The sequence below is a fragment of the Pedobacter sp. MR2016-24 genome, assembly GCF_026239655.1.
Lineage (GTDB): Bacteria > Bacteroidota > Bacteroidia > Sphingobacteriales > Sphingobacteriaceae > Pedobacter.
Map to the genome: position 1 here is coordinate 346,028 of NZ_JAPIVO010000004.1, position 57,671 is coordinate 403,698.

46 protein-coding genes (2 of these 46 running past the window's edge) are annotated in these 57,671 nt (G+C 40.7%); 28 read left to right on the forward strand and 18 right to left on the reverse strand.

The window, feature by feature from the left end; translation table 11 throughout:
- Window positions 1–457 carry the 3' portion of an inositol monophosphatase family protein gene (locus OQX62_RS12615; RefSeq protein WP_265831890.1) on the forward strand. It extends 335 nt beyond the left edge of the window, so only the last 457 of its 792 coding nucleotides appear in the window; its start codon lies beyond the left edge, outside the window; it ends in the stop codon at window positions 455–457.
- Window positions 458–537: 80 nt separating this feature from the next.
- Here OQX62_RS12615 and OQX62_RS12620 read toward each other — a convergent pair whose 3' ends face one another.
- From OQX62_RS12620 to OQX62_RS12630, 3 genes are all read right to left on the reverse strand, one after another.
- Window positions 538–1,089: a NifU family protein gene (locus OQX62_RS12620; RefSeq protein ID WP_265831891.1), complete on the reverse strand. Its 552-nt coding sequence runs from the start codon at window positions 1,087–1,089 to the stop codon at window positions 538–540.
- A gap of 77 nt (window positions 1,090–1,166) precedes the next feature.
- A complete protein-coding gene (gene purB, locus OQX62_RS12625; protein WP_265831892.1) occupies window positions 1,167–2,513 on the reverse strand; it encodes an adenylosuccinate lyase in 1,347 nt (448 codons plus the stop codon).
- 134 nt (window positions 2,514–2,647) lie between these two features.
- Window positions 2,648–2,860: a hypothetical protein gene (locus OQX62_RS12630; RefSeq protein WP_265831893.1), complete on the reverse strand. Its 213-nt coding sequence runs from the start codon at window positions 2,858–2,860 to the stop codon at window positions 2,648–2,650.
- Between the two features lie 141 nt (window positions 2,861–3,001).
- On the opposite strand from OQX62_RS12630, the gene OQX62_RS12635 reads away from it, so the two are divergent.
- The 5 genes from OQX62_RS12635 (at window position 3,002) to OQX62_RS12655 (ending at window position 6,675) form a co-directional block, all read left to right on the forward strand.
- On the forward strand, window positions 3,002–3,568 hold the full coding sequence (locus tag OQX62_RS12635; protein WP_265831894.1) for an RNA polymerase sigma factor: 567 nt from the start codon (window positions 3,002–3,004) through the stop codon (window positions 3,566–3,568).
- A gap of 7 nt (window positions 3,569–3,575) precedes the next feature.
- Window positions 3,576–4,682: a S1C family serine protease gene (locus OQX62_RS12640; RefSeq protein WP_265831895.1), complete on the forward strand. Its 1,107-nt coding sequence runs from the start codon at window positions 3,576–3,578 to the stop codon at window positions 4,680–4,682.
- Window positions 4,683–4,760: 78 nt separating this feature from the next.
- Window positions 4,761–5,693 (forward strand): DUF72 domain-containing protein, encoded by a 933-nt coding sequence (locus OQX62_RS12645; protein ID WP_265831896.1) that lies wholly within the window; start codon window positions 4,761–4,763, stop codon window positions 5,691–5,693.
- Window positions 5,694–5,763: 70 nt separating this feature from the next.
- Window positions 5,764–6,399, forward strand: coding sequence for a peroxiredoxin (locus OQX62_RS12650; RefSeq protein WP_265831897.1), 636 nt, complete (start codon window positions 5,764–5,766; stop codon window positions 6,397–6,399).
- 78 nt (window positions 6,400–6,477) lie between these two features.
- The gene (locus OQX62_RS12655) at window positions 6,478–6,675 is read left to right on the forward strand and encodes a cold-shock protein (protein ID WP_265831898.1); all 198 of its coding nucleotides are present in this window, start codon (window positions 6,478–6,480) and stop codon (window positions 6,673–6,675) included.
- A gap of 45 nt (window positions 6,676–6,720) precedes the next feature.
- Here OQX62_RS12655 and OQX62_RS12660 read toward each other — a convergent pair whose 3' ends face one another.
- Genes OQX62_RS12660 through OQX62_RS12680 form a run of 5 tightly spaced genes read right to left on the reverse strand, consistent with a single transcriptional unit; the run spans window position 6,721 to window position 11,136 of the window.
- Window positions 6,721–7,902, reverse strand: coding sequence for a class I SAM-dependent methyltransferase (locus OQX62_RS12660; RefSeq protein WP_265831899.1), 1,182 nt, complete (start codon window positions 7,900–7,902; stop codon window positions 6,721–6,723).
- Entirely contained in the window at window positions 7,895–9,169 is a 1,275-nt protein-coding gene (locus tag OQX62_RS12665) for an aspartate kinase (RefSeq protein ID WP_265831900.1), read from the reverse strand. The genes OQX62_RS12660 and OQX62_RS12665 overlap by 8 nt, the downstream gene beginning before the upstream one ends.
- Before the next feature lies 1 nt (window position 9,170).
- Window positions 9,171–9,986, reverse strand: a complete 816-nt coding sequence (locus OQX62_RS12670; RefSeq protein ID WP_265831901.1) for a DUF3298 and DUF4163 domain-containing protein — start codon at window positions 9,984–9,986, stop codon at window positions 9,171–9,173.
- Window positions 9,983–10,450: a GNAT family N-acetyltransferase gene (locus tag OQX62_RS12675; protein WP_265831902.1), complete on the reverse strand. Its 468-nt coding sequence runs from the start codon at window positions 10,448–10,450 to the stop codon at window positions 9,983–9,985. Before OQX62_RS12675 ends, OQX62_RS12670 begins: the two co-directional genes overlap by 4 nt.
- Window positions 10,450–11,136, reverse strand: a complete 687-nt coding sequence (locus OQX62_RS12680; protein WP_265831903.1) for a YggS family pyridoxal phosphate-dependent enzyme — start codon at window positions 11,134–11,136, stop codon at window positions 10,450–10,452. The genes OQX62_RS12675 and OQX62_RS12680 overlap by 1 nt, the downstream gene beginning before the upstream one ends.
- A 172-nt stretch (window positions 11,137–11,308) precedes the next feature.
- On the opposite strand from OQX62_RS12680, the gene OQX62_RS12685 reads away from it, so the two are divergent.
- The 4 genes from OQX62_RS12685 (at window position 11,309) to OQX62_RS12700 (ending at window position 15,733) form a co-directional block, all read left to right on the forward strand.
- On the forward strand, window positions 11,309–11,887 hold the full coding sequence (locus OQX62_RS12685; RefSeq protein WP_265831904.1) for a DUF4296 domain-containing protein: 579 nt from the start codon (window positions 11,309–11,311) through the stop codon (window positions 11,885–11,887).
- A gap of 2 nt (window positions 11,888–11,889) precedes the next feature.
- A complete protein-coding gene (locus OQX62_RS12690) occupies window positions 11,890–14,262 on the forward strand; it encodes an endonuclease MutS2 (RefSeq protein ID WP_265831905.1) in 2,373 nt (790 codons plus the stop codon).
- A gap of 97 nt (window positions 14,263–14,359) precedes the next feature.
- Entirely contained in the window at window positions 14,360–15,061 is a 702-nt protein-coding gene (locus OQX62_RS12695; RefSeq protein ID WP_265831906.1) for a CoA transferase subunit A, read from the forward strand.
- A 12-nt stretch (window positions 15,062–15,073) separates the two neighbouring features.
- On the forward strand, window positions 15,074–15,733 hold the full coding sequence (locus OQX62_RS12700) for a CoA transferase subunit B (RefSeq protein ID WP_265831907.1): 660 nt from the start codon (window positions 15,074–15,076) through the stop codon (window positions 15,731–15,733).
- Here the strand turns inward: OQX62_RS12700 and OQX62_RS12705 are convergent, their stop codons facing one another.
- Together OQX62_RS12705 and OQX62_RS12710 are read right to left on the reverse strand one after the other, a co-directional pair.
- Window positions 15,734–16,375 carry a uridine kinase family protein gene (locus tag OQX62_RS12705; protein ID WP_265831908.1) on the reverse strand — a complete coding sequence of 214 codons (642 nt, stop codon included), beginning with the start codon at window positions 16,373–16,375 and terminating at the stop codon, window positions 15,734–15,736.
- The gene (locus OQX62_RS12710; RefSeq protein ID WP_265831909.1) at window positions 16,365–17,606 is read right to left on the reverse strand and encodes a LysM peptidoglycan-binding domain-containing protein; all 1,242 of its coding nucleotides are present in this window, start codon (window positions 17,604–17,606) and stop codon (window positions 16,365–16,367) included. The genes OQX62_RS12705 and OQX62_RS12710 overlap by 11 nt, the downstream gene beginning before the upstream one ends.
- 174 nt (window positions 17,607–17,780) lie before the next feature.
- Between OQX62_RS12710 and OQX62_RS12715 the strand changes: the two genes are divergently transcribed.
- Both OQX62_RS12715 and OQX62_RS12720 read left to right on the forward strand, forming a co-directional pair.
- Window positions 17,781–18,260, forward strand: a complete 480-nt coding sequence (locus OQX62_RS12715; protein ID WP_265831910.1) for a Dps family protein — start codon at window positions 17,781–17,783, stop codon at window positions 18,258–18,260.
- A 99-nt stretch (window positions 18,261–18,359) separates the two neighbouring features.
- Entirely contained in the window at window positions 18,360–20,168 is a 1,809-nt protein-coding gene (locus tag OQX62_RS12720) for a UbiD family decarboxylase (RefSeq protein WP_265831911.1), read from the forward strand.
- A gap of 101 nt (window positions 20,169–20,269) precedes the next feature.
- Here OQX62_RS12720 and OQX62_RS12725 read toward each other — a convergent pair whose 3' ends face one another.
- Together OQX62_RS12725 and OQX62_RS12730 are read right to left on the reverse strand one after the other, a co-directional pair.
- A complete protein-coding gene (locus OQX62_RS12725; RefSeq protein WP_265831912.1) occupies window positions 20,270–21,814 on the reverse strand; it encodes an OmpP1/FadL family transporter in 1,545 nt (514 codons plus the stop codon).
- A gap of 20 nt (window positions 21,815–21,834) precedes the next feature.
- Window positions 21,835–22,764 (reverse strand): hypothetical protein, encoded by a 930-nt coding sequence (locus OQX62_RS12730; protein WP_265831913.1) that lies wholly within the window; start codon window positions 22,762–22,764, stop codon window positions 21,835–21,837.
- A gap of 105 nt (window positions 22,765–22,869) precedes the next feature.
- Here OQX62_RS12730 and proS point away from each other — a divergent pair, with 105 nt between their 5' ends.
- The 4 genes from proS (at window position 22,870) to OQX62_RS12750 (ending at window position 26,885) form a co-directional block, all read left to right on the forward strand.
- Window positions 22,870–24,342: a proline--tRNA ligase gene (proS, locus tag OQX62_RS12735; protein ID WP_265831914.1), complete on the forward strand. Its 1,473-nt coding sequence runs from the start codon at window positions 22,870–22,872 to the stop codon at window positions 24,340–24,342.
- Window positions 24,343–24,423: 81 nt separating this feature from the next.
- Window positions 24,424–25,563 (forward strand): cystathionine gamma-synthase, encoded by a 1,140-nt coding sequence (locus tag OQX62_RS12740; protein WP_265831915.1) that lies wholly within the window; start codon window positions 24,424–24,426, stop codon window positions 25,561–25,563.
- Window positions 25,564–25,569: 6 nt separating this feature from the next.
- Window positions 25,570–26,349 carry a TIGR02757 family protein gene (locus tag OQX62_RS12745; RefSeq protein WP_265831916.1) on the forward strand — a complete coding sequence of 260 codons (780 nt, stop codon included), beginning with the start codon at window positions 25,570–25,572 and terminating at the stop codon, window positions 26,347–26,349.
- A 32-nt stretch (window positions 26,350–26,381) separates the two neighbouring features.
- The gene (locus OQX62_RS12750; RefSeq protein WP_265831917.1) at window positions 26,382–26,885 is read left to right on the forward strand and encodes a YdeI/OmpD-associated family protein; all 504 of its coding nucleotides are present in this window, start codon (window positions 26,382–26,384) and stop codon (window positions 26,883–26,885) included.
- On the opposite strand, the gene OQX62_RS12755 is transcribed toward OQX62_RS12750, so the two are convergent.
- From OQX62_RS12755 to OQX62_RS12775, 5 genes are all read right to left on the reverse strand, one after another.
- On the reverse strand, window positions 26,882–27,610 hold the full coding sequence (locus OQX62_RS12755; RefSeq protein WP_265831918.1) for a polyprenol monophosphomannose synthase: 729 nt from the start codon (window positions 27,608–27,610) through the stop codon (window positions 26,882–26,884). The genes OQX62_RS12750 and OQX62_RS12755 overlap by 4 nt on opposite strands.
- Window positions 27,611–27,761: 151 nt before the next feature.
- On the reverse strand, window positions 27,762–29,297 hold the full coding sequence (locus tag OQX62_RS12760; protein ID WP_265831919.1) for a peptide MFS transporter: 1,536 nt from the start codon (window positions 29,295–29,297) through the stop codon (window positions 27,762–27,764).
- Between the two features lie 70 nt (window positions 29,298–29,367).
- Window positions 29,368–31,029, reverse strand: coding sequence for a peptide MFS transporter (locus OQX62_RS12765; RefSeq protein ID WP_265831920.1), 1,662 nt, complete (start codon window positions 31,027–31,029; stop codon window positions 29,368–29,370).
- Window positions 31,030–31,134: 105 nt separating this feature from the next.
- Window positions 31,135–32,046 carry a hypothetical protein gene (locus OQX62_RS12770; RefSeq protein WP_265831921.1) on the reverse strand — a complete coding sequence of 304 codons (912 nt, stop codon included), beginning with the start codon at window positions 32,044–32,046 and terminating at the stop codon, window positions 31,135–31,137.
- Window positions 32,046–33,224: an acetyl-CoA C-acyltransferase gene (locus OQX62_RS12775; RefSeq protein ID WP_265831922.1), complete on the reverse strand. Its 1,179-nt coding sequence runs from the start codon at window positions 33,222–33,224 to the stop codon at window positions 32,046–32,048. The genes OQX62_RS12770 and OQX62_RS12775 overlap by 1 nt, the downstream gene beginning before the upstream one ends.
- A 203-nt stretch (window positions 33,225–33,427) precedes the next feature.
- Here OQX62_RS12775 and OQX62_RS12780 point away from each other — a divergent pair, with 203 nt between their 5' ends.
- The 10 genes from OQX62_RS12780 (at window position 33,428) to OQX62_RS12825 (ending at window position 52,734) form a co-directional block, all read left to right on the forward strand.
- The gene (locus OQX62_RS12780; protein WP_265831923.1) at window positions 33,428–34,000 is read left to right on the forward strand and encodes an RNA polymerase sigma factor; all 573 of its coding nucleotides are present in this window, start codon (window positions 33,428–33,430) and stop codon (window positions 33,998–34,000) included.
- Between the two features lie 267 nt (window positions 34,001–34,267).
- Window positions 34,268–35,284 (forward strand): S66 peptidase family protein, encoded by a 1,017-nt coding sequence (locus OQX62_RS12785; protein WP_265831924.1) that lies wholly within the window; start codon window positions 34,268–34,270, stop codon window positions 35,282–35,284.
- A gap of 143 nt (window positions 35,285–35,427) precedes the next feature.
- Entirely contained in the window at window positions 35,428–37,110 is a 1,683-nt protein-coding gene (locus tag OQX62_RS12790; protein WP_265831925.1) for a M1 family metallopeptidase, read from the forward strand.
- Between the two features lie 426 nt (window positions 37,111–37,536).
- Window positions 37,537–38,760, forward strand: a complete 1,224-nt coding sequence (locus tag OQX62_RS12795; RefSeq protein WP_265831926.1) for a hypothetical protein — start codon at window positions 37,537–37,539, stop codon at window positions 38,758–38,760.
- 34 nt (window positions 38,761–38,794) lie between these two features.
- Window positions 38,795–40,180, forward strand: a complete 1,386-nt coding sequence (locus OQX62_RS12800) for a tetratricopeptide repeat protein (RefSeq protein ID WP_265831927.1) — start codon at window positions 38,795–38,797, stop codon at window positions 40,178–40,180.
- A 330-nt stretch (window positions 40,181–40,510) separates the two neighbouring features.
- A complete protein-coding gene (locus OQX62_RS12805; RefSeq protein WP_265831928.1) occupies window positions 40,511–43,249 on the forward strand; it encodes a hypothetical protein in 2,739 nt (912 codons plus the stop codon).
- A 23-nt stretch (window positions 43,250–43,272) separates the two neighbouring features.
- On the forward strand, window positions 43,273–44,814 hold the full coding sequence (locus OQX62_RS12810) for an MGH1-like glycoside hydrolase domain-containing protein (protein WP_265831929.1): 1,542 nt from the start codon (window positions 43,273–43,275) through the stop codon (window positions 44,812–44,814).
- A gap of 5 nt (window positions 44,815–44,819) precedes the next feature.
- A complete protein-coding gene (locus OQX62_RS12815) occupies window positions 44,820–46,406 on the forward strand; it encodes a glycoside hydrolase family 28 protein (protein ID WP_265831930.1) in 1,587 nt (528 codons plus the stop codon).
- 11 nt (window positions 46,407–46,417) lie between these two features.
- A complete protein-coding gene (locus OQX62_RS12820) occupies window positions 46,418–49,234 on the forward strand; it encodes a glycosyl hydrolase family 95 catalytic domain-containing protein (RefSeq protein ID WP_265831931.1) in 2,817 nt (938 codons plus the stop codon).
- Window positions 49,231–52,734 (forward strand): malectin domain-containing carbohydrate-binding protein, encoded by a 3,504-nt coding sequence (locus tag OQX62_RS12825; protein WP_265831932.1) that lies wholly within the window; start codon window positions 49,231–49,233, stop codon window positions 52,732–52,734. Before OQX62_RS12820 ends, OQX62_RS12825 begins: the two co-directional genes overlap by 4 nt.
- A gap of 172 nt (window positions 52,735–52,906) precedes the next feature.
- On the opposite strand, the gene OQX62_RS12830 is transcribed toward OQX62_RS12825, so the two are convergent.
- The gene (locus OQX62_RS12830; protein ID WP_265831933.1) at window positions 52,907–53,776 is read right to left on the reverse strand and encodes an AraC family transcriptional regulator; all 870 of its coding nucleotides are present in this window, start codon (window positions 53,774–53,776) and stop codon (window positions 52,907–52,909) included.
- 226 nt (window positions 53,777–54,002) lie between these two features.
- Between OQX62_RS12830 and OQX62_RS12835 the strand changes: the two genes are divergently transcribed.
- On the forward strand, window positions 54,003–54,740 hold the full coding sequence (locus OQX62_RS12835; RefSeq protein WP_265831934.1) for a DUF3826 domain-containing protein: 738 nt from the start codon (window positions 54,003–54,005) through the stop codon (window positions 54,738–54,740).
- A gap of 45 nt (window positions 54,741–54,785) precedes the next feature.
- Window positions 54,786–57,671, forward strand: partial view of a SusC/RagA family TonB-linked outer membrane protein gene (locus tag OQX62_RS12840; protein WP_265831935.1) — the 5' portion only. Its footprint extends 366 nt past the window's final position; the window shows 2,886 of its 3,252 coding nt (coding positions 1–2,886); it begins with the start codon at window positions 54,786–54,788; its stop codon lies off the right edge, out of view.

Here is a 57,671-nt window from a genome sequence, read left to right on the forward strand (position 1 = left end):
TGTATTAGGTGTGGTATATGAAATCAACAGGGCTGAAATGTTTTACAGTTATAAAAATGCGCCGGCTTATCTGAATAATAAAGAAATAAGTGTGTCAAAGAGAACTATGCTGGCAGATTCCCTGCTGGCAACAGGATTTCCATATTACCAGTTCGAAAAACAGCCGCAATATATGCTGCTATTGGCAGAGCTGATGCAGAGGACGCATGGCCTGAGAAGAATAGGCTCAGCAGCGGTAGACCTGGCTTATGTAGCCTGTGGCCGATTTGATGCCTTTTTTGAATATAACCTGAACTCTTATGATGTAGCGGGAGGTGCTTTTATCGTACAGCAGGCGGGTGGTAAGGTCATGAATTTTGATGGTGGTGATGAGTTTATTGATCAGCGCGAAATGCTGGCAACCAATGGCTTGGTTGATCATGAATTACTGGAAGCCATCAGGCGTCATTTTAAATAATGAGCGACAACCATTTAAAAAAGGCATAAAAAAAAAAGAACCATTTAATGTGGTTCTCTTTTTTTTATAAAGATATAAGCTTATAAAGCGTTAGAAACAACTTCTTTTACTTCAGGTACCATTCTTTGTAACAAATTCTGGATACCAGATTTCAAGGTGATGGTAGAGGAAGGGCAACCACTGCATGAACCGCGAAGTTCTACAGTCACCACACCTTCGTCGAAAGATTTATAGCTGATTGCACCACCATCCTGTTCAACAGCAGGGCGAACGTAATCGTGCAGTATCTGCTGTATTTTTATCTCCAGATCAGATCCTTCAAATGCAGGAGCTTCTTCAACAGTTGCTTCTTTAATTTTGTATTCTGATTCTACAGCACCCTTCACAAATTCTTTAAGAATGGGTTCGATATCAGGCCATTCAGCATCTTCAGTCTTCGTGATAGTAACGAAATTGCTAGCAAAAAATACGCCGCTCACAAAGTTAAACTTGAACAATTCTTTAGCAAAAGGAGAGTGCTCAGCACTTTCTCTAGTTGCGAAATCTTCACTGCCATTAATCAACAACTTGTTGACCATAAACTTCATAGTGGCAGGATTCGGGGTTTGTTCTGTATATACGTTAATAGTCATGGTCTCTTTTTTCTTACAAAAATAAATAATTCAGGTCTGAAATTCAGATATCGATGTCTGTTTTAGGTCATTATATCCTAAAATACACCTGTGTAGTTAAAAGGTGTGATCTGCTTCAGTTCCTGCTTAATATTTTCATCTATTTGCAGACCATCAATAAAATCTGCCATGGTCACTGCCGTAATCTTTGTATTTGTACGTGTCAGATCTTTTAATGCTTCATATGGATTCGGATAAGCTTCTCTTCTGAGAATAGTTTGAATGGCTTCAGCCACTACAGCCCAGTTATTCTCTAAATCCGCAGCAATAACTTCATTGTTCAGTAAAAGTTTATTCAGTCCTTTTAGCGTAGAGGAAATTGCAATAGCCGTATGCGCCATTGGAACACCTACATTTCTTAAGACTGTAGAGTCAGTCAGATCTCTTTGTAACCTCGAAATAGGTAATTTTGCAGAGAAAAATTCAAATAAGGCATTGGCAAGACCGGCATTTCCTTCAGCATTTTCAAAATCTATAGGATTTACTTTATGTGGCATGGCCGATGAGCCTACTTCACCTTCTTTAATTTTTTGCTTGAAATAATTCTTGGAAATATAAGCCCAGATATCCCTGTCCAGATCAATAATAATGTTGTTGATTCTTTTCAGTGCATCACATTGAGCTGCAAACTGATCATAATGTTCAATCTGTGTAGTATGTTGTGCACGGTTTAATTTCAGTGTGTTGTTCACAAAATTATTGGAAAAATCTACCCAGTTAATGCCTGGATAGGCGATATGATGTGCATTGAAATTTCCGGTAGCACCACCAAATTTTGCACTGTGCGGAATATTTTTCAGATTATTCAACTGAATTTCCAGACGCTCGGCAAATACCAGGAATTCTTTTCCCAGTTTAGTAGGAGAAGCAGGTTGTCCGTGTGTATGTGCCAACAGGGGAATATCTTTCCACTCTGTTGCCAGTTCTTTTATTTTGCTGATTAGTGAGCTGATCGCAGGATAGTAAACCTCGTTCAGGGCGAGTTTAAAAGTATAGGGTATTGCGGTATTATTAATATCTTGTGAAGTCAGGCCAAAGTGGATAAACTCCTTATAGTCCTGCAAGCCTAAATTATCGAATCTTTTTTTTACAAAGTATTCAACAGCCTTCACATCGTGATTGGTAATTTTTTCAGTTTCTTTTATTTCCTGGGCATCATCATCGCTGAATTGCTCGAATATTGACCGTAGCTGAATATAATTTGCTTTATCAAAATTGCTTAGTCCATTTAAACCTGTTTCACATAAAGCGATGAAATATTCGATTTCAACGTATACTCTATATTTAATGAGTGCAGATTCTGAAAAGTATTTTGCAAGGTTTTGTGTGGTGTTCCTGTAACGACCGTCAACAGGTGATATAGCTTGTAGTGATGATAAATTCATGAATGCGAAATTTTTACAAGCGCAAAGGTAGCAATTTCATCTGATAAGCTTGGTCTGACCGGTGGTTCCGGAATTATTGGGCATAAAAAAAGGCTCTGGATATTTCCAAAGCCTTTTTTTTAAAGCTGTAAAGCTTATTTTTTAGTTGTATCAACAGCTGTAGTAGTAGTTGTTACAGTAGTATCTTTAACTGTAGAATCTTTAACGTTAGTATCTACAGAAGTAGTAACTGCACCTGAATCAGTTAATGTAGTATCAGTACCTTCAGCTTTTTTTTCTGAGTTACATGCTGCTACTGATAAAGAGATTGCTAAAGCTAAAAAGCCGAATTTGAATAAGTTTTTCATTTTGAATATTTTTAAAATAATTAATTAATTTTACAGATTAATACCCCAATCAGCAAAAGGTAACCCACCGTTTTAAAAAAAAAAGAATATTATTTTTTTACCTAATATTGGGTTACCATTCACGTATAAATGTATTAATTAGTGAGTAACAAGTTAAGCAGTTCAGTTCCAACAGATAGAGAGGTTGTTTTAGGTATACTAAACAACTCGGAAGATGCCCTAAATAGATTGTATATCGGTTACTTTCCGATGGTATTGCAGTTTATTTTAAATAATAATGGTGATGAAGATGATGCCAAAGACGTGTATCAGGAAGCAATCATCGTCTTATATAATAAAATAAAGGGTGGTAATTTCGAGTTAAGCAGTAAATTGAAAACCTACATTTATTCAGTTTGCAGGCGTATCTGGCTAAAGAAGCTATCACAGGCCAGCAAAAAAACGAATAACATTTCGGACTTTGAAGATGTTATCGCGGTAGAAGTAGATGTGGAATACCACGAAGAGAAGGATCTCCAGTTTGAAAAGATGGGATCAGCATTGACTAATCTGGGGGAACCTTGCAAAACTATTATTCAGGATTTTTACATTAATAATCTCTCCATGCAGGAGATCTGTGAAAAATTTGGCTACACAAATACTGATAATGCCAAAACACAGAAGTATAAATGCCTGCAGAGATTAAAGAAATTATTTTTTCAAATATAATAGGGAAATGAGGAAGGATTTAGAAATAGAAGCTATAATTGAAGATTACCTGGGTGGAAAACTTACAGCAGAGGAAAAAACTGCTTTTGAAGAACTGCGTAAAAATGACCCTGTAATTGATCATAAAGTGGTTGCTCATCAGTTGTTCATGGACGCAGCTAAACAATATGGGGTGATAATGTCGCTGAAACAGCAGATGGATCAGGCGCACGCACAGATGGATGTAGAGGCTATGGTTAATCAATATAAACCTCATCCTTCTATTTTGGTGAACTTCTGGCGCAACAACAGATCGGGCGTTGCAGTGGCAGCCTCATTCCTGTTGTTAATGCTATTTACTGTATATTCTTATCTGCACAATACCAAGCAGAATGGCAGTTATGATCTGATGAGGAGAGAACTGGCTAATATTAAAAGTAACCAGAACAAATTGGTAAGATCACTGATTACCTCAAATAATACTACTACACCCGCACCGAGAGGCCCGCTTAGTCCGGCTAAGTTTGGCGGTACCGGATTTGCACTGACTACCAATGGTTATATCTGTACCAATTTGCATGTAGTAAAAGATGCTGATTCTGTATATGTACAGAATGGTAAAGGGGAATCATTTAAGGTAAAGGTTGTTTATCGTGATTCACAATATGACATTGCAATCCTTAAAATCATTGATAATGCATTTACGCCGCTGGCAAATCTTCCTTATAAACTGAAAAGGAACAATGTAGAAATGGGAGAGAACGTATTTACTCTTGGATTTCCAAAAGATGATGCCGTGTTAGGTGATGGTTATGTAAGTTCAAGAACCGGACATAGTGGTGATACTACACAATATCAGGTCTCTATTCCTATCAATCCGGGAAATAGTGGCGGACCGCTTTTGGATAATTATGGTAACATCATCGGTGTGATTACCGCAAAAGAAAATCAGGTGGATGGCGCTGCATTTGCGATCAAATCTAAATATGTTTTGGAAGCTCTGGATGCTATTCCTCAGGATTCATTAGGTAAGAAGGTTGCCCCGATTAAAAAGAATCCGCTGGTAGGTCTTAAAAGAACTAAACAGATTAACAAGATCCAGGACTTTGTATATATGATCAAAGTGTATAACTAAATATTCCGTCAAATATTTTTAAACCCCGAAACAATAATCTTTGTTCCGGGGTTTTTAGTATATGTATAAACAGGACATATGGAATTTGGAAAAGTAGCTGCTGAAGAAGTTAAATCTGTGGACTTCACATTACCTCCTGATGGAGAGCTGACAGCAAAAATAATAAATGGCAAGGCGGTTAAGCAAGTAGATTTTTTCATCGGCTGTGCCAAATGGGGCAGGAAAGAGTGGGTGAATATTATTTATCCGCCAAAGACTAAAGAAGCCAATTTCCTGGACGAATATGTTAAACACTTTAATTCGATAGAACTGAATGCTGTGTTTTATTCCATTCCGACCAAAGAGCAGGTGAATAAGTGGAAAGAGAAAGCCATGCAGAATGCCACCGGTCAGTTTTTGTTTTTTCCCAAGTTTCCAAGAATTGTCAGTCATATCAAAAGGCTCAAAAATGCGGAGCAGGCAACGGATGATTTTTTAGCCAGTATCAGTGAGTTTGGAGAATTTCTGGGGCCTTGTTTCCTGCAGCTGAGTGATAACTTTGGACCGAAAAATTACGCTATCCTGGAAGAATATATTAAAAGTCTTCCCGCAGATTTGAATGTTTTTGTGGAATTAAGACATGCTGATTGGTTTAAGGATCGTGAAGCCAGAAAAATGGTTTGTGATATGCTTGCTAAATACAAGAAAGGAGCAGTAATTACTGATGTTTCGGGCAGAAGGGATGTATTACATATGGAACTGACAATTCCTGAGATATTTATCCGTTTTGTGGGAAATGGGAAGGAACATCAGGACTCTGATTTTGCAAGGATAGATGACTGGGCAATACGTATTAAAAGCTGGCTTGATCATGATCTGCAGAAAGTATATTTCTTTTTGCACCAGCATGATGAACTGGATACCCCGGTGTTGGCCAATTATACAATTAAGGTATTTAATGAAAAATTGGGTAGCGATGTTCCCGAAATAGTTTTCAGAAAGAAAGAAGAAGGCCTTTTTGGAAATGGTTAAATATCTACTATATTAGTAGTGTTTTTATAATGGGTTAATTTTTAAATTTTACAACCAAAATTATAGTATTATGAGTATCAGAATAGGAGATGTAGCTCCAAATTTTAAAGCCAAAACCTCAATTGGGGATATCGATTTTTATGAATTTCTTGGTGATAGCTGGGGAGTTATATTTTCGCATCCGGCTGATTATACTCCGGTTTGTACAACAGAATTAGGACGTACAGCTTCATTAAAATCAGAGTTCGAGAAAAGAGATGTGAAAGTAATTGCGCTAAGTGTAGATTCTGTAGAGTCGCATAAAGGATGGATTAATGATATCAATGAAACACAGGATACAACAGTTGAATTTCCAATCATTGCAGATGAAGATAAAAAGATTGCCGACCTGTATGATATGATTCATCCTAATGCATCGGAGACCTTAACTGTGCGTTCACTGTTCATTATTTCTCCTGATAAAAAGATCAAGCTGATGCTGACTTATCCGGCTTCTACTGGAAGAAACTTTAATGAGGTTTTAAGGGTAATAGATTCTTTGCAGCTAACGGCTAAATATAGTGTTGCTACTCCGGCCGACTGGAAAGATGGCGAAGATGTGGTGGTAATGAACAGCATTAAGACGGAGGATATTGCGGACAAATTCCCCAAAGGTCACAAAGTGATCAAACCTTACCTCAGAACGACGCCACAACCGAACAAATAATTTTAAAACATTATTATTTTTTTTAAGTTTGATATAGTTGAGAACTTTAAAGAATATTAATTTTTACATTGGAATTTTATGAATACCGGGAAAGTAAAGTGGTTTAACACGCAAAAAGGCTACGGATTTATCGTTTATGAAGGAAATAAAGATATTTTTGTTCATTTTAAGGATGTTCTAGGGGGCATAGACAGCATTCAGGAGAATGATGATGTCGAATTTGAAATTGCAGAAGGTAAAAAAGGACTACAGGCTGTAAAAGTCAGGAAAGCTTAACCTTTAACTGTAGCAAAGCCTTCCAATTGCTGGAAGGCTTTGCTATTAGTAATGTTGTATGATGGAAGCTTTGATTACAATTTTTCCCTGTCCCGCGCTTTGCGTAAAGATCAGGAAATGCTTATCGTCGGCCTTAATCTGATATTTTTCTGTGAGGGATGCCGCCTTATCGGGAAAATTGCGAACAATTACATTTCCAATCAGGTTTTTCTCTTTTTTGATTTTTCCTGCAGCCAATACCTCATCTATTTTGAATATTCTGCCCGGGAAATCATGATCTGCATGATTCGCACAGTATAACTGCGTCTGGGCATGTAATTTCTGCAGCTTAAATCTTGCTGCAATGAGATTAAATGCACCACCTTTTAGCAAGGCTACATCCGGTTCATATAAATATTGCCCGGTAACAGGACTCCCTAAATTTGCAGGTTGAGTTTCCTCATCTTTCATGAAGCTGAATTGTTTTTCTGTCTCGTTCAGTGTGGTACAAACAATTTTCACTCCATCAGTATAGTCGCGCTGAACTACCCAGATTAATTCCTTGCACTCGTTTTTAACGCTGACCACATGAATTTCTGCAACATTTTTCAACTCTTTTAATCCAGCAGTCAAGTCCAGTAGCGGCGCTGTTTTAATGAGTATTAAGGGCGACCTCGACAAGAGCAAATCCAGGTTTTCTACTACATTCGGACTACAGTCCTTCAGCATAAAAACCTTTCCAGACTCACTTCTCCTGGCCGGATCAATATATATGGTGCCATATTCTTCCGAATCATCCTTTAGCAGGTCTATTCCATCGCCGCAAATAAATGTAGAGTACGACTGATTTAATAAGGCTGAATTATATTGCGCTATTGCTGACAGCTCAGGATTAAGCTCTACATGAACGACCGCACTATTTGATCTGGAGAAATAATAACTGTCTACGCCATAACCACCCGTTAGGTCTATCAATTTGCCTCCAGCTGATAGTTTTGCTTTATAGGAAGCCGTAAGCTCGGAGGAACATTGTTCTACGGAAAGTAGTGGCGGATAATAAATACCAGCCGTGCTGAACCATAGCGGGAGTTTTTTGATGCATTTCTTTTTAGCAGTAATCTGACTGGATAGTTCCGTTCCGGTGATCTCCGGAAACGGACTTTTAGCCATAGCTATTTTATGTACATCTGCATTTAAATTGCTCCCGATATATTCCTGAACTGCCGGTTCTAAAATGTGCTTATTCAAATTTGGGTTTATCTTTCATTACGATTTGGCAGGTATGGCGACTCTTTACTTCAAGCAGGATATCTTTATTGACCGTTACCCTGTCGATCGTCTCCTGGTTATAATAGCGTATAGTAACCAGTTCCAATCCTTTGTTATACTTTACCTTGTACAATTGCGATAGCTCATTGATCAGGTTAGTGATCTTTTCTTCATCATGATCCACGCTAACAGAAAAACTAAGCGCAGAGTTTAACATAGTATTTACTTTCACCTTGTGTTTATGGAAGAGGTTAAAAATATCACTCAGGTTTTCCTCTATAATAAAAGAGAAATCCTTAGGCAAAATAGAAATCAGCACCTGGTTTACTTTAAATATAAACGATGCCACCGGTAGTACGCTGTGTGTGCTATTTATTTCGGTTCCTTCACCATCAGGTGCGATAAATGACCGCACAAATAAGGGGATATTCTTGTTCTGTAATGGTTTGATTGTCTTAGGATGAATAACTGTTGCTCCGTAATAAGTAAGCTCTATTGCATCATGATAAGATAATTGCGGAATACGTTCTGTTTGTTCGAACCATTTGGGATCGGCATTTAGTACTCCTGGAACATCCTTCCATATGGTAAGTGCAGTAGCATCTAAACAAGAACAGAAAATTGCTGCGGAATAATCTGAACCCTCTCTACCCAGAGTGGTGGTGAAATTCTCACTCGTACTCCCTATAAAACCCTGTGTAACAGCAATTGTCTTGCCTAAAACAGGTACAAGATGTTTTTGAATTTCTGCCGCTGTTTTATCCCAGTCAACTTTTCCTTCTTTATAACTATTATCCGTTTTGATAAAGTTTCTGGCATCTACCCATGTAGCAGCAACGCCTTGTTCATTAAGGTAGGCGGCTACAATTTTGGTAGATAAGAGTTCACCTATTGACACGATCTGATCATAAATATAATCAGGTGCATCATTCGCCTCTTCTTCCAGCAACCATTCAATTTCTACAAATGTATTTGCTATTTCATCATATACAGGCTGTGTATGATCAGGAAACAGCTCATTTAAAATGTTAAAATGGTAAGCTTTAACTTCATCTAGTAATTCATGCGTATCATCCTGGCCAAATACATATGCCGTAGCAAGTTTCTCCAGTTTATCAGTAATCTTTCCCATCGCAGATATAACGATCAGGAGCTCTTTATTTGTTGTTTTTTGGATGATGCTAACCAGATTTTTTACAGCTTCAGCACTTTTTACAGAAGCACCTCCAAATTTATATACTTCCATATTACTTAAAGTTTGATAGAACAGGGGTAGGTTTTAGAATATCTTTAATAGCAGAATAAGGAACAATCAGTTCTGTGGTACCGGCAGCATAGGCTTTAATTTCATATGGATTGTATAAAAACTTCAGCCCGTCTTTGGTTAAAGTGAATGTCTGTGCAAGGGCAAATTTGCCTTCAGCAAAAAAGTAGCCCTCAGACAGACTTGCATTTGGTCCCAGTTTTTCATTGTTTCTGAATATTTTTTCCGCTACCTGTCTCAATAAAGGCATTCCCTCAGTAGTAATTACAGTATCAAGCGTGAGTGTCTGGTTATTTTTAGGGTTATAGTTTACATAGGTAAATAAAGTGTTGGGATGTGCCCCACCTCTATAGTCTACATAAGTAAAAAGTACAGACAGGTAATCCGGGTAATTTGCCGTTACCTTCAGATCCAGCTCCTCAAACCATGATTCCGGGGAGTCCGCATTCTTCGATTTGAAATTATCGAACTCCTGGATAAACCCATTGGCCAGTTCTTTATAGTTTTTATAAGCGCCTTGTTTTCCTGCCAGGCCTATTACTTTCTCCTGTACAAACTTATTCGCTGTTTCATCAGCAAACAGGGGATAACTTACTACCGCTTTTGCAGTATCCGTTACGTTTTTATTGACAGATACCGGAGTTTTGCTATACACCTTCACACTGTCGTAGGTATAACTTAGCGTATCGGTTGAGGATCCTGCAACTGTTTTTGTAGCCGAATCTATGACCTTATCCGTTTTCTGGTTGTTACAGGCATACAAACCAGTAAGCAACATTAGGGCAGCTAATTTTCTCATATTTTATTAATTCGGTCCTTGCTGAAAGAGGCATTTAACCATCCTGCCTCTAGCTGCGCAGCATATTTATTATAGAAATTGATCGCAGGTGCATTCCAGTCCAGCACCTGCCAGTTCATCCCATTATAGTTATTGTCTTTTGCCTCTTTCATTACCCTTTCAAAAAGTAATTTTCCTATGCCCTTGCCTCTCGCATTTTCCGTAACCAGGAAGTCCTCCAGATATAAACGGCAACCTTTCCAGGTAGAGTATCTGATATAATAAAGTGCAAAACCCAGAATCCCGTTTTCATCTGCTGCTACAAAGGCTTTCCATGCAGGTGTTTCACCAAAACCTGCGTCAATAAATTCCTGCAGGGTTACCGTAACTTCTTCAGGAGCTTTTTCATAGACTGCCAGCTCATGGATCAATTCCAGTATACGCGGACAGTCTTCTTCTACAGCGAATCTTAATTTAATATCCATCAGGCCTTGTAATGTTTAATTTTTCTGGCACCAAAAATACTGCTGCCGATTCTGATCATCGTGCTGCCTTCTTCAATGGCCAGTTTATAATCGCCAGACATGCCCATTGATAGTTCTCTGAACGAATCTTCCTTCCTGAAAAAGCTTGCTTTTATTCCATCAAATAAAACTTTCAACTCCTGAAATTCGTCCTGTGTTTGTTTCTCTGTCGCATTGTTGCTGGCAATTCCCATCAGGCCGGTAATACGGATGTTTTTCATTGCCAAATATTCCTCAGATCTTAACAATTCAATTGCTTCAGCATGATCCAGTCCGAATTTCGTTTCCTCATCGGCGATATAGATCTGTAGTAAACAGTCGATTACCCTCTTGTTTTTTGCCGCATGTTTATCAATTTCCGCCAGTAACTTAAGGCTGTCCACCGATTGGATGAGCTGGATGAAAGGGGCAATGTATTTTACTTTATTGGTTTGAAGGTGGCCAATCAGGTGCCATGCGATGTCCTTAGGTAAGGCTGCCTCTTTCTCAACAAGCTCCTGCACTATATTTTCTCCAAAAATCCGTTGTCCGGCGTTATAAGCTTCGAGGACAGCATCTGCATCATTAAATTTTGACACTGCAATCAGTTCCACATTTTCACCTTCAAGTTCCTTTTTATATTTCAATAAGTTGTCCGCTATGCTCATTTATCAGTATTTTTGGTAAAATTAACAACCTTAGCCCAATTTGCTAAGAAAAATTAATGTTTTACAAACAAAACAGATCTCAGCCACAGGTTTCCTTTCCATTTAACAGGATTAATCTGGGGAGAATGGAATTAAAAACAACAACAACTCATAAGAAAAGAAAGAAATACAAATGAAGAAATTTTGTTATGCCGGCCTGCTTTTTCTGCTGATCGCCGGATGCCAGTCCAAAATTCCGGGAAATATAATTCCGCCTGATAAAATGGGGGCAATTTTGTATGACATCCACGTAACTGATGCTTATATTACAACGTTAGCAAGTCAGGATTCGGCTAAAAAAGTAAGCGCGACTTATTATAAAGGTATTTATAGGAAGTTTGATACTGACTCCGCGAGGTATACGCAAAGCATGAATTTTTACGCGGAGCATCCGGATCTGCTGAGTAAGATTTATGAAACGGTGACTGCAAGTTTAAAAAAATCAAAAGACAGCATAGATAAGGTCAATGAAAAGATTTTAAAAGTAAAGACTGCAAAAAGAGCTAAAGCAGTAAAAGACAGCCTGGCAAAAATTGATCCGAAGGTACTTAAAATCGAAGCGGACAAGAAGGCCAAAAAAACGAAGGACAGCCTGGAGAAAATTAAACCTGCAGTGATCAAACCTGTAGTAATCAAGAAGGTAAAGAAAGAACGAATACTTAAAAGAAAAACTCAGCTTACAACAGCTAAGACCGATAAAGAGGTTAAATAATCATGATATATCCCGATAATTGTTTAGATAGATTAGGCTTCAACGAAGTTAAACAGCTCATTTATAAACACTGCCTGAGTCCGATGGGACAATATATGGTAGGCAAAATGCAGGTGATGAACAAGTTTGACCAGATCAATAAATTTCTGAGACAAACCAAAGAATTTAAAAATATACTTGAAAATCAGGAACCCTTGCAGATCAGCTCGTTTTTTGATATCAAGACACTCGCAGAAAAGATAAGAGTGGAAGGAACCTACCTGATGGAAGAAGAAGTCTTTCAGATTTATCTTTCCTTACAGACTGTATTTTCCGTAATCCGCTTTTTTGACGAGAGAAAAGAAGTTTATCCCAATCTGGAAGCACTTTTTGAGCATCTGCCGGTAGAGAAAAACATCCTCAGAAAAATAGAGACGATACTTGATGCCAAAGGAAAAATTAAGCCTAATGCGTCTGCTAAGTTGCAGGAGATTACTTCTGATATTGCTAAAGGTGAGCAGGAAGTACGGAAGCGTATGGACTCCATTTACAAGCAGGCAGTTTCCAGTAACTGGGTGGCAGATGGTAGTCTTACGATCCGGGACGGCAGAATGTGTATTCCGATTCTGGCCGAAAACAAACGTAAACTAAAAGGATTCATTCATGATGAGTCGGCCAGCGGCCAGACGGTCTACATGGAACCTGAAGAAGTATTTACGCTGAATAATAAAATCAGGGATCTTGAATTTGATAAAAGACGCGAGATCATAAGGATATTGATTGCGCTCACAGATGAATTGAGACCTTTCGGGCCTCTTTTACTTTCCTATCATGGTTTCCTGACCAAGCTTGATTTTGTGCGTGCTAAAGCTTTATTTGCGATAGAAGTGGAAGCCGATATGCCGGTATTGGTAACAGAACCGAGGTTAAAGCTGATCAATGCCCGTCATCCGCTGCTGTACCTGTCTTTTAAAGAAGATAAGAAAACAGTGGTTCCGCTGAATATACATATGAATGAGAATTTACGGATTGTATTGGTCTCCGGACCTAATGCGGGAGGGAAATCTGTATGTATGAAAACTGTAGGTCTGCTGCAATTGATGGTACAGTCAGGCTTGCTGATTCCTGTTCATGAATCAAGTGAAATAGGGATCTTTGATAATATATTTGCTGACATCGGTGATGATCAGTCGATAGAAAGTGATTTGAGTACCTACAGCGCCCATTTAACAAAGATGCGGTATTTCGTGGCACATGCTACGCCAAAGTCGCTGGTCATGATTGATGAATTTGGAACGGGAACAGATCCGCAGTTCGGCGGACCAATGGCTGAAGCGGTACTTGAAGTATTAAATAATAAGAAGGTAAGAGGTGTGATCACTACGCATTATTCTAATCTCAAGTTGTTTGCTGGCAATACACCGGGACTGGAAAATGCTTCCATGTTATTTGATAACGACAAAATGAAGCCCTTGTACGTGCTGGAAATCGGCAAACCGGGAAGTTCTTATGCTTTTGAAATTGCACAGAACATTGGTCTGCAGAAAGAAGTTTTAGTATTGGCAAGAGAAAAGACAGGTACGAATCAAAACAGAATAGACAGTTTGCTGGTAGATCTGGAAAGAGAAAAGAAGCAGATTTATGATACAAAGATCCATCTCTCCAATCAGCAGAATAAGGTAAAAAACCTGGTGGCAGAAAATGAAAAGCTGCAGCTGTTTTTAGATGAAAACAGGAAAACGCTGATCAAAGAAGCTAAACTCGAAGCGCAGGCCATTATAAAAAATGCCAATAAGCTGGTAGAAAATACGATCGCCGGAATTAAAGAGAATCAGGCAGATAAAGTGGCCACGAAACAACTCAGAGATAATCTGCAGAAAGAGTTGGTTCATCATCAGGTTAAAGAAGAGAAAAAGCCGGAAAAGGTGGTTGCTCTGAACGGTCCTATAGAGGTGGGTGACTGGGTGCAGCTGCTCAACAGTGAGACCATGGGCCAGGTGCTGGAAATCAACCGGGGAAACCTGGTCCTGGCATTGGGTGATCTGCGTTCGGTAGTTAAAAAAGACCGTGTACAGAAGATCAGCAATAAACAAGCTAAAAAGGTCGTGCAAAGCAATTCCTTTTCAGGCAGGATATCTGATGCCATCGGCAGTTTTACGGCTGAATTGGATCTGAGAGGGATGCGTGGTGAGAATGCAATCCAGGAGGTGGAAAAATATATGGACAAATCAATTATGCTTGGTTTTCCATTCGTGAAACTGATCCACGGAAAAGGAGATGGTATACTCAGAAAGATGATTCGTGAATACCTCAGGAAATATAAAGAAGTGGACAGAATGGAAGATGAACATGCAGACAGAGGTGGAGATGGTATCACTTATGTGTATTTCAGGTAAGCCGCACAGATATAGCAGATCTGGCAAACAGTATTGTGAGACGCTAAATTATAGAAATCTGTAAATAATTCTATAATTTAGCGCCAAACCAAATATAATGATCAATAAAAAAGTAGCGGATGCACACGAAGCTATCCGTGATATCGAAGATGGAAAGACGGTCATGCTTGGCGGGTTCGGTCTTTGCGGTATCCCTGAAAACTGTATTGCGGCATTAGTTAAAAAAGGAATAAAGGATTTGACCTGTATTTCTAACAATGCCGGTGTAGATGATTTTGGAATCGGACTGCTCCTTAAAACCCGTCAGGTAAAAAAAATGATCTCCTCCTATGTTGGAGAGAACGCAGAGTTTGAGCGTCAGTTATTGAGCGGAGAACTGGAAGTAGAGCTTATCCCGCAAGGAACACTTGCTACACGCTGCATGGCCGCCGGATATGGTATGCCTGCAATCTTCACTCCGGCTGGAGTGGGCACCGAAGTAGCAGAAGGAAAAGAAACGAGAATTTTTGAGGGTAAAGAATATCTGATGGAATATGCATTTGATGCAGATTTTGCATTGGTAAAAGCATGGAAAGGCGATACTGCCGGTAACCTGATTTTCCGTTCTACCAGTCGTAATTTTAATCCGGTGATGGCAATGGCGGGTAAGATCACTATTGCTGAGGTTGAAATACTCGTTGAGCCGGGAGAACTCGATCCCGATCATATTCACACTCCCGGAGTGTATGTTCACCGTATTTTTCAGGGCAGTGCTTATGAAAAAAGGATAGAGCAGCGAACAGTAAGAACTCAGGATTAATCCATCAGCATCATGTTAGATAAAAACGGAATAGCGAGACGTATCGCTAAAGAAATAAAAGACGGTTATTATGTTAACCTTGGTATTGGTATCCCCACTTTAGTCGCCAATTATATACCCACAGGAATTAATGTAGTGCTGCAATCTGAAAATGGACTATTGGGGATGGGCCCTTTCCCTTTTGAAGGAGAAGAAGATCCTGATCTGATCAATGCCGGCAAGCAGACAATTACCACATTGCCGGGTTCCTCTATCTTTGATTCGGCCATGAGTTTCGGCATGATCAGGAGTCAGAAGATAGACCTCACTATCCTGGGTGCTATGGAAGTTTCAGAGAACGGAGATATTGCCAACTGGAAAATTCCTGGTAAAATGGTAAAGGGAATGGGAGGAGCGATGGATCTTGTGGCTTCAGCTAAAAATATCATTGTGGCCATGCAGCATATCAACAAAGTTGGTGAAAGCAAATTGCTGCCTAAATGTACCTTACCATTAACTGGCGTCAATTGCATCAAGAAAATTGTTACCGAACTGGCGGTACTGGATGTATTACCAGAGGGAGGATTCCGACTGATTGAGCGTGCACCTGGTGTGAGTGTGGACTTCATCAAACAATCAACCTCAGGGAAGTTATTCACTGAGGCTGATGTAAAAGAGATGGAACTGAACTAATTACTGTGCCAGCACAGTTTCTTTCAGTTCGTCCGAGATTTCTTTGGAAATGTCTATGATATCGTCAGCAACATGTTTGTTGTTCATGATCACTTTCTGACAAGAACCTTTATAAGGTAACAGGTATTGTTTATACGCAGGCATAACGTGGTTTACCCACTGATACATCACCATATCACGGGTATAACCACGTTCTATTTCATCACGTGAAATTCTTCGGTTCAGCGTAATTTCCTCATCCGCATCCATAAAGATCTTCAGGTCGAAGAGCGCCGCGATTTCAGGATAATGAAATACAAATAATCCTTCCACAATGATGATGGGGGCACTGGTAATATTCAGCAGTTTTGCATTTTCTTCGTTGGTATTGAAAGTATATTCTTTTCTTTCAATGGAGTTCCCTGCCATCAGCAGTTTTAGATCCTCCAGCAACTTTTCATCGGCAATTCCTTCTGGCAGGTCAAAATTGATCCAGCCATTTTCATCAATTTTCTGTGTAGCTACCGGTCTGTAATAATCGTCCTGAGAAATCAGGCATACTTCATCTGCACTAAAATGGTGGAGAAAACACTTTAAAAAAAACGTTTTTCCTGATCCACTTCCACCCGCAATACCTATAATATAAGGTTTGTTATTGTTCATTCGCTTGTCCACTGTACGTTAAATTGCACAAAAACCGCTTATCCAATGCACCTAATGCATCAGCTACCGCTTTTGTCATTACAATGATAACATCTTTTGTGGATTCATTCTCTGTAAATTTACCAACAACCTTCGCAAATGTTGATCTGTTGCTCATTGGATTGGTGATTTTCATGATGGTACCTATAGGTGCAGTACGGTGGAGCACCAGCATTTTTGAGGAGTCAAGATCCTGGTCAACGATCCATATGCCGGTACCTTTTTCATCAAGCTGGCTCAATCCATAACGGCTTGGGGGCAATCTCAAAGAAGGGTTCTTAACCGACTCTAAAGTGTCTGCATCATTGTCTTCTGTATCTCTTTCCAGAGGAGTTTGTTTAACCGGATACTGACCTTTAATCAGTAATTTTTGTCCGATGTACAGGGAATTTGTGGTCAGGTTATTTTTCGCCTTTAACTGATCCAGTGTCAGATCATATTTCGTAGCAATTGAATACATTGTTTCATTTGAAGCTACGGTATGGGAAATAAACTCTTCCTTTGCACCAGATTTATTCACCGTTGCGGCAGGTACAGGAACTGGCGCAGATGTTGGTGCAGGGATTTGCTGTGGTTTCTGTTTTTCCGGCTTTTTGTACTGATTTGGAGTCGTTGAAGGTGCAGGGACTGTTACCGGAGCAGGAGTGGGAACAGGAGCAGCCGCAACTGGCGCCGGACTTGTTTCCTGGTTATTCTCATCAGTTAGGCCTTTTTTCGCGGCAATTTTCAATACCTGTCCAATTTGCAAATTGATAGTCTTCAGGTTATTCAGGCTTTTAATATCGTTTATGGTGGTGCCATATTTCTCAGCCAGCATGTTCAGGTTTTCTTTACGCTGCACCGCATGTTCAATAATCGTCGATCCGTCTGATGATGCTACTGCAGGTGACGGATTAGATGCAGTAGTAGTCGCAGGCTTAACAGGTGTACCCACCGTAAAAGCTTCCTGTGTTGGCACCTTGACAATTACACCAATCTGTAAATACTTGTTGTCATTAAAAGTCATGATGTCTTTGGGACTCACATTGTACCTTCTGCTGATCGAGTAGTAGGTATCTTTCGCTACAATCTTGTGCAGGATGAGCTTTTTGCCATTTAGATTTTCAACACCAATTGAATCTCTCGAGCCATCCGCCTTAACTGATAAACTCAGAAAGAGGGTAAATATTAACAGTATATAATATTTTTGCATTAACGTTCTTATGAATTATAATGGGGCAATAATACGAATAATATATAAGAGCCTCAATTTTCAATAATAAACGACAATTATAAAAGGGTATTATGTCCCTGCTCATTTTTTAAAACCATTCCTGGTGTATCTTTGTTATAACACTGTTAACGCAACAATAAAACACAAAATACAATGGACGCGAAAGAAATAAGTTTGAATGAAAAAGAAGTAAAACCAGTTGTTGACTTATTGAACGACTATCTGGCGAATTACCACGTACACTACCAAAAATTAAGAGGTTGCCATTGGAATATCAAAGGGCAGAACTTCTTTACTTTACATGTTAAATTTGAAGAGTTATATACAAATGCACAACTGACAATTGATGAAATTGCAGAGCGTGTTTTAACATTAGGCAAACCACCACATAGCCGTTTCGCTGACTATATTAAAGAATCTGCTATTAAAGAGATCGATACTATTGGTCTGCAGGATTTAGCTATGGTTGATGCTGTTTTAGAAGATATGGCCTTATTAATTCAGCTGGAGCGCGATTTATTAGAGGCTTCGGATGCTGCGGGTGATGATGGTACCAATGATATGGTGAACCGTTTCATGCAATACAAAGAGAAAAACACCTGGATGTTGAGATCTTTTGCAGGTAAGAAATAAGTAACACACAAATATTTATAAAAAACCATGTCGGCCGACATGGTTTTTTATGTTTACAGGCAAAATTAAAATCATAATTCTGCCTACCTTTGAAATGAAATGGGATATAAAAGCTTAGCAGAATGTGTCGCTGATTTAGAGAAACACGGTCATTTATTACGTATTAAAGAAGAGGTAGACCCTTATCTGGAAATGGCTGCTATACACTTACGTGTATATGAACAGCAAGGGCCGGCACTCTATTTTGAGAAGATCAAAGGAAGTCCCTTCCCTGCCGTATCTAATCTTTTCGGCACACTGGAAAGGTCCAAGTTTATGTTCCGGGATAGTCTCCCAAATGTGGAGCAGCTTGTCGCCTTGCGTTCTGATCCTGTAAAGGCAATGAAAAACCCTTTTAAATATGCCGGATCAGCACTCACCGCTTTGTCTGCGTTACCGCTTAAACAAAGCCTGTTAAAATCTGTGTTTAAGAAGACTACCATCAGCCAGCTTCCTCAAATTGTGAACTGGCCTATGGATGGGGGACCTTTTGTTACCATGCCGCAGGTTTATACCGAAGATGTTGACAAGCCGGGTATCATGAATGCCAATCTTGGTATGTACAGGATTCAGTTAGCCGGTAATGAATATATACCAGATAAAGAGATAGGATTACATTACCAGATCCATAGAGGAATAGGCGTACACCAGTCCAAAGCAAATGCCAAAGGCCTGCCGCTTAAGGTGAGTATTTTTGTCGGTGGCCCCCCTTCACACCCGCTTGCAGCAGTAATGCCTCTTCCGGAAGGACTTTCAGAGATGACCTTTGCAGGTGCATTGGGCAACCGACGTTTTCGTTATTTTTACGACGAAGAAGGATTTTGTCTTTCTGCCGATGCGGATTTTGTCATCACCGGGACGGTATATCCCCATGAAACTAAACCCGAAGGCCCATTTGGTGACCACTTAGGTTATTATAGCCTTACCCATCCTTTCCCTTTGATGAAAGTGCATAATGTGTACCATAAACAAGATGCGATATGGTCATTCACCGTTGTTGGTCGCCCACCCCAGGAGGATACCAGTTTCGGCGCACTCATCCATGAGATCACGGGCTCTGCTTTGCCCCAGGAAATTCATGGACTTAAAGAAGTCAACGCCGTTGATGCGGCAGGTGTGCATCCATTATTATTTGCGATTGGCAGTGAAAGGTATACGCCCTTCTTAAAAGAGCGGAGACCGCAGGAGATCCTGACTATCGCCAATCATATCCTGGGTAAAAATCAGCTCAGTCTTGCTAAATATGTATTTATCGCGGCCAGTGAAGATAATGAACTGTTGGACACACATGATATTAAACTGTTCTTGTCGCATATCTTATCCAGGATAGACCTGACAAGGGATTTACATTTCCATACACAAACTACTATTGACACGCTGGATTATAGTGGAGAAGGGTTAAACAGTGGCTCTAAAGTAGTGATTGCTGCCGCAGGCGAGGTGAAGCGTAAACTAGCTACTGTCGTAGCTGATAACTTTAGGCTGCCTGATCTCTTTACTACCTTCGCTATGCCCATGTCTGGCGTAATCACTGTTACAGCACCCGCCTATACCAATGAAGCGCTTGCAGCGCAGGAGATAGAAAAGCTGGATAATCATTTTAAAGATCAGTCTTTAGATGGCATCACATTAATGGTCTTATGTGACGATGCGGAATTCGCTGCGGCTACTCTGAACAATTTTGTTTGGGTAACCTTTACCCGAAGCAATCCTGCAACGGATATCCATGGTATAAGGGCATTCACCAAAAATAAACACTGGGGCTGCAGGGGACCATTGATCATAGATGCAAGAAAGAAACCTCACCATGCACCTGAGTTAATCATGGATCAGACGGTAGAGGAAAATATTAAAAGATTCAAACTTTAATACAGGCCTATATTATAGCTGTACAAAGAGAATTTCTGTATAAAGAAGAAGGCCCTGATGGATATCCATCAGGGCCTTCTTCTTTATACAGAAATGAAATATTAGAATCTCACACCCACAGTTAAAAATACATTGTTCCTGTTTACTTTAGTGATTGCAGTAGGCTGTTGACTAACATCATCCAGTTCATATGGATTGAAGATGTTGGTTGTCTCCGTACGTTGGTAAGCTACATCAACATAATATGCGCTTACTCTGTAACCAATACCACCGGTATAATATTTGATCGCAGAATCGCTTTCATTGCTATCACCTTTATATGGACTTCCATTTAATCCATAACCAGCTCTTAAGCTAAAGTTATCAATTTTGTATTCCCCACCCACTCTGTAATTCAGTGCCGCTCTATAGTTGCCTTTAATCGCACTGTTGGAATTATCAATTGCATCTCTGTAGCCATCACTTACCGAAAGCTTCATCGAAGCATAATCCACATAATCCGCATCAGCAGTCAATAAAGCATTCTGACCAAGGATTACGCTTGCTCCAACCGAAGCTTTATAAGGGGTGCGCAGGTTATAATTGAAGTTTGAATAGTTTACATCGTTATTGAATCTTTCCACTATACTTCCTGCTTGTGAGAAATTCACATCCAACTTTTCGTCAAAGCTCTCTTCTACATGCATCCATGTTGGCGATTGGAAAGTCGCACCTAATCTAACCTCATTAACTGGTTTATAGATTAATCCTAGACGTGCATTAATTCCTGAACCGTTTGTTGTTTGATTGGATCTGTAAGTAAGGTCGTAATTTCTGCCCAACTGCTCATTAGGCTCAGTAGGAATGTTGTTCGGATCTGTATTCACAATCACACCAGATTCCTGGTAGATACGATCATTTACATAACGAACGTTTACAAAACCTATGCTACCACCCAGATACAGCTGATTGGAAATGTTGATTGCTCCTGAAAAGTTAGCTTCAGAAGTAGAACCAGCTCTGTAATCGCTGTTACGCTGAACATTGCCTAAATCCGTTGCCGGCTGATAAGTATTGTTACTTCCCGGATTCTGATTGATCAGGAAACTTTCATAAGCTGCAGCAGGAGCAGATCCGATTAAACCGTCAGATCTCAGATCAGCGATGGTATAGCCATTGGCACGTTGTGCCAGGTCATCCGCAAATGAACTGTTCTGGTTTGTACCCTGGTAATTGAATTCCCCACCAAAGTCGTTATTTCTGTTGAAACCTATTCCCCAAACTACACCAATCACGCCTTTGTTGAGGTCAGATCCTTTAGGTTTAACTACAGGATTGTACCATACTACTGCGGCCTGGTTTAAGTTTAAGCGGTTTTTAGTCGTTTTTGTATTCTGTCCAAGAAAGCTTGCGTCCGATTGTACGCTGTTAAATTCAGGAGTAATACTGAACTCCGAACGGGTGAACATTCCTAAACCAGCTGGGTTACCACCGATAGAACTGATATCGCCGCCAAGACTGATTTGGGCATTTCCCAATCCCTTGAATCTTGCTGAACTTCCGTAGTCTGTCCGTGAGAACCTTAATGCATCACCTGCGTATTGAGCATAAGTATTACCTGTAGTAGCTACTATAGCTACTACAAGGAGTTGTATGAATTTTTTCATTTAGAATTTTAGATACATGATTAATTTCTACCGCCACGACCGCCGCCGCCGCCACCTGATGATCTGCCACCACCACCGCCGCCACCGAAGCTGCCGCCTGATGATCTTCCGCCGCCTGAATTTGCAGGAGGAGAGTATGATCTTGTCTCAGAACTTCTCATTGGTGTATAACTTCTCTCAGATCTTGACGATCTTGAGTTATACTGCGTGTTACTTCTTGCAGAACCCGATCCATCACCTCTGCGTGACATCACGTTTCCATTGGCATCAACTCTTCTTGAACCAGTTCCGTTGTAACTTCCGCGTGCATAGCTTCCAGAACCGTAACTTCTGCTGTCTCTTGGTCTGTAGTTGCTGTTACGTCCGTAATAACCTCCGTAGCCGCCGCCATAGTATCCGCCTCCGTAAAAGCCTCCACCATAAAAACCGCCGCCCCAAAGTCCGCCGTAACCAAAACCACCGCCCCAGCCCCATGGGGAATATAGTCCTCCCCAGCCGCCGTAACCGAAACCACCATATCCTAAACCACCGTATCCCCATCCAGAACCGAAGCCTAATCCCCAACCGCTGTAAAAGGGACTACCGAAGCCCATTCCAAATCCTATACCGGAATAGTATGGAGAGTAACCTCCGTAAAATGAGTCATAATAGAAAGGATCATAATATCCTCTGAACTGACTGCCGTAATAAAATCTGTTAATTCTTGAAGAATAACTCATGTCAGCGTATAAATCACTGCTGCCATAATAGTCATCATCTTCATTCTGACCGTCATCATAAACTTGTGAAGATCTAACAGGATCAGGTCGTGTGTATTCAACAGCTTGTGCTCTTGAACCATAAACGTCATCATCACTGCTTCTTTGCTGTGCCATCTGTGGCACAGAACAGGATGTCACGGCTAGTGCCGCTACAACCAGCATGCTGGTAAATAAATGGTTAGGTTTCATAATATGTGAGTTCTTTGTGTGTTAACAATACTTTTGTAGGTATAAATTTATAAATTTGTGTTCTACCATACAAGTTATTTAACACAAAAAACGTTCCAATCAGTTATGAGCAAAGGTATTACAAGTAAAAACGAGGATTATTCCCAGTGGTATAACGACATTGTTATAAAGGCAGATCTTGCAGAGCACTCCGCAGTGCGTGGTTGCATGGTCATAAAGCCCTACGGTTATTCTATTTGGGAGAAGATGCAGGCGGTTTTAGATCAAAAATTCAAAGACACAGGACACAGTAATGCCTATTTTCCCTTATTCATTCCAAAGTCATTTTTCTCAAAGGAGGCAGCGCACGTAGAAGGGTTTGCGACAGAATGTGCTGTTGTGACACATTATCGCCTTAAAAATGACGGTGAAGGAAACATCATAGTAGATCCGGATGCAAAACTGGAAGAAGAATTAATCGTACGTCCAACATCAGAAACAATTATATGGAATACCTATAGAGGCTGGGTACAGTCCTATAGAGATCTGCCAATCCTGGTTAACCAGTGGGCAAACGTAGTCAGATGGGAAATGCGCACGCGCTTATTCCTGCGTACCGCGGAATTTTTATGGCAGGAAGGTCATACCGCACATGCTACTTCTCAGGAAGCCATTGAGGAGACAGAAAGAATGCTTGACGTGTATGCCGACTTCGCAGAGAACTGGATGGCAGTTCCTGTCATTAAAGGCCGAAAAACAGCTAACGAGCGTTTTGCCGGTGCACTGGATACTTACTGTATCGAAGCTTTAATGCAGGACGGTAAAGCTTTACAGGCGGGTACCTCACATTTTCTCGGACAGAATTTCGCTAAAGCATTTGATGTGAAGTTTACCAATAGAGAAGGAAAGATCGAGCATGTATGGGCAAGTTCATGGGGTGTTTCTACCAGGCTGATCGGTGCTTTAATTATGGCACATAGTGATGATGCAGGCCTTGTGCTTCCACCAAAACTTGCCCCTATACAAGTAGTCGTTGTACCTATTTATAAAAGTGATGATGACCTGAAGAACATTTCTTCTTTTGTAGATGAGCTGATGCTTAAGTTGAAGGCTTTAGGTATTTCTGTGAAATACGACGATCGTGATACACAGCGTCCGGGATTCAAATTTGCAGAATATGAATTGAAAGGCGTACCTGTCCGTGTGGCTATAGGTGGCAGGGACATGGAAAATGGAACTGTTGAATTAGCGAGAAGAGATACAAGAGAGAAAAGTACAGTATCACAGGAAGGACTTGATACTTATATCGCTAACTTACTGGAAGAAATTCAGCATAATATCTATAACAAGGCTGTTGATTACAGAACCGGGCATATCACCGAAGCAAATTCTTATGAGGAGTTTAAAGAATTGCTGGATAACAAAGCCGGTTTTATTTCCGCACACTGGGATGGTACCTCTGAAACTGAACTAAAAATAAAAGAGGAGACAAAGGCTACAATCCGTTGTATTCCGTTAGATAACAAACTGGAAGATGGGGTTTGTATCTATTCGGGTAAACCTTCTATTCAGCGTGTTTTATTTGCCCGTGCTTATTAATAAAAAGCGAGAGCAGCTCATCACGATAACAGGAGCGCCTATAACATTAGGGGCTCCATTAACAATTAAAAAGACAAGCAGATGAAATTTGCAACTAAAGCGATACATGCAGGTCAGGAGCCGGATCCTTCAACAGGTGCGGTGATGACCCCAATATTCCAGACCTCTACCTACGCGCAGAAAGCGCCTGGAGATAACCAGGGTTTCGAATATTCAAGAGGTACGAATCCTACACGTCAGGCACTGGAAAACTGCCTTGCTGCATTGGAAAATGCTAAATACGGCCTGGCCTTTTCTTCGGGAATGGGTGCTACGGACGCTGTACTCAGGTTATTGCAACCGGGAGATGAAGTGATTACCGGTAACGATCTTTATGGTGGTTCTTACCGTATTTTTACTAAAGTATATGCTAAATACGGTATTAAGTTCTATTTCCTGGATCTGTCAAAACCAGAAAATATACTGCCGTATATCAATGATAAAACCAGGTTGGTGTGGATTGAAACTCCTACTAATCCTACCATGCAGATTGTAGATATCGAAGGCGTAGCTAAAATCACCAAAGAAAAAGGATTAACCTTAACGGTTGACAATACATTTGCTTCCCCTTACCTGCAGAATCCCCTTGATCTGGGCGCAGATATCGTGATGCATTCCGTAACTAAATACATCGGTGGTCATTCTGATGTTGTGATGGGAGCTCTGCTGGTTAACGATGATCAGTTGTATAAAGACCTGTGGTTCGTTTACAATGCTTGTGGTGCAACACCGGGTCCCCAGGATGCTTTCCTGGTATTGAGAGGAATTAAAACGCTTCACCTGCGTATGAAAGCGCATTGTGAAAATGGCGAGAAAATAGCGCATTACCTGAAAAACCATCCAAAAATTGATAAAATCTACTGGCCGGGTTTTGAAGATCATCCTAACCATGATATCGCCAAAAAGCAAATGCGCGGTTTTGGTGGTATGGTGTCAATTACGTTAAAAGGTGCCGATCTGGCAGAGACTTTCAGGGTAGCTTCTTCTTTCAAAGTATTTACCCTGGCAGAATCACTTGGAGGCGTGGAATCGCTCATTAATCACCCTACTACAATGACGCACGGTTCTATCCCTAAAGAAGAACGTGAAAAAGTGGGTGTAACGGATAATTTATTACGCCTGAGCGTTGGTGTAGAAGATGTTGATGATCTGATCGCAGATCTTGAACAAGCACTTAAATAATAAACATTGGAATTTTTAGAACTGAAAGACTTTCTGGATATAAAGGTGGCACAATATAACCGGCCCGACTTTATCAGCAATGATCCGATTTGCATTCCGCATCGCTTTTCCAAGAAACAGGATATCGAAATTGCCGCATTTTTTGCGGCAATTTTGGCTTGGGGACAGAGGAAAACGATTATCAACAAATGCACGGACCTCTTTAACCGGATGGACAATGACCCTTATCACTTTATGCTGCAACATAGTGATGAGGACCTGAAAGGTTTACTCGGATTTAAACACCGTACATTTAATGATACGGATCTGCTGTATTTTGTGAGTTTCTTTAAACACCATTATTCGCTTTCTGATTCATTGGAAACTGCATTTTTACCTGAGTATTTCGAGGATCAGCTGAATTTCACGGCTGAAAACGCATTGAATCATTTCAGGCTTTATTTTTTTAGTCTGCCAGATTCTCCGCGGCGTACGGTGAAACACATCTCTTCACCCCTGCAAAAATCTACCTGTAAAAGGCTGAATATGTTTTTACGCTGGATGGTGCGGAAGGATAATAATGGGGTGGACTTTGGGGTGTGGAACTCCATTAAGGCGGCCGACCTGATTTGCCCTTGTGATGTGCATGTGGATAGGGTTGCGCGCAGACTGGAGATGATCACACGTAAACAAACCGACTGGAGAACTGCTGTTGAACTGACTGAAGAATTGCGGAGGTTTGATCCTGCAGATCCGGTTAAATACGACTTTGCCTTATTCGGTCTCGGTGTAGAAGAAAAATTTTAAATATTGCAGATGATCCTTATATTTAATCTCATATGGTAGTTTTTGAAGCTGAAATAGAGCGTTTTTCCAGGATGGGAGAAAAGACGGGCTGGACCTATGTGTTTGTACCCAAAGCGGTGGCACAACAGATTAAGGCCGATTGCAAAAAGAGCTACCGGGTTAAAGGAAAACTGGATCAGGTCAATGTTTCAGGAATGGCACTCGTCCCGATGGGCGAGGGCGATTTCATTATCGCACTGAAAACAAGCCTGCGCAGGGAATTAAAAAAAGAGGAGGGAGCCGTACTTCATCTGGAACTGGAAGAGGATCTGGACTTTAAAATTGAGATGCCCGATGATCTTGAACTTTGTCTTTCAGACGATCCTCAACTCCTGGAAACCTTTCTGAAATTACCAAAATCGCACCGGAACTATTATATCAACTGGCTCAACACGGCCAAAACAGAAGTCACCCGCACCAAACGGCTAACACAGATTGTTGTGGCTATGGATCAGAAAATGACTTTTGGGGAGATGATCAGATCGAACAAAAGCTAGTTCCTTTTGTAATCCCTGAACCAGCTGTTCACTTTCATCTGGATTACACCTACAAAAGCTTCCCTGAAAATACTGGTGCTCATTTTTGAGGTGCCTTCAGTACGGTCAGTAAAGATAATCGGCACCTCAACTACATTGAAACCATATTTGATGGCTGTGAATTTCATCTCGATCTGGAAGGCATAACCTACAAACCTGATCTTATCCAGCGGGATAGTCTGCAATACGATTTTACGGTAACATTTAAAACCTGCAGTGGCATCCTGAATATTGATTCTGGTAATCATTCTTACATACATCGACGCAAAATAAGACATCAGCACCCTGCTCATAGGCCAGTTCACTACATTTACCCCTTTTACATAACGTGAGCCTATCGCTACGTCAGCCCCTTTGATACAGGCATCGCGCAAAGAAAGCAGATCATCCGGATTATGGGAGAAATCGGCATCCATCTCAAAAATGTATTCATAAGCATGTTTCAATGCCCATTTAAAACCATGGATATAGGCAGTTCCCAATCCCAGTTTGCCTTTTCTTTCCTCCAGATGTAAACCCTTAAACTGCGTCTGCAGCTGTTTTACAATTGCAGCTGTGCCATCAGGAGAACCGTCGTCAATAATAAGTACGTCAAAAGAGAAATCAAGACTGAATACTTTACGGATAATCCGCTCTATATTCTCTTTCTCATTGTAAGTTGGGATAATGACTATGCTGTCTGACACGCGGTGGTATAATTGAGTAAAAACTTGGCGAAAATATTGATTAAAAATGAATTGACATAAGCATTTCGGATAATAGGACAAATATTGACCTCCTGACACAGAAAAAGCTACCCCTGAGAGTAGCTTTTTCTGTGATAAGATGATCATGAACCTAGGTAGTAGCGTTCATTGTATTTTGTAACCATTTGGTTAAAAGGAACAGGATAATGGAAGCTGCTCCGGCCATAAATACGAACAGCATAAAAAACTCATGCTGGTTGTGCATTTCATAACCCAGGAACTGTGTTGCCTTAGCACCTTCAGGATATAATGAACTTAATTTTCCGGCCAGTACGTTTGCACCTGCATTAGCCAGAAACCATACTGCCATCAGTAATGAAGAAAGTTTCAGCGGTGAAAGTTTGTTTACCAGTGATAATCCGATAGGTGATAAACACAATTCACCCCAGGTATGGAAAGCATACATACCCACAAGGAAGATCATACTTACTTTAACACCAGCACCAACGTCTTTAACACCTGTTGCAATGATCAGGTATCCCAATGCCAGCAGCATTAATCCCAATGCCATTTTTGTAGGTGCAGAAGGTTCTTTTTTACCTAATTTCACCCATAACCAGGCAAGCACAGGTGCAAAAACGACTACGAAAATAGAGTTCAGTGACTGGAAGAAGCTTGAAGGAACCGTCCAGAAACCCAGATCCCTTTGTGTCTGTTCTTCTGCAAAGAAAGTTAATGACGCACCTGCCTGCTCAAACGCACTCCAGAAGAATAACACGAAGAAGGCAAGAATGAAAATAACCAGTATCTTCTTTTTCTCTACTCTGGACAAGGTTTTATCAGTAAAAATCATGATCGCGATACCCACTACAGCGGCCAGTAAAAGGTAACTCAGATAACTTACCATCGTTGCATCTACATATAGCATACCTACACATAAAGCAGAAAAAGCGAATAAGCCCAGGTATACAAATACCGGAGATACGTCTGTTTTCAATGATTCTGGTTTTAATCCCAGCAGATTACCGTCCGGATCACGAACATATTTGTCTCTCAGTTTGATAAACACTATTACACCCAGTACCATTGCGATAGACGCAGCCAAAAAGCCCCATTTAAAGTCGGCCGGATTACCAGTATCTCCAAAATTTCCGCAGATAATCGGACCCAATGCACCACCCACATTAATACCCATATAGAATATCGTATAAGCTGCATCTTTTCTCCGGTCGTTCGGTTTATACAACTGGCCTACCATCGAGGAAATATTTGGTTTGAAGAAGCCGTTACCAGAGATCATAAAGCCAAGTCCTGTAAAAAACAGGAAGGTAGACATAGCGGGGGCGGTTTGATACAGCGAGGCGCAGAAGAATAAAATCAGCTCTCCCAATGCCATCAGGATACCTCCCGTAACAATAGATCTTCTGTTACCCCAGTACCTGTCGGCAATAAAACCGCCGATTAAAGGGGTCAGGTAAACTAAACCGGTATAACTTCCATATAAATTTGACGCGAAGGCCTTGTCAAATAATAATGCCTTGGTCATGAAAAGAACCAGAATTGCACGCATACCGTAATAATTGAAACGTTCCCACATTTCGGTAGCGAACAGCACGTATAATCCCTTTGGATGGCCTTGTTCAGCACTGTCTAGTTGCTCCGGCTTAAGGATTTCAGATTGATCCATAGTGTTTGTTGTGTTTTTTTGTTAAATAATATTTTGCAAATTAATTGTATTTACTCATTCCTCTTCGTAACTATTTTATGCCTTTTTCCCTCATGATGCCGTTCAGCCATTTCAACAGGAAAAAAGCAATAATTGCAGAGAATAATAAAAGACTGAAGTTCACCCAGAAAAAGTTGGTTTTATCTTCATAAGTATCCCATAAAGTCGCCAGTACCCCGGATAGCTTGTTTCCTATGGAGGTGGATAGGAACCAACCACCCATCATCAGGGAGGTAATCCTTGTGGGACTTAGTTTGGAGACCAGAGATAAACCCATCGGACTTAAAAATAACTCTCCTATGGTAATCACACCGTAACTGGCAACCAGCCATAATACGGATACCTTTTCTGTGCCATTGCCGCCGGAATAAACCGCACCGATCATCACCAATACGGATAAGGCTGAAATGAAGAGGCCGAAAGCAATTTTTGTAGCGGTAGACGGTTCCTGGTTTCTTTTGCGCAGCCAGGTAAAAAATGCGACCACCAGTGGAGTAAGCAGGATCACCCATCCCGGGTTGATCGACTGACTAAGGTTAGTCGCCCATACCTCGATTTTGCTGCCTTCCGCGGGAAGCTTGTCCGCAGCTATATTTCTGAAATAAACCGGGTAATTGTATTCTTTTAATACAACTCCGTTTTCTTTTTGCAGTCGGAATGCTTTATCGTAAACCGGTACAGAGTCTTTTTCGAACGTTATATTTTGAGATAAACTTAGTGTAGAGAATGTTTTTTCGGCTATCGGATGTTCCAGATGGCGATCCGTATAACGGTCGGCCCAGGTATTCAAGGCCGTACCATTCTGTTTAAATACGGCCCAGAACAAAATCACCACTGCAAAGATCGTCAGCAGCGCGGCAATTGGTTTTTTCTCTTCCTTACTGGCTTTTGCCAATAATGAGCTGTAGAAATAGATCACGGGAATACAGGCAAAAATAAATGCATCAGTAGAAGTAGAGCCTACCAGCGGGTGACCCAATAATCTTACCGGCAATATCCATCCTATGATACCTGCAACAATTGAAGGAACAAGGATCACCAGTACAATTTTCAGGAATGACATATCACCTTCCTGAACGCCTTTTTTTACATCGAACTCACGGTAATGTTTCAGTCCGGCAATAAATACTGCCACGCCGATAAACATCCCTATGCCGGCAGCAATAAATGCAAATCCCCAGCCCAGCAGGATGTATAAAATAGCACCGAAAAAGTTACAGATAAAAGCTCCCACATTGATACCCATATAGAAAATGTTGTATCCTTCATCCTTTTTATCCTGATAAAGCGGCGTAGAGTAGATATTACCCAGCAGGGTAGAAATATTAGGTTTGAAAAATCCGTTACCCAGGATCACCAGTGTCATCGAGATATACAGGACAGGCAAACTGTGCACGGCCATTAAACAATAACCCAGCCCCATCATAATGCCACCCGTAATGATTGATCTGGCATAACCGAAATACCTGTCTGCAATTAAGCCCCCTAAAAAGGGAGTAAGAAATACCAGTGCGATAAAAGTTCCATAGAGGTCGGCCGATTCTGCCTCAGTCATGGAAAACCCGGCCTTTACATCTTTCAGATAGAGTGTGAAGATCCCTATCATTAAATAGTATCCGAAACGTTCCCACATTTCAGATAAAAAAAGAAAAGTCAATCCTTTAGGATGCTTAACCGTAATGGTTTCAGTCATTAATTTCTATATACTATTTGTGTGTTCACAAGATAATGCAAGGCGCAATATAGGCACATAGAGGCATACTCGCAAATTATAATAAGAGGTACAGGCTATTTAACACTAGAATTTCTTTGTAACAGGCGGGTTCTTCATTTTAGGATCCACATAAAAATCATCCAGTGCTGACGGTGAATTTTTCAATTCTATGTCCTCCATCAGTTTTAGTTTGTTGCCGATCAGCCTGTAACCATCAAAGCTGGAATCTGAAGCATAATATTCAAAATTTCCAGCCATATTCGGATCAAAAGGTGCAAGATGATCAAACACAATCATTCCCTCCGCCTTGTCCAGTCGCAGGGTCATAGAATTCAGCTTATTGTATTCGAAAACGATGCGGTTTTTGGCGGCTATACCCACGCTGTCCTGAAATACAGGCTTGCCAAATTCTATTCCGTCATTTACAAACGAAAGAATGTCGATCACCTTTTTTGACGTTTTTTTATTGTTGCCTTTCCAACCCAGCAAGGCATAAAACGGATTGCTGCCGTTGACCAGTAATGGCACAATTTCATAATACCTGGCGCCGAACCAGTTTTTATTGGTCGTAATTATATTGGGATCTGAAATCTCTGCAGTGCCATCAATCAAGGGGTACAGTTTCAGCTTGCCATCTTTGGTGCTCAGTTGAATGGTGCCAAAAAAACGATAAGTGCCATCATCTGCCGGTACATACCAGGAGAAGATCCGGAAAGCATGGTCGGGCGATTCTACCACAGAAATCATCCGCAGTGAATCGAAACCATAGTGGAACGAATGCGGCGTTTTCAGGGCGCCGACCAGCATTTTGATGAATTTTGCGTTCTGATCAAAACGTTCTGTATTGCCGGCAGCATTAAATAACTTTGAGGCAGATAAGACCAGTGAATCCTGGTACTTGTTCAGCACGGCTTTCTGCGCGGGTAATATGGTTTGTGCACCAACTTTAGTCAGCACACAAACCAGTATTAAAAATGAGCTTAAAAATTTATTCATTAATTTAATTTTTCTATCACTATTGCACTGGCACCGCCACCACCATTACAGATGCCGGCAACGCCGATTTTACCATTGTTCTGATCCAGCACAGCCAGCAGTGTAACCACTATCCTTGCTCCCGAAGCACCCAGCGGATGTCCCAGGGCCACCGCACCACCATTGATATTAACGATATCCTCAGATAAACCTAATTGCTGATTATTCGCCAAAGAAACCACAGCAAAAGCTTCATTTATTTCGAAAAAGTCCACCTCTCCAATTTCTTTTCCCGCACGTTTTAAAGCGAGTGGGATTGCTTTTGCAGGACTGGTCGTAAACCATTCCGGTGCCTGTTGTGCATCTGCATAACCTAAAATCCTGGCCAGCGGTTTCAATCCTAATTCCCTTGCTTTGTCGGCACTCATCAATACCAATGCCGCCGCGCCATCATTTAACGTAGATGCATTCGCTGCGGTAACCGTTCCCTCTTTTGCAAATACGGGTTTTAACCCTGGTATTTTATCAAAATTTACGGCGAATGGTTCATCATCTTTAGTCACCATTGTGGTGGTTCCTTTCCGGTCTTTCACCTCCACAGAGATAATTTCTGCATCAAACTGGCCATTTTCCTGTGCAGCCTGTGCTCTTTTATAAGAACTGATGGCATAGGCATCCTGGTCAGTGCGACTAATTTCGCAGGTTGCAGCGCAAAGTTCTGCAGCTGAACCCATGTGATAATCGTTATACACGTCCCACAGACCGTCTTTTACCAATCCATCTGTGAGCTGACCGTGACCTAACCTATAGCCTGTTCTTGCCTTGTCCAAATAGAAAGGCACATTGCTCATACTTTCCATTCCACCGGCAACTATAATGTCACTTTCACCCAATGCGATGCTTTGAGCAGCAAGCATGATCGCTTTTGTACCAGACGCGCACACTTTATTTATTGTAGTAGCGGGTAAATCCGGTAATCCGGCATATTTTGCTGCCTGTGTAGCAGGAGCCTGACCAAGATTGGCTGATAAAACATTACCCATATATACCTCCTGCACATCTTCAGGCTTGATGCCTGCTTTTTCAACAGCAGCTTTGATGGCCAGTCCGCCCAGTTGTGTGGCAGAAAAAGTCGACAGAGAACCACCAAAGCTTCCGATTGGTGTTCTTAAAGCTGATACTATAACTACTTCTTTCATTTGTCTCTATTAAATTTGGTTAAGGGCAAATCTAGTAATTTAAAATTTGCTCATCCGCTTATTCTAATAACATTTATTGATGTGCATTTTTTACGCAGCAGGCCTCATACCCTATAAAGGAAAAATATATTTAAATAAAAATATAAATGTCTTTAGGATGGAGGATAAAAAAATAGCACTGTTTAATAAATCACCTGAAGGACATGCCACGTGTTGAGCTAAATTATTGTACTGAAGCAGAATTGGTAGAAAAAATCGCCTCTGGCGATGAACGGGCTTTCGAACAATTATATAGGATTTATAACACTAAAGTATATGATTATCTCAGAAAACTGACCAGGGATAATGATCTCACTGAAGAGTTGCTCCAGCAGGTATTTGTGAAAGTATGGGAAAAGCGGAGTATGCTGAATGCTGATAAACTATTCGTGTGTTACCTGTACCGGATGTCAGAGAATCTGGTAATGGATTTCCACCGGAAGGCCAGACGTGATAAAAAGGCAATGGAAGCGCTTTTGCTGGTGGCCTCAGAGCTGATTGCAGGACCAATAGAAACAATAATTTCAAAAGAAGACGATGGTTTGCTGCAACAGGCAATCAATAAATTACCACCGCAGCGAATGAAAATTTTTGTGCTTTGTAAACTTGAAGGGAAGTCGTACGAAGAGGTAGGTGCTTTACTGGGCATTTCCACATCCACTATAAGTGATCATATTGTAAAAGCAACAAAATCAATAAAAACCAGTTTGCTGGCCTCCATGAATGTTGCAGGTTAACAAAAGGATTTTTTTTAAAAAATAAAAAAGAGAGCAGAGTAAAACGGAGAGTTGAGCGTATTCACATAAAAGAAGGATATTCAAGAAGATAGCAGAGGCATATCATTCTGCATAAAGAGATTGCTTTTCGCGTTTGCAGCGTTAGCAAGTTTAGGTAAATAGTTAATAATACATAGCCGGTGTGTGTGGATGCAACACCGGCTATGCTTTTTCCAGAAGCCGGCAATTCATTCCTTATTTGTATTATTGTCTATCGCAGGCTTTACTATGAACCGTAAATATTTTATTTCTTCTTTTATCACATCAGGACTTGTGTTTTCATCACTAAAAGGGTGGACTGCACCTGTAGAAAGCAACATTAAAATTCCTAAATACCTGCAGCCGGGAGATACCATAGGTATCACCAGTCCCGCAGGATATATCAGTGCTGAGGAAATCCGTCCTGCTGTCGCGCTGATGGAGAACTGGGGCTTCAAAGTTCAGATCGGGGCGGCCATAGGGAAAAAGGATTATACCTTTGGTGGCACGGATGAGGAAAGAAGGGCAGATCTTCAGCAAATGATAGATAATCCTGATATCGCTGCGATCATGTGTGCAAGGGGCGGTTATGGACTGGTCCGCATCATTGATCAGCTTAATTTTGAAAAGATCGCCAGACATCCGAAATGGATCATCGGATTTAGCGATATTACAGTATTACATTGCCATATGAATAGAAAATATGGTCTGGCCACGCTCCACTCCAAGATGTGTAATAGTTTTCCGTCAGATTGGACTAAAGCAGAACCGATCCAGATTTCAACCATTCTATCTATACGTCAGGCCTTAACCGGTGAAGAAACCAGGTATACTGCAGCTGCAGTGATTTCGAACCGGAAAGGACGAGCCGAAGGTGAATTAGTGGGTGGAAATCTGAGTATCGTAGCCAGTCTTTCAGGTACCGTATCAGATTTAGCGACCAAAGGGAAAATCCTGTTTCTGGAAGATACGGGTGAGTACCTGTATAGCCTGGACCGTATGTTCTGGAATTTGAAACGTACTGGTAAACTTTCTCATTTAGCCGGACTGATCATTGGCAGTTTTAAAGTTAAGCCCGATGATCCGGATGAAATATTTGGAAAGTCTGTTTATGATATCATAATGGAAAAGGTTAAAGAATTTGATTATCCGGTATGTTTTGATTTTCCTGTAGGTCACCAGAGAAATAATTTCGCCTTAAAATGTGGTGTCAGGCACGTGCTTACTATTAGTATGGAAGGTACGACCCTTGATTCACTGAACTAAATACAAGGTAATTTACTATTTAAACCAGTTAAAATAGGTAATGAAAATCCAGCCACTGTTTGATAAATTGCCATCTTAAATCACCATTGTCGGCTATTCTGCAGCAGGTTATAGGCAGACAATAAAAAATGGGGTATCAGATCATGAACAACTTTTTCCATATCCAACTCTCTCTCAGTTTAGTGACCACCATTTTCAGTTCCTTTGCTTTTGCACAGGCACCTGAAAAACCAAAGGTATATACACAGCAGGATACGCTTAGGGGTTCCCTTACAAAAGAGCGTACCTGGTGGGACGTTAAACGTTATGAGGTGACCGTTAAACCCGATTTCGAGAGTAAAACTATTATCGGGTCAAACGAAATTCAATACCAGGTAGTAAAGCCAAACAAAGGTGATATCAAACTGCAGCTCGACCTGCAGGAGCCATTGATCATCGATAGTGTGATTTATAATGGTAAAAATTCATTATCATTTACACAAACAAAAAACGTTTGGTATGTTGCCGTTCCCGCTCAAAAACTAGCTGCAAAAAACAATATCCAGGTTTATTACCATGGAAAGGTTCATGAGGCCATTAACCCACCATGGGACGGTGGTTTTATTTTTAAGCTCGACTCACTATCCAGACCATGGATGACTGTAGCCTGCCAGGGACTGGGTGCATCTGTATGGTATCCTAATAAAGACCATCAAAGTGATGAGCCAGACATGGGAGCATCACTTACCATGATTGTTCCTGATACGCTGGTAGCCGTTGGCAATGGACGTATGGTTTATAAAAAAGACAACAATGATGGTACAGTCACGTATAAATACAATGTGAACAGCTCCATCAGTAATTACTGTATCATTCCTTATATTGGTAAATATGTGAACTTCAAAGAGGTTTATCAGGGAGAAAACGGCCCATTGGATGTGAATTACTGGGTGCTGGACTATAACTTGAAAAAAGCGAAACCTTATATGCCAGAGCAGGTGCATCTGATGTTCAAAGCACTGGAGCATTGGTTTGGTCCTTATCCTTTTTATCAGGATGGTTATCAGTTGATAGATGCGCCGCATAGCGGGATGGAACATCAGTCGGCCGTATCTTATGGCAACGGCTATAAATTCGGTTACCGCGGTCGGGATGCTTCAGGATATGGCTGGGGTACCAAATGGGATTTTATCATTATACATGAAAGCGGTCACGAGTGGTTTGGTAATAATATCACTACCAATGACCTGGCAGACATGTGGGTGCATGAAGGTTTCACGAACTATAGTGAGACCCTTTTTGTAGATTATCATTATGGCACTACTGCAGGAAATGAATATAATTATGGTATTAGAAAAGGTATCAGGAATGATAAAACGATCATTCCTGCTTATAACGTCAATGCACAGGGGAGTGGTGATATGTATCCTAAAGGGGGAAATATGCTGCACAGTATCAGGCACAGCATGAACAACGATGAAGCATTCAGACAGATTTTACGTGGTCTAAACAAGTATTTTTACCATAAAACGGTGAATACAAAGGAAATAGAAAACTACATTTCTAAAAAGGCCAGGTTTGATTACAGCAAGATATTTGATCAATATCTGCGTACTGTCCAAATCCCTGTATTTGAATACAAGATAGAAGGTGCAACAGTGACTTTCCGTTATAGCAATTGCATTAGTGGTTTTAACTTGCCATTGGTGCTTACAAAAAACAAGGTTACCTTAAAAATTACACCTTCTACAAAATGGCAGACTATTCCGTTAAAGCCAGCACAAAAAACTTTGTTTAATACGGATGCTATAGAAAAGATGTATTTGATTAATTGCCTTGGCAATTAATCAAATACACTATCTCCACGCAACTAAATAATCAGTATCAGAAACGATTTTCTGATCTGGTGATACAAAGAACATCCAGCAACAGATGATATCGCAAGTTTTCCCTTTGCGGTCATCGTTGCTGAAAGGTCTTTCCTCTTCGAGAAGGAATAGCCATCACATTTTCTTTTTTAGTACTATTATATAAGATAAAAATAGGATCGTCATTACCGATCACGCCCATTGCCTGGCTAACTTATTTGAATATTATCCGGTTGATTGAAATGTATTGGAGAACGGATTCCAACAGCATGCCGGCAAATAACGATTGGTCTATTGCTAATAGTAATTCCCAGCTATAATGTAATCATATTAAGCTATTTTAGGCTTGAAACAATTTGAAAACAATTGAGTGGATTTTAGATTTACGTTCAAATTAAGATAGATATGGAAAACATAAATATAAAAGCTGCATTTCTATCGGTCATACTATTGATATTCACCTACCTGTATTATGTCAGGCAGCCAGGGAGCATAATGTCTCCTCTGGCGGCAATAGCTATAGGTGTGATAGGTATCGTGATATTTTTTGCTTATTTCTTTGTCGTAAAAATAATAGCCTATGCTTGTTCTGCCGTAATATACCCTCATGTCGGCTTTCGTATTTTATGGCCGTTTATGATCTGTACTACTATTGCCTGGCTGATTTATGCAGTTGTGCTCATCAAACCATTTGGCGATACCAGCTACTATTTGGATATCCTTAAACAGTTTTTTATAACATATGGACTGTTTATTGCCATTTGTACGGTGGTTATCGGTCTTACGATTACTTATCCTGCCTATAAAGGAGTAACGGGTAACCCTTCGTTATTGCGGAGCAACCTTAACTTTCTCATTATGGCTGTTGCCGTATTTCTTGCACTAGTATTTCTGTTTTATATCGTCAATAAAATCAAGCAGCCGGGTTTTGCTGCGAAATATAAAAATTACAATAGTCTGGATGAGCTACCATCCTCTGCAAATAATCAAATTATACGTTTATTGGAAACTAACCCGTATGAATATATGGAACAGCCGTATCTGCTGCCTAATGTTAATCAGGTGATTATTATTTCATACCACAGCAGTAATAGTAAGCAAAAACCTGTTCAGACTATCTACAGGTTAAATAAGGATGGTGATATTATAGAAAAAATTGAAGATCAGGAACTCACCAACGATGACTTTTATCCCCTTATTTATGATGGAGGACTGTTAACGAATGACAAGGGAAAAGAAGTAATTACCTGGATTTTTAATAGCGATAGAGAAAGGAAAAATAAGAATGACATTCAGCTGCAGCATAATTGGGCTATTGATTCATTGCAAAAAGATTCGAATTTGAAAATGGTCTATTTTGAGAAAAATGGTGAATTTTACTGTAGGAATAGTGATGTCGTCAGGTATAATGGAATAATGTACTACGAATTAAAAAGTAACAATGAATTGCTATTGCTTAAGTTGAACACCGCTTACACTGACGGAGATTTTTATGGAGATTGCCAGGAAAGACAGATGGATTACTATCGGTCTGAAAAACTAAACTTCAGTCTGCTCCGTGTTAATCAGCATGATTTCTATATCATTAAACATAGGAAAGAGTTGCGAAAGGTCATATCTGTTGATTAATTCCCTCGTAACCGCCAGACAAAAATTTATGCTCATGAAATTCAAGATCATCGTTTATGGAATTCTTCTTTTGCTCACTGTTCGCGTATTTGGGCAAAGCAAAACTGTTTATGAGATTAAGGTAGACTCCCTAGCTCAGGCCGGAAGAGTGGAAGAAATAATCCCCTATCTGGAAAGGGAGATAAAAAAGGAGCCCGGGAACGAAATACTGTTGAGGTTAACCGGATTCAGGTACCTGCAGGTAAACAATTTGGAAATGGGTGAGAAATATTATTTTAAAGCATTAGCTGTTAATCCAAACTGCGCCCGTTGTTATTTGAATATCGGTCGTATTTATGCCAGTAAATCTGATTTTCAGCTGGCTTTAAATTACCTGGATAAAGCGGTGGCGGCGGATTCCAACGATGTTCTGGTTTACTTCAACAGGGCTGAAATTTATTTTGAACTAGAAAATTTGGATGCCTCTTGTCAGGATTATTCGAAAGCTAAAATGCTGCTGCAAAAACCAGTAAATTATGATCCTCAATTGATAAAAACAATTGAAGCGTCAATACTGGATTTTTGCGACGAAACAAAAGCCAGCTATTATTATCAGCGTGGTGTCGCATTTTATAACTTAAACCAATATGATAAAGCCTTAGACATTTATTCATCAGGCTTACTTAAATTCCCTACTAATGCTATGCTTTTATCATTTAAAGGAAATGTTTACCTGTCCCTAAAGGATTATCAGAATGCATTGGCGAATTATAAACTTGCATTGGCAAATAGACAGGAGTTGTTGATTGAAATTGAGAAAAATCCGCGCTTTGCAGCGACGAGCAGACAAGAATTGCTGACTTACTATAATGCATCTGTGGCCGCTATTTATTATAGTGATGCCGAATGTAAAATATATGCCGGGCAGTTTGATGAGGCGTTAAGCGAGATGAATGAAGCGATTGCACTTGTTCCCGACCTGCCTGGTTTGGATAAAGAAAGTTATTTTAACAGAAGGGGCGAAATCTATATGGAAAATAACCAATACGACCTGGCGCTGGCTGATTTTAACCATAGTATACAGATCAATAATATGTATGCTGTGTCTTATGTCAATAGGGCAATAGCTAAAGTAAGCCTGCTCGGAAATGTGCGGCAATCAAAAACTAGGATTGGCGCCAGATTGGCTAAGCGACCATTCCAAAGTTATCTGGTGTTAAAGGCCGGAACATCATTGCAAAAAATTGAACCAGCACTGCGCGCTGCTGTAGAAGATTGTAATATGGGGATAACTTTGGATAGTACTATAGGTTTTTCATACTATGTGAGGGGGCAGATTAAAAATATGCTCGCTGATAAAAATTACTGTCTGGATCTAATTAAGGCAAAAAATATGGGGGTTGAGGTGGAAGCATCGCTGTTGGCAGGTTGTTTTCTATAACAACAACAAAATTGTGAAATACCTTTGATTTAGTTTTTGTTTGATAAGCCTAAGATGAACAAATCTTAGCCGTTTATCCTATTAATATTTTGCATGTTTAATAGTTTATGTAGTGTGCAAAACTAAAAATCAATACATTAAGTTAAGCATCTTATCATGTGCATCTTGCGCAATTTTTGCCAAAATCATTGCGTACCATCGCAAATGATAAGATTCTACAGTAATTTGGGGACATCTTACAGGAATAAAAAATCCGCTATTCTTATATTTGGATGTCGAGTTAACCAAATATTTATAAAAGCCGATTTAGCCGGATACCCGGAATATTGAATGAAAAAATTCCTGATTTCACTTCTATTTATTGTAATAGCACATACTGCAGGAGCATGGACTACCACCTCCGCATCTATCGCAGATATCCTGATTTCTACAGAAAACCATACGCGTGTGCGGTTTGGCGCGACCAAAGTTCTGGATGCGCTGCAAAAATTAAATATTCAAAGTCAAATCAGCACTGCTGAAAAAATTAAGTCCGGCAAGCAGCAGGTAGTGATTGGTATTTATACCGATGTCATATTTAAGCACCGGATTCCTGAAGTTATCCGTCAGAAAGTTTTGGGTATGGGTAAGGAGGGCTTTTATATTTACACTGATAAAAAGGGTATTTATGTTATTGGTGCGGATGCTTCCGGCGCCTTATATGGTTGTTTAGAATTAGCAGAACGGATCAATAAAACCGGGAAACTACCGCAGGAATTAACGATCAGTGATCATCCGGAGATGATTTTAAGAGGTACGTGTATCGGATTGCAAAAACCCGATTACCTGCCGGGTCATGATGTTTACGAATATCCTTATACGCCTGAGACTTTCCCATGGTTTTATGATAAGGAACTGTGGATTAAGTACCTGGATATGATGGTCGAGAACCGCTACAATTCTCTGTATCTATGGAACGGTCATCCTTTTTCTTCGCTGGTCAGGCTCAAAGATTATCCCTATGCTGTTGAAGTAGATGATGAAACCTTCAAAAAGAATGAGCAAATATTTAAATTCCTGACCACCGAAGCCGACAAACGCGGTATCTGGGTCATCCAGATGTTTTACAATATCATTATTCCTAAGCCCTTCGCAGATAAACATGGTTTAAAGACGCAGGACAGAAACAGGCCGATTATTCCAATCATAGCCGATTATACCCGGAAATCTATTGCTGCATTTGTTGAAAAATATCCGAATGTGGGACTCATGGTGGCTTTAGGCGAAGCGATGGAAGGTGTTGGTCAGGATGATATTGACTGGTTTACTAAAACCATTATTCCAGGCGTAAAAGATGGGCTTAAAGCAGCTAATATCCGGGAAGAACCTCCATTGGTATTAAGGGCTCATGATACAGATGCGCCTGCGGTAATGAAAGCAGCGCTTCCTTTATATAAAAACCTTTACACGGAAAATAAATTTAATGGAGAAGCACTAACGACTTATGAACCCAGAGGTGCATGGGCTGAGCTCAACCGCAAGCTGGCTAATATTGGTACTGTCAATATCTCCAACGTGCATATCCTGGCAAACCTGGAACCTTTCAGATATGGATCTGCAGATTTTATTCAGAAGTCTGTGCAGGCCATGAATCAGAATTACGGTGCTAAAGGGCTGCACTTATATCCGCAGGCCAGTTATTGGGATTGGCCTTATACGGCAGATAAATCAAAAGAAAGAATCCTTGAAGTAGAGCGGGATTGGATCTGGTACAAAGAATGGGCACGTTATGCCTGGAATTCTAAAAGGGACCGCGCTGATGAAGTAAATTATTGGAGCGGACAACTGGCAGAACAATATGGCACTGATTTAAAGAGTGGTAAGGCTATTCTCGATGCTTACGAAGCATCAGGTGAAATTTCCCCAAAATTGCTGCGCAGATATGGGATTACTGATGGAAACAGACAAACACTGACTTTAGGTATGTTAATGACGCAACTCATTAACCCTTTTCGTTACGGTCTTTTTACTTTATTATATGAATCTGAAGCACCGGAAGGGGAGATGATCATAGATTACGCGGAGAAAGAGTGGAAAAAACAGGGACACATAGGTGAAACACCAATGAGAGTTGCGCAAGAGGTAGTAGTATATGGCAGAGCTGCAATCACAGCAATTGAACAGGTGAAAATTGTGAGCCAAAATCAGGAGGAGTTTAGGCGATTAAAAAATGATATCTACTGTTACGATGCAATGGCTAATTTTTATGCAGATAAAGTTAAATCAGCTTTGTGGATTTTGAGATACAAATATTCAAACGAGGTAACTGATTTAGAAAAAGCGCTGCCATTTTTGAAGAGTAGCATAGAACATTATACAACTTTAGTCAGGCTAACTGAGGATGAATATCTGTATGCCAACAGTATGCAGACCAAGCAGCGTAAAATCCCAATGAGGGGCGTGGATAAAACTTTTATTCACTGGAAAGAGATGCTTCCGGTTTATACCAGAGAACTCAACCATTTTGAACGCAGTATAGATTCGCTTAAAAAGATTAAACCAGGAGCGGTTGCCGCCATTGTTCCTTACAAAAATGCGGCTGTTCAGGTGCATAGTCCTGGAATAGGAAGCGTGTTTTTAAGACAGAATGCTTTGGTTTACAGTGATACGAGTGTTCTGATCAGAGAAATTACGCCTGCTTTAGCTGGTCTTAAAGGATTAAAATTAGACATGCAAAAACAGGTTACATCGGGAACGGAGATCAGGTTTAGCAATCAAGAGGCGGTGAAGGTCTTAGTTGCCTATTTTAACCAGAAAGATCCTAAGTACCTGTTGCCGCCACAGCTGGAGATCGATGCCAGTGCAAACAATTACGGGCAGGCAGAAATTAAAATCAGTAATGCACTTGTCTTAAATGGATTTCCTCCTGCTAACGTCCATGCATACAGCTTTCCGGCAGGAACAAATACATTAACATTAGCTAAAGGCGCTTGTGTGGTTATCGGTTTTATACCTGACCGGCAGGAACTGAGGATTTTTAATGCAGGTTTAGATGGAAGAGGAAAAGATATTGACTGGCTATTTGAATAATGATGAACAGCAAAATATATAGAATGATCTTGTTACTGCTTGCGGTAACATCATCGGCCTTTGCTCAGCAACAAGCGAAGCCCGGTATAGCGGCGTTAAAGAAATATGTAAGCTATTTTAACACTATAGATACAGAGGCTGTAAAAAACTATGTTCCAAATGCACAGGCATTCGATTGGCTCTCTGCTAATATTCCCCTATTCGAATGTCCAGATACAGTTTTGGAACAAACTTATTATTACCGGTGGTGGTCGTACCGCAAACACCTGGTTAAAACGCCTGAGGGTTTTATCCTTACTGAATTCATTGAGCCTGTTAAACATGCCGGAAAATATAATTCTATCAGCTGTGCCTTAAGCCATCATCTTTATGAAGGCCGCTGGATAAAAGATAAGGGTTACCTGCAGGATTATATCAAATTCTGGCTCTATCACGCAGACGTGGGACAGAGCAAACAGCGCTTTCATCAGTTTAGCAGTTGGATAGATGATGCTGTTTATGCAAATCAACTGGTTAAACCAGATTTGAACTTCGTCAGAAGTATAGCACCTGCCTTAGACGCAGACTATACCAAATGGGAGAGCGAGCGACAATTGAACAGCGGTCTCTTTTGGCAGTTCGATGTAAAAGACGGAATGGAAGAATCTGTCAGCGGATCCAGAAAGGACCAAAACCGTAGACCCAGCATCAATAGTTATATGTATGGTAATGCGAGCGCCCTGGTTCAGCTTGGTAAAGTGATTGGCGATCAGCAGCTCCAAACTAAATATGCAGCGAAAGCTGCGGGACTTAAGAAAATGGTTCAGGACAGCCTGTGGAATAATACTACTTCTTTTTTTGAGACCAAATCCGCAAAAACAGGTGCGTTGGTGCAGGTAAGGGAGGCCATTGGTTTTATTCCATGGGATTTTAATCTGCCGGATGATCAGGCAAAATATGCAAAAGCCTGGGATGCACTGTTGGATACTGCCGGATTTAATGCACCCTGGGGGATCACGACTGCCGAACGCCGTAACCCTACTTTTAGAACGAGGGGAACCGGCCACAGTTGTGAATGGGACGGCGCCTTGTGGCCATTTGCTTCTTCACAAACGTTAAAAGGCCTTTCCAATTTGCTCAATAACTACAAAGACACAGGCAATATGAGCACTGCTGTTTTTTATGAAAAACTGCATCAATATGCAGCATCTCATGTGAAAAACGGTAAACCCTATATTGGAGAATACCAGGATGAGCGCACGGGAGAATGGCTTAAAGGAGATAATCCGAGAAGCATTTTTTACAACCATTCTACTTTTTGTGATTTGATTATTAATGATTTAGTAGGTATTAAACCCCGTCCTGATGAAGTTTTAGAGATCCGCCCGCTTATTCCCGGAAACAAATGGGATTGGTTTGCACTCCGTAATGTCAGTTATCATGGTAAAAATATCTCTTTGATCTGGGATAAGACAGGTAGGAAATACCGGCTGGGTAAAGGTTTCCATATTTATGTGGATGGACAAAAAGTAATCACTTATAAGGAACTGAAGCCTGTTAAAGTACAAATGAACAACCTGAAATGAAATTTTTGAAGAAAAAAAAACATCTGTATTTAACTGGTTTATTAATTATAATTTGCAGTTATGCATCCGGTGTGTATGCACAGGGCTATTATAATGTAATCAAGTATGGTGCTAAAAATGATAGTAGCAAATTAGCGACTCCGGCAATTGACAGGGCAATCGCAGCTGCTTCCAAAGCAGGAGGGGGTACGGTTTACTTTCCTGCCGGAAAATACCTTACCGGGTCAATCCATTTAAAAAGTAATATCACAATTCTGATTGATGCTGGTGCAGAACTTCATTTCAGTGACAATTTTGATGATTACCTGCCGATGGTGAAGAGCAGGTATGAAGGTGTAGATGTCACCAGTTTTTCTCCGCTGTTTTATGCTTATAAAGCAGAAAACATTACGATCACGGGACGGGGACTGATCAATGGCCACGGTAAAAAATGGTGGGACTTTGTAGAGGGCTATAAACAAAATCAGCCACGCTCCACATGGCAGTTGGAATTTGATCAGCTAAATAAGGATATTTTGCTTCCTGATGATCCTAAGCAGATGGAAAGAGGATTTCTGCGTCCCCCTTTTATTCAGCCAATGTTCTGTAAAAATGTATTAATTGAAGGCATCACGATCATGAATTCCCCTTTCTGGACGGTGAATCCGGAATTCTGTGAGAATGTAAAAATACATGCGGTAACAATCAATAATCCGCATTCGCCAAATACCGATGGCATCAATCCTGAATCCTGTAAGAATGTGCATATTTCTGATTGCCACATCAGCGTTGGAGACGATTGTATTACTATTAAATCTGGTAAAGATGGACCGGGCAGAAAAATGGCTGTTCCCGCAGAGAATTACACGATTACCAATTGTACGATGCTCTCGGGGCATGGCGGCATAGTGATTGGCAGCGAAATGTCTGGTGATGTAAGAAAAATAACGATTTCAAATTGTGTATTTGATGGAACTGATCGCGGGATCAGGATTAAAACTGCGCGTGGACGAGGTGGAATTGTAGAAGAGATCAGGGTGGACAATGTCATCATGAAGAATATCCGTGAGCAGGCGATTGTATTGGACATGCAGTATGCCAAAACAGCTATGGAAACCGTATCTGAAAGAACGCCCCGCTTCAGAAATATCCATTTCAGCAATATTACCGGACAGGTTAACCAGGCAGGATATTTAAACGGCCTGGAAGAAATGCCGATTGAAAATATTAGTTTCAATGATATTAACCTGGATGCTAAAACGGGGTTTATGGTGCAGCAATCCAAAAATATAGAATTTCATAATGTACAGGTCAATACAGAAATCGGGCCATCGCTGACTGCTATTTTGGTAGAAAACCTCACCGCAGATGCTTTAAAAAGTTATTCGCCACATGATACTGCAGCAATTATAGACCTTAAAAATGTAAAAGATGTGTTCCTTTATAATGCATTTCCAGTAAAAGGCACAAAAACCTATCTTAAGCTGGCAGGAGCTCAAACAGAAAATATAGCAATCGGGAATAATAATTTCAGCAATGTCAAACTGGCAATTGAAAAAAATAAAGATGTTCCGGGAAAGATTAAGGTGATTTCCGGAGATAGCGGACAATAAATAATGTAATTATGAAAGCTAACTCCCGGTGCTGCTATTTGTTATTGTTTTATCTGTTGTTTCCAGTTCTCGGGATTTCTGCGCAGGAGAATGCTCATCAGCTCTGGTATACGAAAGCAGCTCAAAAATGGACTGATGCCCTTCCTCTCGGAAATGGAAGGATTGGTGCAATGGTCTATGGCGGGGTCAGAGATGATCATATACAATTTAATGAAGAGACCCTCTGGACGGGCAAACCAAGGGATTATAACCGTAAAGGGGCTTACCAATACCTCGGTCAGATCAGGCAATTGCTTTTTGATGGGAAACAGAAGGAGGCAGAAGAGTTGGCGCAAAAGCAATTTATGGGTATGCAGAGTAAGGGTGGCGACCGTGCAGCCTGGGTAAAGGAAGTTAAATCCGGAAAAGGTATTTCCGGCAACCCGGCTTTGCCGGCTTTCAACGATGCTGCCTGGGCATCTATTAAAGTGCCGGTTTATGATGGATGGGAAACTGCTGGTTTAGCGAATGTTGATGGTGCAGTCTGGTTCAGAACCCAGGTAAACATTCCAGACAATTGGCTGGGCAAAGAGCTGGTGCTGGATTTAAACCGCATTTATAACCAGGACTTCACTTATATAAATGGCTATTTAGTAAGGAATACAGATAACAACGAGGCCAGAAAATATACCATTCCCGCAAAACTGATGCAAAAGGGTCTAAATACAGTTGCCATCCTGGTACTCAATTACTATGATAAGGGAGGCATTTTAGGTTACAAGGATACCAGTAAGGTAATTAGTATTTATCCGGCAGGACAAGATACCAGGGATGCCATTTCATTAAATAAACAGTGGAAGTACAAAATCCAAAATACAAATACACCGGAAGCAGCACAATATCAGGCCAGTTACCAGCCATTTGGAGACCTGAATCTGCATTTCCTTCATGACTCGGCCCAGGTGTCAAATTACAAGAGATCACTTGATATCTCTACTGCAACCGCAAAAACGACATACCAATATAATGGCATATCCTATCAGAGAGCCTATTTTGTAAGTCAGCCAGATAATGCGCTGGTTATTCATTTAACGGCTAGTCAACTAAAGTCAATCAGCTTTTCTGCAGATTTATCCAGCGTCCATCCGCAATCTGCTGTTCAATCTGTTGGTGATCACACCCTCATGTTAACTGTGCAAGTAAAAGATGGAGCTTTAAAAGGAGAAAGCAGGCTTAAGGTATTGGTAAAAAATGGAGATGTTAAGCTGGTAAATAATAAAATACAGGTGAGCCGTGCTGATGAAGTGACCCTGTTTCTTACTGCAGGAACAAATTTTATTAATGCACAAAGTGTATCTGGTGATCCGGCGGAGAGAAATACAAAAGCTATACAGGGCTTAAAAGGCAGATCATATGCAGCCATTAAAGCCGCACATCTAAAAGAATATCAAAAGTATTATAACCGATTTCAGGTTAGTTTTGGTCCGGCAGCAAATGAAAACCTGCCAACTGATCAGCGCTTAGCGCAATTTTCGACCAGCAACGATGCCGCCTTTGCCGCATTGTATCTGCAGTATGGAAGATATTTGTTGATATCCAGCTCCAGGCCTGGAACACAGCCGGCTAATCTTCAGGGGATCTGGAATGATTTGCTCAGTCCGCCCTGGGGCAGTAAATATACGACCAATATCAATTTGGAGATGAACTACTGGCCAGCTGAAATTCTAAACCTTCAGGCATTAAATGAACCGCTGTTTGCAAAAATAAAAGGACTGTCCCATACGGGTGTTGAGACCGCTAAGGAATATTACAATGCAAAGGGATGGGTGCTGCACCATAATACTGATATCTGGAACGGCACAGCACCAATAAACGCTTCAAATCATGGTATTTGGGTCACGGGGGCAGCATGGTTAAGTCAGCACCTCTGGGAACATTACCTTTTTAGCCGGGACAAAAAGTACCTGCTTGAAGAAGCATATCCTCTAATGAAAGGTGCGGCATTGTTCTTTAACGATTTCCTGTTTAAAGATCCTAAAACATGCTGGCTGATCAGTACGCCATCTAATTCTCCGGAGAACGGGGGATTGGTTGCCGGGCCAACTATGGATCATCAAATCATCCGTACACTCTTCCGTAATTGTATAACAGCGGCAAAAGTTTTGGATATCAATGATGATTTTACACGCTCACTTACAGAAAAGGCGGATAAAATTGCACCTAATCAAATTGGTAAATACGGACAATTACAGGAATGGCTAACCGATCTGGACGATACGACAAACAAACACCGTCATGTGTCACACCTTTGGGGCGTGTACCCCGGTGATGATATTACATGGGATAAGAATAAAGAGATGATGGAAGCAGCCAAAAAATCTTTACTGTATCGTGGGGATGATGCTACAGGTTGGAGTTTAGCCTGGAAGATCAACTTTTGGGCGAGGTTTAAAGATGGCAATCATGCCATGGAGCTGGTTAAACTGTTATTAAAACCTGCGGGCAGTGGCGCCGGATCTTATGTTAACCTTTTCGATGCACATCCTCCTTTTCAGATAGATGGTAATTTTGGAGCTGCAGCAGGACTTGCGGAGATGATTGTTCAAAGCCATCAGGGTTATATAGAGTTATTGCCCGCGTTACCAGCAGCGATACCAACAGGTGAGATCAAAGGCTTACTAGTTAGGGGAGGTTATGAACTGGACCTTAAATGGAGCAATGGAAAACTGACTGCCCTGGCTATTAAAGCTACAGTTGGAGGCACATGTGAACTGCGTTATGGTGCTAAACGCAAAAGCATAACGTTAAAAGCAGGTGAATCTCAGAAACTTAATGGTGAATTGTTATGATAATCAGGTACACGGCTTTCTTCGCATTTCTTATTTTTTGTGGTTTAAGTCAATCATTTGCGCAGCAATCTTCCAGAAAGGAGCTCTTGCTCAATGAGGATTGGATAAGCATAGCGGATGAAAAAAACAGCAACGCTTATAATGGTTTTGAGCAGCCGGGATTCAGCGATAAGGGCTGGATTAAAGTAAATGTTCCGCATAATTGGGATCAATATGAAGGATATCAGCGGAAGTTACATGGCAATAAACATGGATACGCCTGGTACAAAAAAAACTTTAAAATCAATAGTCCGAAAAAGGGTAAACAGTTCTTTTTATATTTTGAAGGTGTTGGCTCCTACGCCACAATATGGTTAAATGGTAAAAAAGTTGGTTATCATGCAGGTGGCAGAACAACCTTTACTTTAAACGTCAGCGCTGCAATCAAACTCAATAATCAGCAGAATGTGCTGGCTGTTCGTGCAGATCATCCTGCAAATATTCAGGATTTGCCCTGGGTAGATGGCGGGTGTTCTACAGAAAGAGGTTTTTCTGAAGGTTCCCAACCGATGGGGATATTCAGACCTGTGCATTTGGTGATCACAAATGATACCCGGGTGGAACCTTTTGGGCTGCATATCTGGAATGACAACAAAATCTCTGAAAGATCAGCAGTGCTTAGCCTGGAGACTACGCTTAAAAACTATAGCAACCAATCTAAATCGATCACTGTGCTGAACAGACTGGTTGATAGCGCTGGCACAACAGTTCATGAATTGAAAAAAACAGTTGTTTTATCTCCTAACCGGGAAACAATCATCTCCCAGCAAACAAAGGAAATAGTCAACCCAAAACTTTGGTCAATTGAACACCCATATCTGTATCATTTAAACACCACGGTTATAGAAAACGGAAAGGTAGTTGATGAAGTGGTTACGCCATACGGAATCCGATGGATCAGCTGGCCTATAGCTGAAAATGCAAAACAGAAACAATTTCTGCTCAATGGGAAACCTGTATTCATCAATGGTATTGCAGAATATGAACATATGATCGGACAGAGCCATGCTTTTACTGATGAGCAGATTAGTACGCGGGTACGTTTGATTAAAGCAGCAGGATTTAACGCTTTCAGAGATGCTCATCAACCGCATAACCTATTGTATGGTGATTACTGGGATAAAAATGGTGTTTTATGCTGGACACAAATGGCGGCACATATCTGGTATGATACCCCGGCTTTCCGTAAGAATTTTAAGGAGCTGCTGACAGATTGGGTCAAAGAAAGGAGAAATAGTCCGGCTGTAGTTTTGTGGGGTTTGGAAAACGAGAGTACTTTGCCGGAGGATTTTGCCAGAGAATGTACCGAACTGATTAGAAAATTAGATCCTACTGCTTCCTCTCAAAGAAAAGTAACTACTTGTAATGGGGGGAAGGGTACGGATTGGGACGTGCCTCAAAACTGGACAGGTACTTATGGAGGCAATCCCTTAACCTACGCTGAAGATTTGAAGAGGCAGGTTCTGGTGGGAGAATACGGCGCCTGGAGAACAATCGATTTACATGAACCGGATGCGTTGAGTAAAACGGATTACTCTGAAAACTATATGACTACGCTGATGGAGACTAAAGTTCGTTTAGCAGATTCTGTAAAGAAAGAGGTTGCAGGACATTTCTTTTGGTTGTATAGCTCGCATGATAATCCTGGCCGGGTGCAGGGTGGTGAAGGGTTGCGGGATTTAGACCGGGTAGGGCCGGTAAATTATAAAGGAATGTTTACGCCCTGGGAAGAGCCCACTGATGCTTATTATATGTTCAGGGCTAATTTCGCAGCTAAACAAACTGATCCAATGGTTTATATTGTATCGCATAGCTGGCCAAACCGCTGGAATAAACCTGGGATTAAAGATAGTATTGTAATTTATTCCAACTGTGATGAAGTAGAGCTTTTTAATGATGTAAACGGATCTTCTTTGGGGAGGCAGAAAGGGAAAGGTATTGGTCGTCATTTTCAGTGGAATAAGGTTGATGTTCAATACAATGTGCTTTATGCGGTAGGTTATGTAAATGGGAAAATTGTTGCTAAAGACTGCATAGTGCTGCATAGTTTGCCAAAGGCACCTCAATTTGATAAACTTTATACGGATAACGGATCTTTGATTAAAGGGCAGGATAAATATAATTACCTGTACAGGTTAAACTGTGGAGGAGCAGATTATACAGATACGTATGGTCAGCAATGGTTAGCAGATCAGCCTTTAAAAAAGGGTGTTAAGCATTATGGTTCAGTGTCATGGACAAATACTTTTACAGGTGTACCATCGTTTTTTGCCGGTCAGCGCCGAATTTTTAGTCCGATAAATGGTACAAGGGACTGGAAACTTTTTCAGACATTCCGGTACGGCCGTGATCAGTTAAAGTTTAGTTTTCCCATTACAACCGCTGGTGAGTATTTGATAGAATTATACTTTGCAGAACCCTGGTTAGGTGTTGGGGGAGGATTAAGCGCAGAGAAAATGCGTTTGTTCGATGTTGCCGTTAATGACGAGGTTGTGCTCAAAGACCTGGATATATGGAAAATTGCAGGAACTGCTACTGCCTTGAAGAAGACCATCAAAGTCAAAGTCAAAGCCGGAGATTTGGTGATTTCCTTTCCTCATATTAAATCTGGACAGGCAGTGATCGCTGCTATTGCTATCGCAAGTTTAGACGACGCTTCGGTTGCCGGACCGCATAGTAATTCCATAGTAGAGCTGGAGGATAATAGTAAAGTAAAAGAAAGTACGTGGCTGGATATTGGCGATCAGCAGTTTCAGGACAGGGATGTGCAATTTAGTGCGCTACCCTCCAATTTATATGGGGCAACCTGGCTTCAACCATTAAAAGCTGGTAAAGAAAGACTAAAGTTTAAAGTTAAAGAAGAGGCTGATGTTTTTGTAGGTATATCAAAAGAGGTAGACAGTTTAGCAGGCTTTGAAAATACTAAAACAGCTCTGGTAAATTCTGAAGCTGAACGCTTGGATGTATATAGGAAAAGATTAAAAGCCGGCGGGGAGTTAAAGTTGAATTTTACACCTGCATTTACGGCAATTGTTCCGCCAAGTAATCTGGCCCCCGCTTACGATCTTAAAACTGTTATCAGTTACAAGGCAGTAGATGCAAAATTGATCGGACAACAGATTGAAAAAAAGGTGTTGATGGGGAAAGAACGCGTTGTTTTTAATCAGCCTGCCGGAGTCGCGCTTCAATTTGAAATGAGTGTTGGCGTCGCTGATACTTATTCACTTACGGTAAAGTACCATAATCCCACATCAACAGCACAAAAAGTAAAAATGGAGTTCTTCGCTATTGATGGAACGTTAATGAAAACTGAGCAATTAGATCTTACGCCTACTAAAGAAGGGAAATGGAATTACTTGAATACGAGTACGGGCAGTATGGTTAATGCGGGAAAGTATCTGGTTAAATTTACTGCTGTTGATGCTCAGGGTCTCGCAATAGATGCGCTGGATGTTCAATAACGTATATCATAAATATGCAGACTGAAAAGCATATTATCGTTACGATCAACCGGTGATAAAGAGGTTTTTAAATTTAGGGATGCGATAGAAGATCGAACTATTCGAGTTTTTCGAAAAGTTCAATGAAAAGCAACGGTGTGGTAATATGGAATAACTAAGTAAATGTCCTAGCTTAACTCAGGTATTTCCTTTTATAATCCAGCGGAGTCAACCCGGTAACGTTTTTGAAATGCCGGTAGAAATTAGAAACATTATTAAAGCCGCATTCGAAACAGATTACCTCCGTTGGCAATTTATTTTCAATTAAAAACCGGCAGGCATGACTAACCCTGATCTCGATAAGGAAATCATAATACGTTTTCTTCGTTACCAGTTTAAAATACCTGCAGAAAGAGGTAACGCTGAGGTTACTTAAAGAGGCTACTTCCTGTAGGGTAATGTCGTTTTTATAGTGCGATAAGGTGTAATTACAGATCTTATTGATACGTAAGATTTCTGACTCATTGGATTGATAAAATGTATTGCTGCTGTTGATGATCTGATCATATTCATCCGTTTCTGCTAACGTTTTCAGGATATTGAGGAGAATAATAATCCGGTCGATGTTGGTTGCTTTGAGTGCGAGGCGCATCAGTTCAACCAGTTTATCTTTGGTTTCACCATGAATCATCATGCCGCTTTTAGCCTTTTCAAACAACTTGGGTATCAGATACGCTTCGGGTAATGTAAGCATATGCTTTCCCAGACAGTCCGGCAAAAAGTGAATAGCCATTACTTCTGTATTCAGATCCGGATTATTTTGAGAATAATCATCTTTGCAGCGCCAGTTATGCGGTAAGTTTTCACCTAATAATACCATTTCATCCGGAGCAAAATTACTGATATTATCACCTACAAAACGTAGCCCTTCGCCCTTGATTACATAGTGCAATTCCAGCTCCGGATGATAGTGCCAGCTATCACCAAAATCGGGCTGAATATCATGCCGGATACTAAATGAGTTTTGTAGCGTATTTGGAATTTTATGAAAATGTGCTTTCATGATTTTCGTAAAAATATTTGGTTAGCAGCGGTAATAATATTTGGTAAATCGCAGTATTACAAGGCTAAAGTAACGTGTTTTATGGTAACATCCTATATAAATTTGATAAAAATTGCTAGTAATTAGTGTTTTTGTTTGTTGAGTTTTGTATTAGGCCCTTGTGGCTTTAACCAAATTATAAACCGGCAATTTATTTTTATATAAATATATTGTTCAGTAATGAATTATGCAAAGGAAAAAACTAAGACAAAATCTGCTAGTTTCTGACGGGTATTTTACAAAATCTGTGCGCCCATATTTTACATTTATTATTGCATTTCTGGCGCTGATAAATGTATCGAAATCGTACGCGCAAAATAATGCTCCGGCAGACCGTGAAGCTTATCTAAAAGTGATCACCCAACGGGCTGATAAAATTGTTGCGGGCTTAGCCATCAGCGATGCAGGCACTGCAGAAAAAGTCCGCAATATTATCCGTGATCAGTATGACAACTTAAATGATATCTACACGAAAAGAGATCATGAAGTTAAATCAATCAAAGCACAGTATCAAAGTGAGCGGGCACTAAGAGATACAGCTTTGGCAGTACAGGCAAAAATAGTAGAAAAATCTCTTGCCAAACTTCATCCAAAGTACATACATAACTTAAACCGCCATTTAACTGCAGCGCAGGTAGATCAGGTAAAAAACGGTATGACCTATAATGTATTGCCAATTACCTATAAGGCTTATCAGGAACAAATACTCACCCTAACTGATCCCCAAAAGAAACAGATCTTAATCTGGTTAACCGAAGCACGAGAGCATGCTATTGATGCAGAATCATCGGATAAAAAACATGCCTGGTTCGGAAAATACAAAGGCAGAATCAACAATTACCTGTCGGCCGCAGGCTATAACCTTAAAAAAGAGGGTGAAGAGTGGCAAAAGAGGATAAAAGCTAAGGCTGATATCACAGAGTAAATTGCGATTGACTCAAAAGATTAAAAGCAAAACCAAATAAACACTATGAACATAAATTTTACACGTAAAATTACATTGTCACTGCTGATCACGATGCTGGCATGTACAATGTTGTTTGCCCAGGACCGAAAGGTGACAGGTAAGGTGGTCGACCAGAGCGATGGCAAAGGCATACCTGGGGTGAACGTCAGCTTAAAAGGCATTCCAAGTAATGTCAGCACCAACTCGGACGGTTTCTTTACTATACAGGTAAAATCAAACACCGATGTTTTAGTATTTTCTTACATCGGATATGTAAGACAGCAAATCCCTGTAGGAGCTCAGACCAACCTGACCGTAAGACTGGCATCAGACAACCAGGGTTTGGATGAAGTGGTAGTAGTTGGTTATGGAACGCAAAAGCGGGCTACGCTAACAGGAGCCGTTTCCACTATAGACCTGAAACAGGTAGAAGACGTTCCTGCACTCTCTTTAAGTGCTGCTTTAAGAGGAACCGTGCCTGGTTTATCTATTTCCGGAGGCACGCAGCGCGCGGGTCAGGGTACAACAATTACAGTTAGAAATCCTGTAGTATATTCTAAAGACAGCCAGCAGGGAACCAACCCGATCTTTGTAATTGATGATGTAATCAGAACGCAATCAGATTTTGATTTACTGGATCAGAATGTTGTAGAAAGTGTTTCTGTTTTGAAAGATGCAGAAGCAGCGATTTATGGGGTCTCAGGTGCAAATGGGGTTGTAATTGTAAGAACTAAACGCGGTCGCTCAGGTGCACCAAGAATTAATCTTAGCAGTTCCGTTGGGTTTTCTGACGCAACAACGCTGCCTAAGATGATGTCTGGTATACAATTGGGTAATTTCGTGAACGATTATTTGAATGCACAGGTTTATCAGCAAACTATAGCTGGTACACCAGTCAACAAATTCATTAATCCTGATGGCTACATTGTCACCAATGGTGTTGCGGAACCAACAAGAACGGTAACGCAATGGTACACTCCGGATGAGCTGGATTATTTTTCAAAAAATAACCACAATTGGCTGGATGAAGCCTTTAAAACTTCCTACATGTACCGTCAGGCACTGAACATTAGCGGTGGTAGTGATAAGGTTACTTATTTTGTTGGGGGTGACTATGTCTCGCAAAACTCCAACTTTAAAGGGGTGAGCTCCAGTAAATATGGCCTCCGCGCTAGTGTTGATGCAAAATTATCAAAACGCTTAACCGTTTCTGCGTCAGTAAGTACAGATGTGTCCAGCTCCCGCAGTTATTATTATAAATTGAACAGCACTACAGAAAGTTTAGATAATGATGTTGCTTCATTACAAAATGTTAACCCCTGGTCTGAATATTATATCAATGGCAACCCCGTAATTTTGGGTTCCAGCAATACCGGCGGATTAGATAACGTTAACTTTTTCCTGATCCAGAATTCAAACAATTTCACCAGCTCCAAATCTTATGTGATGAATATGCTTGGTAAAGTTACTTATGAAGTACCGGGGGTGAAAGGTTTAACGGCCACAGCAACCCTTAATAATAACATCAGCAGTTCGAATGGCAAGCAGTATGGTACTACATTTAACTACTATAAATATGCTGGTACAGGCGGCAATAATCACATTCCAGGTGGAGCATTACAAGGAATATTCCCCATCAGGAATGGCGACAGGCTTAGGCTTAACCCGATATTTTCAGACAACTACCAGTTAAATGCGGGTTTAAATTACAATAGATCTTTTGGTAAACACAATGTTTCAGCTCTGGCTTTATTTGAACAAAGAGAGCTTTCAACTGAAGGTGTGGCCGCAATGGTGGAAGGATTGGTCGCCGGCGGATTGCCTTATCAGACATTTGCTGTTGGTTCACAAACTTCTACGCAATCCGGACAGGTAAGCGAATCTGCTTTTCAATCTCTGATTACCCGTATCAATTATGATTACGACAATAAATATCTGCTGCAACTGGTATATCGCCGTGATGGAAGTTCAAGGTTTAGTCCGGGTCGAAATTGGGGAGGGTTCCCGGCAGCATCAGCAGGCTGGGTAGTATCTCAGGAGCAGTTTTTCAAAGACAGGTTCAAGTTTATCGATCTATTTAAGATTCGTGCCTCAGTGGGTCTGACCGGAACTGACGCGACTAAAGCTTATCAGTTCCTATCCTCATACAATTTAGGTACCGGCAGTTCCGGTGGGGCTGTTTTTAATGAGATCGATAGAAGTATCGCTATTAAAGCCAATATTGCCATCCCAAATGAATTTGTGTCATGGGATAAATATTTGAAAACCAATTATGGTTTTGACCTTGGGATACTAAAAAATAAAGTAACTGTTTCAGGTGAGTATTTCTGGACACATGGTTACAACCTGTTATCTACACTGACCGCTTCAGTTCCGGCAACAATCGGTGCTGCTGTTCCAACAGAGAACTTTGCAAAAGCCAATATGTTTGGTTATGAGTTGAGCGTTGCTTACCGTGATAAAATTGGACAGGTAAACTTCGGTTTCACGCCATTTTATACCTGGAGCGACAACAAAAATATTATATATGACGTATCTGCTGGTATCAGAGGATCGCTCGAAGACTTAACTGGTTTTTCAAGTGACAGAGGGGTTTTTGGTTATAAATCATTAGGTATCATCAGAAATCAGGAAGAGGCCAATGCAATTATTGCACAACGATTAAACGGCTCTGCCGTTGCAGGAGCTGCTACTAAAGTGAAAATCTTAGATAACCCTTTACAGCCTGGTATGATCAATTATGAAGATACCAATGGTGATGGAGTGATCGATCTGAAGGATAGGGTATATGTAAGCGACCGACAAAGCAACCACAATAACCTGGGTTTAAATTTTAATGTGGGTTACAGCGGTTTAAGCTTAAATGTAGTAATGGGATTAGCCTGGGGAGGTAAAACCAATATCGGCGGA

Bases quoted from the DNA above. Each gene is read 5' to 3' on its own strand.
- OQX62_RS12620 (WP_265831891.1), bottom strand. From the start codon at position 1,089: ATGACTATTAACGTATATACAGAACAAACCCCGAATCCTGCCACTATG.
- purB (WP_265831892.1), bottom strand. From the start codon at position 2,513: ATGAATTTATCATCACTACAAGCTATATCACCTGTTGACGGTCGTTAC.
- OQX62_RS12630 (WP_265831893.1), bottom strand. From the start codon at position 2,860: ATGAAAAACTTATTCAAATTCGGCTTTTTAGCTTTAGCAATCTCTTTA.
- OQX62_RS12640 (WP_265831895.1), top strand. From the start codon at position 3,576: ATGAGGAAGGATTTAGAAATAGAAGCTATAATTGAAGATTACCTGGGT.
- OQX62_RS12645 (WP_265831896.1), top strand. From the start codon at position 4,761: ATGGAATTTGGAAAAGTAGCTGCTGAAGAAGTTAAATCTGTGGACTTC.
- OQX62_RS12650 (WP_265831897.1), top strand. From the start codon at position 5,764: ATGAGTATCAGAATAGGAGATGTAGCTCCAAATTTTAAAGCCAAAACC.
- OQX62_RS12655 (WP_265831898.1), top strand. From the start codon at position 6,478: ATGAATACCGGGAAAGTAAAGTGGTTTAACACGCAAAAAGGCTACGGA.
- OQX62_RS12665 (WP_265831900.1), bottom strand. From the start codon at position 9,169: ATGGAAGTATATAAATTTGGAGGTGCTTCTGTAAAAAGTGCTGAAGCT.
- OQX62_RS12670 (WP_265831901.1), bottom strand. From the start codon at position 9,986: ATGAGAAAATTAGCTGCCCTAATGTTGCTTACTGGTTTGTATGCCTGT.
- OQX62_RS12675 (WP_265831902.1), bottom strand. From the start codon at position 10,450: ATGGATATTAAATTAAGATTCGCTGTAGAAGAAGACTGTCCGCGTATA.
- OQX62_RS12680 (WP_265831903.1), bottom strand. From the start codon at position 11,136: ATGAGCATAGCGGACAACTTATTGAAATATAAAAAGGAACTTGAAGGT.
- OQX62_RS12685 (WP_265831904.1), top strand. From the start codon at position 11,309: ATGAAGAAATTTTGTTATGCCGGCCTGCTTTTTCTGCTGATCGCCGGA.
- OQX62_RS12690 (WP_265831905.1), top strand. From the start codon at position 11,890: ATGATATATCCCGATAATTGTTTAGATAGATTAGGCTTCAACGAAGTT.
- OQX62_RS12695 (WP_265831906.1), top strand. From the start codon at position 14,360: ATGATCAATAAAAAAGTAGCGGATGCACACGAAGCTATCCGTGATATC.
- OQX62_RS12700 (WP_265831907.1), top strand. From the start codon at position 15,074: ATGTTAGATAAAAACGGAATAGCGAGACGTATCGCTAAAGAAATAAAA.
- OQX62_RS12705 (WP_265831908.1), bottom strand. From the start codon at position 16,375: ATGAACAATAACAAACCTTATATTATAGGTATTGCGGGTGGAAGTGGA.
- OQX62_RS12710 (WP_265831909.1), bottom strand. From the start codon at position 17,606: ATGCAAAAATATTATATACTGTTAATATTTACCCTCTTTCTGAGTTTA.
- OQX62_RS12715 (WP_265831910.1), top strand. From the start codon at position 17,781: ATGGACGCGAAAGAAATAAGTTTGAATGAAAAAGAAGTAAAACCAGTT.
- OQX62_RS12720 (WP_265831911.1), top strand. From the start codon at position 18,360: ATGGGATATAAAAGCTTAGCAGAATGTGTCGCTGATTTAGAGAAACAC.
- OQX62_RS12725 (WP_265831912.1), bottom strand. From the start codon at position 21,814: ATGAAAAAATTCATACAACTCCTTGTAGTAGCTATAGTAGCTACTACA.
- OQX62_RS12730 (WP_265831913.1), bottom strand. From the start codon at position 22,764: ATGAAACCTAACCATTTATTTACCAGCATGCTGGTTGTAGCGGCACTA.
- proS (WP_265831914.1), top strand. From the start codon at position 22,870: ATGAGCAAAGGTATTACAAGTAAAAACGAGGATTATTCCCAGTGGTAT.
- OQX62_RS12740 (WP_265831915.1), top strand. From the start codon at position 24,424: ATGAAATTTGCAACTAAAGCGATACATGCAGGTCAGGAGCCGGATCCT.
- OQX62_RS12750 (WP_265831917.1), top strand. From the start codon at position 26,382: ATGGTAGTTTTTGAAGCTGAAATAGAGCGTTTTTCCAGGATGGGAGAA.
- OQX62_RS12760 (WP_265831919.1), bottom strand. From the start codon at position 29,297: ATGGATCAATCTGAAATCCTTAAGCCGGAGCAACTAGACAGTGCTGAA.
- OQX62_RS12765 (WP_265831920.1), bottom strand. From the start codon at position 31,029: ATGACTGAAACCATTACGGTTAAGCATCCTAAAGGATTGACTTTTCTT.
- OQX62_RS12770 (WP_265831921.1), bottom strand. From the start codon at position 32,046: ATGAATAAATTTTTAAGCTCATTTTTAATACTGGTTTGTGTGCTGACT.
- OQX62_RS12775 (WP_265831922.1), bottom strand. From the start codon at position 33,224: ATGAAAGAAGTAGTTATAGTATCAGCTTTAAGAACACCAATCGGAAGC.
- OQX62_RS12780 (WP_265831923.1), top strand. From the start codon at position 33,428: ATGCCACGTGTTGAGCTAAATTATTGTACTGAAGCAGAATTGGTAGAA.
- OQX62_RS12785 (WP_265831924.1), top strand. From the start codon at position 34,268: ATGAACCGTAAATATTTTATTTCTTCTTTTATCACATCAGGACTTGTG.
- OQX62_RS12790 (WP_265831925.1), top strand. From the start codon at position 35,428: ATGAACAACTTTTTCCATATCCAACTCTCTCTCAGTTTAGTGACCACC.
- OQX62_RS12795 (WP_265831926.1), top strand. From the start codon at position 37,537: ATGGAAAACATAAATATAAAAGCTGCATTTCTATCGGTCATACTATTG.
- OQX62_RS12800 (WP_265831927.1), top strand. From the start codon at position 38,795: ATGAAATTCAAGATCATCGTTTATGGAATTCTTCTTTTGCTCACTGTT.
- OQX62_RS12805 (WP_265831928.1), top strand. From the start codon at position 40,511: ATGAAAAAATTCCTGATTTCACTTCTATTTATTGTAATAGCACATACT.
- OQX62_RS12810 (WP_265831929.1), top strand. From the start codon at position 43,273: ATGATCTTGTTACTGCTTGCGGTAACATCATCGGCCTTTGCTCAGCAA.
- OQX62_RS12820 (WP_265831931.1), top strand. From the start codon at position 46,418: ATGAAAGCTAACTCCCGGTGCTGCTATTTGTTATTGTTTTATCTGTTG.
- OQX62_RS12825 (WP_265831932.1), top strand. From the start codon at position 49,231: ATGATAATCAGGTACACGGCTTTCTTCGCATTTCTTATTTTTTGTGGT.
- OQX62_RS12830 (WP_265831933.1), bottom strand. From the start codon at position 53,776: ATGAAAGCACATTTTCATAAAATTCCAAATACGCTACAAAACTCATTT.
- OQX62_RS12835 (WP_265831934.1), top strand. From the start codon at position 54,003: ATGCAAAGGAAAAAACTAAGACAAAATCTGCTAGTTTCTGACGGGTAT.